The sequence below is a fragment of the Candidatus Chromulinivoraceae bacterium genome (assembly GCA_035478595.1).
Taxonomy (GTDB): domain Bacteria; phylum Patescibacteriota; class Saccharimonadia; order Saccharimonadales; family Saccharimonadaceae; genus CAMLKC01.
Genome location: DATIJL010000010.1, coordinates 1 through 57,443, shown reverse-complemented (window position 1 = coordinate 57,443; position 57,443 = coordinate 1). Strand labels below are relative to the sequence as shown.

The window sequence follows — 57,443 nt, the reverse complement described above, 5'->3', positions numbered from 1 at the left end:
GTTGATACCTACTAGTACGTCGTATATGCCGAGCCGAAGGTCGCGCAGGATATCGCCCCGCTCTAGAGTATCTACTTCACTGTGAATATAGGCTGTTTTAATACCGATCTCCTGGATATACGTTGAAAGATCCTCGGCCATGCGCTTCGTTAGTGTCGTTACTAGTACGCGCTGATTCTTTGCAATACGTTCATTAATTTCGGCGATCAGATCGTCAATCTGACCCTCGGTCGGGCGAACTTCAATCCGTGGGTCCAATAGACCAGTCGGGCGAATGATTTGTTGGGCCGGCTTCGGACTATGCGACAATTCATAGTCGCTTGGAGTTGCAGAAACGTAGATCGCCTTATTAATGTGGTGATCAAACTCAGTAAAGGTCAGTGGTCGATTATCGAGCGCGCTTGGCAAGCGAAAACCGTATTCAACCAACACTTCCTTTCGTGCACGATCACCATTATACATGCCGCGAACCTGCGGCAACGTCTGGTGACTCTCATCGACCAAAAGCAAAAAATCATCTGGAAAATAATCGAGTAGCGTTGCCGGCTGTTCGCCTGGTTCACGATTAGTAAGGTAACGTGAATAGTTCTCGATCCCCTTAACGAAGCCCGTTTCTTCAAGCATTTCAATATCATACTTAGTGCGTTGAGCAAGTCGTTGAGCCTCAAGCAGTTTATCGTGCTTTTCAAACCACTCCATACGCTCATCAAACTCTTTTCTAATACCCTCAATGGCATGTTCAACCTTTTGTTTTGGGGTCACATAGTGGCTGCTCGGGAAGATCGTGCAGAACGATGGTTCGTCCAAGATCTCTCCGGTTAGTGGGTCTATTTTTGTAATACGATCAATCTCATCACCGAAAAATTCAATCCGATAAGCTACGTCCTGTCCAGCCGGGAATACATCTACTACATCACCTTTAACTCTAAAGGTACCACGATGAAAATCAATATCATTTCGCTGATATTGAATGTCCGTTAAAAGCCGTACGAATTTATCTTGCTGTCGCCGCTCACCTTTAATCACCTTAATGGACATTTCGGCGTAATCATCAGGCGAACCAATGCCATAGATACAGCTGACACTCGCCACGATAATAACGTCGCGTCGTGTTAGCAATGCAGACGTTGCTGCATGGCGCAGGCGATCGATTTCGTCATTGATCTTGCTATCTTTTTCAATGTACGTATCGCTGCTCGAAATGTAGGCCTCTGGCTGGTAATAGTCAAAGTAACTTACAAAGTAGTGAACCTCATTCTCAGGGAAGAATGATTTGAATTCGCTATAAAGTTGTGCGGCCAGAGTTTTATTGTGCGCTAGAACAAGTGTTGGAACCTGTCGATTTTGAATGATATTCGCCATCGTAAAGGTTTTACCACTGCCAGTCACGCCAAGCAACGTTTGCTCGCGCTCGCCTTTTTCCAGACCTTCAATAAGCTGAGCGATCGCTGTTGGCTGATCTCCCGTTGGCTGATATTTTGTAACGAGTTGGAATTTTTGGTCCATCTCTCCTAGTATACTACTCTTTTCGTGCTGACTCGAGAGCCCTAACGGCCGCTTTATAATCATTTGAGTTCATAAGGTCTTGAATTGTTTGCATATGATCTGCGGCAGGTTTTGGCGTGACGGGAAGTTTAGGAAAATCAATCGTCGCCTGAATAGTTGGATGAATCATCGTTTGGCCATTCATCAATGTAGTCGATGCGATCCCAACATGGGCCACGTTACAGTGTGTCGCACCTATTGAAGCGTGCACATCACCACCGTCTGGAACGAGGCCAATCTTGTATTGATAACCGCCACCAGTATTGTCATAGAGCGCCTCAACAAGATAGAGCGGTGTAGCTACGAGCGACTTTACTGTCATGTTTTCTACATTGTAACTTGTAATCTGCAAACCATCCGTCGTATTGCAAGTCGTATCGACACTCGCCGCAGAAACAGCAAGGTTAACGCGTATAGTACCGCTAGGGTTCATTACTGCAATAGTACTCGATGACGCGTCTGTTTTAGGAATAACCTCCCATGTTTTTGGGTAATCTAACGCATAAATAGAGCTCCCATAAGCAACCCGCGATGTAACAGTTTCTGGTGTTTGTGCTGTAGTCGTTTGCTGAGTATTGTTCGAGGTCGGCTTAGTGATAAAGTTCTGGTAAAAAACGACGCCAAGCGTTGCCATCAATGCGATGAACAAGACAGCGATAATAATTATCGATACACTGGCTCCCCGTGCGTTTCTACTAGTTATCATATTATCCCTTCCCTACCCTATGGTAATCTTCGTCTCGATCAAGATCTTCAACCTCACCTTGCTGTAAAAAGTCTGCATATTTTACATCCAGGGCGGCAATAACCTTCTGTACGAGTGCCTGTGGATCAGAATCGAAAATCACATCTTTAGCGCCCGGCGCTTCAATGTGTTTCAAAAGTCGCGGAATGTAGTCGGCTAGGCCACCACTTCCAAGAAGAACACCACAAACTTTTCTGCTTTCAAGTGCCGTCGAGAACTCATGCAAGCTGCCCATTCGTCCACCAACAGTAATAATACCGTCACAGCTACGAACCAGATGTACATCACGGCCAACATATTCCATACTCGTAAAGTTGATGTAGTCGAATTCTTTTGTCGGAAGCCTATAGGTTGCAACATGCTCACGGAACGAGCTTGCCGGAGAGAAGCCGACCGAAACGCCCATAGAATCAGGGATACTCACAAAACCCCGGGCTGCATAATGTGGCAATCCAACCGTAGCGCCCGTAAGGAGAGTCTTACCTGATTTAGCAATCTCTTTTCCCAACTCATAGGCAAGCTCGTGCGATTTATGAACCGTATCACCACTTGCTGCGCCCGATACACAAATTTGATACTTCATTATTTCTTCTCCGTTTCTACATTCAGCTGTTCAGGCGCTACCATATCATTATCGAGTTGCTGCAAAATCTGTTTTTCGAGGTTGGGATAACTCATATACCGAATAAATATCTCGTTCCATAGACTCTCGCGCATATGATAAAAATAGCGATCCTCATAGGTCATATTATTAGCGTAACTCAGTGATGCATCGACAAAATTCGCCGAGACGGGTAGGCCATCAAAGGGTAGCGCAACGTAGTCAATCCCTCTCCAAAATTCCATTTTTGGATCTATTTGGTAAAGAAGGTCCTCGGCTTTGCGCCAATGAAGATCCTCGGGATGAACATGTGGTTCAAAATCCTCTTTGTGTGATTCGTCTTTCAATTTACCGTAGTACCGCTGAATCACACGCCAGTGAACGTATTGGCCAGCCATTTGACTCGCATTACCAGGATCAGCAATAAGTGTCGTCACGACTATCTCACCAAAGTCAGGCTGACGAGATTTGAGTTTAAAAAAGTTAGAATATAACTTAACCTCGTTTAAATAGTGCAAGAGAAGGGGCAATGTCTTAAGCGTTAAGCCCTTTGAATGCGTATCCCGAAGCGGGACAACAACAATAACACCCAGCTCCTTAGTGTGAGTAACGTTATGGAGTTTCTTTTGGGTAAAGCGCTCGGCGAGGTCAACGTATTTATTGTGATCCATCGCTAAAATACGAATATCACGTTCCTCATAGTCATCTACTGTGACGGTTTTGAGACACTCGTTATAGTCATTCAACCAATCGCTGCCCTCCGAAAACCTAAGTGCAGTGTATACTTCGTCAAAATCTTCACCTTGAAACAAAGCGTCTACTGTCTCATAGCCTAGTTTTGCCATAAGGTTTTTAGGTGGCATCTGTCGAAGAAACTCTTTAGCCTTCTCTCGTTTCATCACAAAAACACGGCGGTTAAAATCAACCTTATTTGCAGCATCTATAAGCAAAGGCACGAGCTGCTTTACATCGCTACTATCTGTTGCACCCACCAGTTTTGTTACACGCTCGTTGTCACTTGCAATACGCGCAAGGAGTGCCTGATAAAACTCCCGACCAGTCGTATTGGAAGGATCGAGTCCAAGTTTACGCATTCGATCATGCGCCTTCTCGAGGATGTTACCAATTAATTTGGCATCAGCACCAGGATGACCGCTTGCTTTCTCAAGCTGCTTTAATGCCATGGAAAAAACAGGTTCTTCAGCATCAAGCAGGTCACGTAAAAATTTTGCCATGTTTGTCTTCCGTTTATTTCTCTATACGAAGTATATCATGTTTACGCTTAGGTAATCTAGAACGGCTTCTCATGGAGTGGCATAGAATGGAGTTTTGCATTGGCATACAGGATGCCTGGTTTTGCTCCAATTTTTGTTACAACGGATGTAGAGTTAGCGCTTGCAAAAATAATCGAGTCAGCAAGTGATCTACCTACCGCCCACTGGCTCAAAAAACCTGAGCTAAATGCATCGCCCGCGCCAAGTCGGTCGACCACCTTAACATCTTCGTACATACCTGCTCGAACTATAGTTTTGGAGTCTGTCGCGACTACACCGTTAGGCCCGTCGGAGACGATCGCGACCGTGCAGTAGTGCGTTAAGTGACGAGCAAGTTCCTCAAGCGTCTCGCCTGAAACGAGCTCTTGAGCCTCTTCTTTATTAAGTGAAATAACCTCGACATCCTCAAGGAGTGCCTTCAACTTATGCGGTTCAGCAAGTTCAGCTCCTGATGGGTTCATCATTATCTTAACTCCAGCTTTAGTTGCGAGAGACACGATTTTCTCAAGAAGTTTCATGTTATTAACAGACGAAAGATAGAGCCAGTCCACCTTTGTGACCCCTTCAATGTTAAACGAACGAACGAACTTCTCAATATCGGTGCCCATATAGTTTAAAACCGTACGTTCACCAGTAGGCGCAAGAATAATTGTTGAATAGCTTGGCTGGTAATGTTGATCTTGGATTACTTCGGACGTATCAACATCATCTTCGTCAAGCGCACTTAAAATAGCCTGACTCGACGTATCCGTTCCGAGTACCCACATATACTTACTATGTAGTCCCTGCCTTGCAAAAGTCACGGCGGCGTTTGTAGCGTTTCCACCAGTTGAAAAATAGATATGATCAACATGTAACTTTTTACCAAGTGGCAACTGCTCATATTGTACGCCTTTATGAAGATATGGCTGAAAATCTTTAGTGCTCGTAAGAAATACGTCTTGCGACGCCTTACCGATGGCAAGAATGACTGGTTTCTTGTCGCTCATAGTCAGGGTTAGCGAATCGCCCTTTTAGCGCTACCGAATGCATGGATTTTATCTTCTACGACGGCTTGAACGGCATCGTAAACCTGAGGCATGAGTTTAACTATCGCGTATTCATCGGGATTTTCTGAAAGAACTCTTTCAAGCGTTTTGCGGAACGTATAGCGCATATCACTATTGATGTTAATTTTGCTCACACCTATTTTTGCTGCATCTTCAAAGTAATGAAGTGGGGTACCGCTACCACCATGCAGACTTATTTGACAATCAATAACATCGCGAATTTCTTGAAGTAACTCCAAATCAAGTTTTTTAGGAACAGAATATAAACCATGTAAGTTACCAATTTGAACGGCAAGCGTATCAATACCTGTTTGCGTAACAAAACTTGCTGCCTCTTTTGGTGTTGTATTATATTTCTTTACCTCTTCATAGTCGATAGCCTCTTTGTGAAGATTAGAGGAGCCCATAAAGTATCGCTCTTCAGCCTCTACAAGTGCACCTGTAAATTTAGCATACTCTACCACTTCCTTTGTCTTGGCGATAATTTCGTCAAGTGGAGCATCGTGATTCGCTTGTGATATGTCTATGTGAATAAATTCATACCCAGCATCAATCGCACGTTTGCAGGCATCAACCGTTGGGCTATGGTCAAGATTGATATACATCTCAACACCATACTCATCACGATAGTTATCAACGAGGTCGCGAATGTTTTCAATTCCCATCGCTTCTACCTCGCCATGGCTAACTTCAACGAGTACTGGCGACTGTAATTTTTGCGCAGCCTTTGAAACAGCGATCAGTGTCTCTTGGTTATCAATATTAAACGCACCGACGGCAAATTTTTGTCTTCGCGATCGCTGCATTAAATGACGCGCTCGCACCGTGTTGTCGCGAATTTGCTTAATTGTTAGTCCCATAACCCTCCTTAAAATCCCTGATGATACCGTGGCATAGCATCAGTAAAGTCTTTAACATCAAGTGCAACAGAGTGGCTGTCTAGCCCGAAGTAGGCCATCAGTTCTTCAGGATTACCACTCTCACCAAATCTATCCTTCATACCAATACGAAGCAGTGGGGTTGGCAGATTTTCAGTGAGTAGTTCTGCAATAGCCCCACCGAAGCCGCCAGCTGCCTGCGCCTCTTCACCAGATACAACTCGACCGGTCTTTTTAACGCTCGCAAGAATAGTCTCCGTATCGAGCGGCTTAATAGTTGGCACATGGACGACCTCCGCCTGTATACCTAGCTCCTCGAGTTCCGTTGCTGCTACGAGGAGTTGATATGTCATCGTACCAGTACCGAGTAACGTGACATCTCGACCCTCACGAAGTACGTAGGCTTTACCAATTTCAAATGGAGATTCTTCGGTACTAAAAATTGGAGTGCCTTCGCGAGCAAGACGCATGTAGGTTGGTTTGCCATTTTCCGCAATAGCTTTCGTTGCTTTTTCAGCTTCGATACTATCTCCTGGCGCGATAACAACCATATTAGGAAGCACACGCATAAGTGCAATGTCCTCAAGCATTTGATGTGTTGCGCCATCCGGACCAACACTTACGCCAGCGTGCGAGCCGATAATTTTGACTGGTTGCTGATTAAGCGCAATTGTTGTGCGAATCTGTTCCCAGTTACGACCCGGGCTAAATGCTGCATAGCTGCTCGTAAAAGGGATCTTGCCAGCACGCGCCATACCACTTGCAAGGGTCACAAGGTTCTGCTCAGCAATACCTACTTGTACAAAGCGATTGGGAAAAGCGTCACGAAATAGTGACATTTTGGTACTATCTGTAAGATCTGCACATAGCGCAACAATTTTATCGTTTGCCTCACCTGCTGCTTTCAGGCCACGGCCAAAACCTGCACGGATCGGCTCCTTCTTGACATTGTCATTATAGAGGTCAGGGTTAAGTGGGTACATTATTCTATATCTCCTGAGGTGATCTTGCCGTCAAGTGTCCGCAACTTCGTGAGCGCTTCTTTAGCTTGCTCACTGTTGGGTGGCACGCCGTGCCATTTATAGTCGTATTCCATAAAATCGACTCCTCTACCTGGAACGGTATGCATAATAATGACGCTCGGACGGTTAGTAATCGCACGAGCCATACTAGCAGCCTCGATAACACTCTCGATGTTATTGCCATCAATCTCCTGCACGTGCCAACCAAAGCTCTCCCACTTACCACGGAGATCTTCAAGTGGCATGACATTCTCGGTCGAACCATCAATTTGAATATTGTTACGATCAACAAATGTAATCAGCTGACTTAGCTTATATTTGCCCGCAAACATAGCAGCTTCCCAAATATTACCCTCATCGAGCTCACCGTCACCGGTGATAACATATACGAAACGATGACGAGCATCTTCAAAATATTGTAATGAGTACGCGTAACCTGCCGCCTGACTTAAACCACACCCTAGCGGCCCACTTGTATTCTCGAGACCTGGTAGTTTTGTACGTTCAGGGTGACCTTGTAGGCGACTACCGAGCTTTCGAAGTGTTAGTAGTTCCTCTTTAGGGAAATAGCCCCGCTCTGCCATGACTGCATACTGTACTGGCACAGTATGGCCGTTACTAAGGAAAAATACATCACGCTCAGGCCAGTCAGGACGTGCTGGATCAATATTCATGATATTAAAATATAGAGCCGTTACTGCATCGGCGAGATCAAGCGGACCGGCGCTATGGCCGCTACCTGCTGCTTCAAGCATGCTAATAATGTCCTTACGGACTTCATTTGCTTTATGCTCCAGTTGCGTTATCGTCAGTCTAACACTCACCTGCCCCGAGCCCTCCTTAGGCGCTTATGCTTTACCTATACTTTAGCATGTTTTTCATGCGGAGAGAATGCGCTAAATCACACTATGTTTATTGATCTCATTCACCATACCCGTATAGGCAGCCTGAGGATCGGCTGCTTTTGCAAGCGCGCCACCAACGTTAAGAACGTCGACGCCACCTTGAGCTAAGCTATAAGCATTCTCCACATTAACGCCACCATCCCAGCCTATCTCGACATCCTGACGAATCATCCGGATAAGGCGAACTTTCTCGAGTTGCATCAAACTCGCCGTGCCACCATATTTGCCCAGTTCACCGCTAAAAATCATAACGTGGTCGGCTGCTTGAATAGCATTTGCAACTTTAGCTGGCACGGTGGATCGCAGTAACGCCACGCCGGCCTTAATACCAAATTGTTTAATATGCTGCAGTACCGGTACAATATCTTCTGTTACTTCTGCATGAAAAATAATCATATGAGGTTTGAGACTGATGAGAGTCTCGAGATGTTCGCTCGGCCTAGCAACCATGGCGTGAATATCAACTATCCATTCCTGTGGCCACCATACCTGCGCAGCGCCAATAGTAAATGTCGGTGCAAACTCACCATCACTAATATCAATATGAACTCTTTGCGCAAATGGGTGAATACGCTCTACCATCTCTTTATAAGAATCGGCTGTTTCAGCAAGTAGCGCCGGGGCAATAACACTCATAACTACAGCTCATCAATCTGCGCATTACGACGCCTAAACCTGGCGGCATTTGCAAATGGCGTATCAACCCAGGTGTCTATGATATCTTTCCATTCGCCCTCGTGATTTTTAAGAACACGCGACGGAAGACATAGCACGTTACTATCGTTGTCATTACGAGTCATACGTGCCTCATAAGCGTCCCAAATGACACTAGCTCGAATTCCCTTAAAACGATTCGCCGCCATACACATTCCCTGGCCACCACCACAAAGTAAAATTGCACGTGGGTCTTTGTCGTCACTGCCAAGCACCTTTAATGCAGCAAGTTGTGCAAATTCCGGAAAATCGTCATCTGGCGAAAGCTCTTTATCTCCGACATCTTCAACATCAAAACCACGTTTCACGAGATAGGCAAAAACTTGCTCTTTCATAGCAAAGCCTTGATGATCTGCACCCAGGAAAATCTTCATATCTTAAGTATAAGCATTTTTATGTCAAAACAAAAGCACCCCAATATAATTTAGGGGTGCTTTGTCGCTATCTCGCGTTTCTATTACTTCTTGCCGAACGCTCCATGTCCCGCATGAAAAAGACCAATGAGTAACACTCCAACCGCTATCGCCACAAGTGCGACATGAGGGTGTTGATATGTCCGTGAGAAATGAGCTAGAAGAGCTGCAATCACCAGGCTAGTCCACCCAGCAATAAGATTAGGGATCGGTCCATTACCAAACATCATCGGATACGTCTGCTTCGTAATACCCCTAACGAAGTGCGGAACGCCGTTACCAGCAAATATTCCAGCTAGGAGACCAAGTACTAAAGTTTGCCACATATAACTTTCCTATTTGATTATTTATGAAGCAGACTAGCTCTGCTGAAGCGCACGTCCAACATCCGCTGTTAATTCTACAAGGCGGTTGCTATAACCCCATTCGTTGTCATACCATGCGACAACCTTTACAAGGTTGCCACCAACAACGTTTGTTAATGGTAAGTCTACAATCGCACTATGGCTGTTACCTTTAAAATCGCTACTGACGAGAGGCTCTTCAGTAACCGACAGAATCCCTTGGTAGAATGGCTCGTCAGCGGCTTTTTTAAAGGCAGCAATAACCTCATCCATCGTAACATCGCGTTTTGTCACTACGACAAAATCGCTAAGGCTTACAACTGGGGTTGGTACGCGAATGCTCAAGCCACCAAACACACCAGCGATTGCAGGAAGAGCCTGTCCAGCAGCAATACTCGCACCCGTACTCGTTGGTACAATGTTTTCTGCCGCAGCACGTGCGCGACGCAAATCTTTATGTGGCGAATCTTGTAGTCGCTGGTCAGCCGTGTAGCTGTGGATGGTTGTCATCATAGCTTTTTCGATACCGAAGTTACTCTCAAGCACTGCCATAACTGGTGTAATACAGTTGGTCGTACAACTTGCATTATTTAGTACGTCGCTTGTACCTTCTTTTCCAATTAGTTCTTCGTTAACACCAAGAACAATAGTGTCCGAACCTTCACCCTTAGCCGGAGCACTAATAATCACTCGTTTAGCACCAGCCTGATCAATATGTGCGCGCGCCTTAGCAGGTTCAACAAAAAAACCCGTACTTTCAATGACTACGTCGACCTTAAGATCATGCCATGGCAGTTGCGCTGGATCCTTTTGAGCTAACACCTTAATGTGTTTGCCATCCACAACGATACCGTCATCATCATAACTCACTTCGTGCTGATAGTTACCATACGAAGAATCGTGTTTTAATAGGTGTGCCAAGGTTTTTGTATCTGTTAAATCATTAATAGCTACAATTGTCAGATCGCTCCTTTCAAAAGCGATCTTGAAGGCATTGCGACCAATACGACCAAAGCCGTTAATCGCGAGGTTTACTTGACTCATACAACTTACTCCCTTTATCTTTTAAAAGCATTAGCATTTCACTATCAATTATATATTGATTTTCACATCTCTCAATAGAGTTATGAAAATGCCTCTATAAAAAATTTCATATAACGACCACCTCTCCTCTCAACAGAGTATATTTTTTATTTCCACTAGTGTTATACTAGCAATACATGAAAAAACACCATGTGCTCGATCAAGCTAAGCTTCACTACGAGGAAGATCAAATCCTTGAGCTTGATCATGCGATCGACTTTGCAACAAAAGCACACGAAGGTCAAAAACGTAAAAGTGGCGAGCCGTATGTATCTCATCCACTTGCCGTGGCGGCCACACTTATTGATTGGGGCATGGATATTGACACAGTACTTGCCGGCGTCTTGCATGATACCGTAGAGGATACGGATGCCACGCTCGATAACATCGAAAACCTATTTGGACGAGACGTTGCATTTTTAGTCGACGGAGTTACTAAGGTTTCTCAAGCCCGAGCCGGTATGCGCAACCTTGAAAGCTATCTGCCGCAAACCAAGGATAACCTCTCAAAGCTGCTCATTGCCGTCGGTCAGGACGTACGCGTCATTATCATTAAACTTGCCGACCGTCTTCATAACCTCTCTACTCTGCAGTACATGCCGCCTGAAAAGCAAGTAAAAATCGCCCGTGAAAGTCTTGAGGTTTTTGCACCCATGGCCGACCGTCTCGGTATGGGTCGTGTTCGAATGGAAATTGAAGAGCTCGCCTTTAGTTATCTCGACCCCAAGGAATACCACCGACTCGGTAATCTCATGAAGAAGCGACTTGGGAAAAGCACGCGTAAACTTGGTGCCGTTCGTCAAGAGGTGGAAGTTGAACTTAAAAAACATAACATCGAGTTTGAAGTTAATGGCCGTGTTAAAAGCATCTATAGTCTTCATAAAAAACTACAAAAAGTTGGCGATAACATCGACGACATCTACGACCTTATGGCACTACGCGTAGTCGTAAAGAATAAAGAAGATTGCTACAAAGTACTCGGCATTCTTCATTCGATGTATCAACCAATGATTTCGCGTATTAAAGATTATATTGCCGTGCCAAAACCAAACGGCTATCAAAGTCTTCATACAACAGTTATCACGCCGAGTAAGCAAATAGTGGAATTTCAGATTAGGACCTACGAGATGCACGATTACGCAGAACGCGGTCTTGCGGCTAGTTTCCATTATCACGAGCGTAAAAACTCTAAAGACTATGTTAAGAAACGTACAGTCTCAAACCTACCCGCACAACTGCAATGGATAACTCAGCTTCAAGAAATCGCCTCTCGTCTACGTTCAGGCGATGACATATCCGAAGACCAGCTTAATGTCGATCTTTTTGGAGATCGTATTTTTGTTTACTCGCCTAAGGGAGACATTTATAACCTACCCTATGGCGCCCTACCACTCGACTTCGCCTTTATGGTACATAGTGACATTGGTAAGCATGCTTATAGTTTTAAGGTGAACGGTAACATTCATCCGTTTGACAAGCCTCTTCAGAATGGTGATGTGGTCGAAGTCGTAACGCGCAAATTATCACATCCTCGACAGGCATGGCTCGATCTTGTAAAAACCAATCATGCACGCGAAAAGCTACGGGCTCAACTCAAGAAACTTGAGCTTATCGAAACGATCAGCGACGCTGCCAATGTCATTAAACAAAAAGCACTCCGTAAACGTAACAAGTAAAAATAACCCGCTTAAAACCGCGGGTTATTTTTACTCAGAAGAAGTACTATCGATTATTCCAACGCTCAATAGACTCTGCGATAACTCGCTTTGCCTCTTCACTATCATCCCAACTCTTTACAGTAGTCGTACCAGGCTTCTTAAGATCTTTATAGTGATTAAAGTGGAACTCAATCTGCTTAATAAGTTGTTGTGGCAAATCACTTAGTGCATTGACCGCATTACCAGTATTACGATCATCGGCAGGTACTGCAACGATCTTGTCGTCTACTTCGCCGTCGTCTTCAAACTTCATAACACCAATAATTTTTGCTTCCAAAAAGATACCTGTTGGAAGTGGTGCGTCTGTCACCAGTAGAACATCTAGTTCATCACCATCTTCATCAAGTGTTTGTGGAATAAATCCGTAGTTTGTTGGTTTTGCGAAAACTGAAGGCTCCACACGATCAAGTTGCATCACAGCAAGATCGCGGTTCCATTCAATTTTGTGCATACTGCCAGCAGGAATTTCGATAACAACATTGATCGTACCGTCACTTACATTGCCGGGCGTGAGAATTTTATTAAAATCAGCCATAGGTCTCCTTTGCTTAACTGTCCCTATTGTAACAAATTTGTTATACTTGAAAACAATTATGTTAGTGATTGGACACCGGGGGGCCGCCGGCTTAGCGCCCGAGAACAGCCTTAAGGCTATGCGTGCCGGTATTAAAGCCGGTGCAGACATGCTTGAATTCGACATTCGTTTGACAAAAGACAAGATTCCCGTCTTAAGTCATGATTTCCATACACTTCGCACTCACCACGACGCCTCAATTATTGGTCGCCACACCTTAAAAGAACTTGAAGAAAAAATAAAAGATAATCCTATCGTGCCGCTCACTAGAGTATTAGATGATTTTTTTGGTGTCATTGTATTAAACATCGAAATTAAAGGTAGGGGCGCTGGTAAGATTGTTGCCGAACTGATCAAAAACCGTTACATAAAAAAACAGGAACAGTGGGATAATATTATTCTCTCATCGTTCAAAGGTTCCGAGCTCTCCAGCATTAGATCGGTTAGTAAAAATGCAAATCTAGGTCTCTTACATAGTGAAAATCCATTTATTTTCATTGCCTATCATAGAAAACTCCAGCTTACAGCAGTTGGCTTTCATCGCCTCTATATTAATCGGTTTGCGCTCGAAATCGCAAAACGCGCGGGGATCTTTACTTACGCATATACGGTCAACCGACCACATACCGCGTTAAAACTTGCGGAACAAGGCCTAGACGCTGTCGTTACTGATCGTCCAGACATTATCCTCTCTGAAATAAAAAAATACGCCGACTAGTTGCCGGCGTATTTTGCTACTTATTCTTATGTTTAAAATCGTCTAGATACTCTCGAATCGAGAGCGCAGCCGTAGCACCCTCACCAACTGCACTCGCTACCTGCATAGTCGCACCACTCCGTACATCACCGCTGGCATAAATACCGCGAATGTTCGTAGAAAGGTGTTGATCAGTTTTAACGAGCCCCTGTGCATCAAGCTCGATGCCACTACCAGCTAAGAACTGAGTGTTAGGTTTAAGCCCAACAAATACAAAAACACCATCACAGTCAAATGTAACCGATTGACCGTCTTTTGTGGCTTTAACTCCAACAACTCTTTTATCAACTGCGACAATTTCGTCTACAGCGGTTTGCAGATGAACGGTTACCTTACCATTATCAACGTATTCTTGCATTTGCTGCTGCAAAATTTCACTTGCCTTTACTGTACTGCGAACAAGCAAATCAATGTGAGAAGCAAACCGAGTCAAAAAGAGTGCTTCTTGATACCCTGAGTTACCGCCGCCCACTACAACAAGTCGTTTGTCGCGATAAAACGCTCCATCACATGTTGCACAGTAGTGAACGCCACGGCCATAATATTCCTTCTCACCCGGAACGCCAATTTTATTATAGTCACTACCCGTTGCAATAAGCACGGCGCGTGCTTTGACTTCTTGATCATCCACGATAACAACTTTTATGTCGCCCTCATCCCGAATAGAAGATACATCACCATATTCAATATGCGCACCAAAGCGTTCAGCTTGTTTTTCAAGTCGCTCCGCTAACTCTAAACCAGGAACTCCATCGGGAAATCCAGGGTAGTTGTCTACTTGGTCGGTTATTGCTGCAAGGCCACCAATGACGCTTTTTTCGTATAATACGGTATCAATTGCTTCACGAGTCGTGTAGACGGCAGCCGCTAAAGCACTTGGACCGGCGCCAATCATTACAACATCTCGAACTGTATCTTCCATTTTGTTTTCCTATTATATTTACTATATTAAGTATAGCATTAATTACTATTTGAACTTGCGTTTGTTGGAGTTGATGACGCACCAGTACTGTTATAGTAGTCAATCAATTCTTGTGGAACCGCAGGCTGCGCAATTACATCAGGAGTTGGGATGACCATAATAATAAACTTGAGTGGTGAGTTTGGTGGAATTTTATCCCCGCTGCCTTTGGCGCCATAACCTTGATCAGCTGGAATAGTAAGTTCACGTACACCACCAACTTTCATACCGTCGACACTGTTAGTCCATCCAGTGATAACACCACCTGGTGCAGCACTAATAGGAGCCTTCAGCTTACCACTGTCTATCGAACTATCAAAAATATTGCCATCCGGCGTCCAGCCAATGTAATATGCGGTAAAGGTCGAGGTCTTCGTAAGAGCAGCGCCCGTCCCCACCTTCAAGTCGTTTGTCTGAAGTGACTTTACACTGCCAGTATCAAACTTACCCACTTGACTCGAGTAGCTGTTGAAATCGCTATAATATTGAGTCGACAGTTGATCAGCCTGAGAGCTGACTTTGGTCTGATATGCCTGATAATCTTTTTGATATTGAGCCGATAATTGTTGTACGCGAGCTTGATCAACCTTACTGTTCTTGCTTGCTAAAATCATAACAGCAAATGAGCCTATCGTACCGATAATCATAACAATCGCAATAACCCAAATACCAATGCGCTGACTTTTTGGTGTCGCCATCTTGAAATATTCCCTCACTATTTTTGCTCGTTACAGTATAGCAGATTGAGACGATTATTTCGACGGTTCGTCTGGAGCGGAAGGTGTAAAGTAGTCGTCCTCCATAACAGTAGATGCCCGCCATACACCAAGAGCCTGACCAATAGGTAGTACATCTGAGTACCCAACAAAATCAGCTGCTCGTCTAAGAAGTGCGCCTATCCAGCCGTATAACCGCAGTTTATGCCACTCGAAAGCCGACCAGCGATCACCCACAGGTACGATAAGGATAGGTTCGACCGCACGATACTCCCACGGCCGCATACCTCGTTGCTCGCGTTTAATGTTAGCGGCAACAAATTTTGCATCATGAAGCGCCGTTTGTGCAAGCCCTGTATAAAGTGTTGCTGCGTTATCGCCAATCACGTACACGTCATCAGCTGCTCGCATGTACTGATCAACCGCAACTCTTCCCCCGTGCGGTGCAAACTTGAATTGATCCTTATTGGCCGCATAGAATGGATTGTTCATAACGCCCGAGGTCCAAATAACCGTATGACTCTTGATTGGCTTACCACTTACCATAATCTCATCTGCAGTCTCTGACTGAACCGCCTTACCAAGCTGAATTTTGACGCCAAGTTTTTTAAGACGCTTTTCGACGCGCGCACTCACGTGCTCGTTCATTTTTGGCAGTACACGAGGTGCTGCTTCGATCAAGTGAATCCGAATCTTGCTATCACTGACACCGTAATGATCACATAGCTGCCGCAAATACGAGCCAAGAGCTGCTGCAAGTTCAACGCCAGTAGGACCCGCACCCACTACCACATAATGCTTATCAACCTCATGCTTTTCAGCAATCGCACAGTAGAGGTGATGTTTTAGAGCCTTAATCTCAGCCTCGGACTTTATACCATATGCATAGGTCTCGAGTCCCTCAATATTGAAATATGTCGTAACAGATCCGAGTGCGAGGATACAACGCTCATACGGATAGACCATCCCAGCTTTTCCGGTCAATTCTTTCTTAATCGTATCAATCTTTTCGACTGTATCGAGCACCACCCGAATATTGCTCTTACCTGCGAAAATTTCACCTAATGGAACCCACGATTCTAAGTGACTGTGACCCGTCGCAGAACTGTACAATGCGGGGTAGTATTGAAAGTCTGGCTTATCACTGATGAGTGTAATGTGATTTTTGCGGTTCTTTGCAAGCTCGAGCGCTGCTTTGATTCCACCAAATCCGCCGCCAACTATCGTAATTTTCATAGGTTTTCTCTTTCTGTATTATGGTGAAACGTTTTCTTTATCATACCGTCTTGACCTCTTAAGATCAAGATCACGCTTATGGCAAAAGACTATTCAACGAAATCATTGCACAGAAGACCAACAAAATGATCAATGAGAACCGAAACATATGCCTTGCCCAAGTATCACTGTCTTTGGCGTGCAAGCCCTGTGAAGCAATCCAAAGCCAATAAGCGCCCAGGAGCGCCATCACTACAAAATAACTATAACCCGCAAAACCATAGACCGTTAGTAAAAGTGTCACGACAACAAATGCTAGTGTATACGCAAAAATTTGGACACGCGTTGTTTTTACACCCTTAACTACAGATATGACAGGAACGCCGGCTGCCTTGTATTCTTTTTGTCGGTAAATGGCAATGGAATAAAACTCCGGCATCTGCCATAAAAATAAGATAGCAAATACAATAATTGCCCCAATATCAATACGTCCGGCCACCGCCACATAGCCAGCCAGAATTGGAACCGCACCCGATATACTACCCACAAGTGTGCCATGTATGGATAATCTTTTTGAAAGCATTCCATAAAATATGACGTAATCTATATAGCCTATAAGCCCCACAGCTACTACTAACCAATTCGTCCATAGGACAAGCACAAACAGCCCGACTATACCAAGAATGATCGACAAAATGACCGCATCACGTCCTTTAACTTTTCCGGCAACTATTGCCCTCGTTTTCGTACGCTCCATCTTGCTATCAATATCCTGGTCAAGGAAGTTATTAAGTACACACGCCGAAGCGATCATCAGAGTCGAACCCACACAGAGCGCTATAAATAGCCAAATAACGACGTGGCCATGGCTCGCGAGTAAAAACCCGGCTGCCGCCGTTATCGCGTTGCCGTACAGAACCCCCGGTTTCGTAAGCGAATAGTAATCTTTAAACGTAGCCATCGACTAAAATCCCGCTTTACTTTGCGCCTGCATATAACTATTCATTTGATCTGGAGACATCATATTGTAATTGAGGTTATACATAATCCATAACGAACCAGCTACTAGAATAACAAGGATCATCAACATAAATAGAAACGCGGCAAGATTCCACTTGGCCTCTTTTCCACGACCCAGATGAAGGAAAAACACCAATTGAACAATAAGCTGCGTAATGGCAAGCGTTACGATGATTGCAATCAAACCTACTCCACCTACATAGTGGTTAACAACAAACTCATAAGCCGAAAATGTAAGCAATACCGACAGGATAAAGCCAGCAATGTACGGCCACATTGAAAGAGTTTTTGATTTTTCCATATTACGCGACCCCCATTAAGTACACGATAGTAAAAATGAATATCCATATAATATCCAAAAAGTGCCAAAACAGCGCAAATAGAGTCAACCGCCTCAGCACACCGTCGGTAAATCCGCGTTTCATCACCTGAAAAATCATCACGGCAATCCATAATAAACCAACACTAATATGTAAACCGTGTGTGCCCACTAAGGTAAAGAATGCAGACAAAAATGCACTCGCTTGCCAACTATGGCCCGCTGCCACAAGGTTACTAAATTCACTCAACTCCATTGTCAAAAAGCCGGCACCAAACACAAATGTTAGCGTCAAAAAAACCAGCGCCGCCTGCTTGTAATTAATTTTAGCCATGACGACAGCTAATCCGCAGGTAAAGCTGCTAGTGAGCAGCAAGATCGTCTCAACAAATACCGCCGGCATATTAAATACATCGTGACCAGATGGACCACCATACGTACTACCCCGTAGGATGACATAGGTCGCAAATAGACTGGCAAACAACACACAATCAGTCATAAGGTAGATCCAAAAACCAAGAGATTTGGTAAGATTCTGCTCGTTATTCATACTTTTTTCTGCCTGATTGCTCATAACAAGTTCACTCATACAAGTTGTCCTTTCTGGTGGTGTGGCGCATCCAAACTCTTCATTTCAGCTGCGGTAATAACATACTCAGTATCGTCGTCACTAGCACGAAGAACAACGGTCACGGCAACACCAATAACCGCTATGGCAGCAAGCCACCATACATGCCAAATAAGACCAAAACCACCGAGGAATGCTGAACCAGCAATTATTATGCCAAGCCCACTATTCTTAGGTAGCCATACATCTTTATAAACGGGTGCCTTTGGCATATGTCCTAACTTTCGAGCTTCCTTCATTTCCCAAAATGGATCGCGCTCCGCAACGGTAGGTATAACGGCAAAATTATAGGCTGGTGCAGGGGATGGAACCGACCACTCTAGTGTACGACCGTCCCATGGATCGCCTGTCGTATCAATGTTCTTCTTGCGCTGCCAGATGCTTACACCAAGCTGCAGTAGCTGTAGTCCAATACCAAGTGCAATAATGAGCGTTCCGACACCCGCTATAATGAACAGCGCTTGCCAACCCTGCCCATCATAATGATCCAGCCGCCTGGTTGCACCCATAAGGCCAAGAATATATAACGGTGTAAACGCAACAAAAAAACCTACAATCCAACAGTATGCCGCGTATTTTCCGAGTCGTTCATTAAGTCTAAACCCAAAGATTTTAGGAAACCAGTACGTCAAGCCTGCGAAATATCCAAATACTACGCCACCAATAATGACGTTATGGAAGTGTGCAACAAGAAACAAGCTGTTGTGAACCTGAAAGTCGATTGCTGGCACGGCCATAAGAACGCCGCTCACCCCACCTATCGTGAAGGTTACGACAAAGTTCATAAACCAACGCATAGGCGTAGCGAAATTGATTTTTCCTTGGTACATCGTAAAGATCCAGTTGAATACCTTGACCCCTGTCGGAATGGCAATGATCATCGTCATAATGCCGAAGAAAGCGTTTACATCCCCCCCGGCGCCCATGGTAAAGAAGTGATGCAGCCACACTAAGAAAGACAAGAATGTAATACCGAATAGCGCCACGACCATCGTTTTATAGCCAAACAATCGTTTACGAGAAAAAGTTGCTACAATCTCAGAGAAAATACCAAATGCCGGCAAAATAAGTATGTACACTTCTGGATGGCCCCATGCCCAGATGAGGTTAATATACATCATCGGGTTACCACCAAAGCTGGATGTGAAGAAGTGCATACCCATCAGTCTATCGAGCCCGAGCATACCAAGCGTTGCGGTCAAAATTGGAAAGGCAAAAATCACTAATAATGTCATCGTCAAAACGCTCCATGCAAAGATCGGCATTTTCATAAGCGTCATGCCTGGTGCACGTTTTTTAAGTATAGTAACTAAAAAGTTAATACCCGACAGCAAGCTACCTATACCTGCAATCTGGAGTGACCATATCCAGTAGTCAACACCAGGTCCGGGATTATACGCGAGTTCCGTAAGTGGAGGGTAGCCGAGCCAGCCTCCTGGTGAAAAGCCGCCCATCACAAGCGAAGCATTTATCAAAATCATGCCGGCCGCAAATAGCCAGAAACTTACCGAGTTGAGAAATGGAAAGGCAACATCGCGTGCGCCAAGCAACAGCGGCAAAACAAGGTTGATAATACCAAACATCAGTCCCATCGCAACAAAGAAAATCATAATGGTACCGTGTGCTGAAAACACTTGTTGAAACGTGTCCGAGCTAACAATGCCATGGGCGTTTCCGCTCGCCAGTGCCTGCTGTGCACGAATCATTAACGCGTCCGAAAAACCTCGAAGCAACATAAGAATGGCGACGATAATATACATGACACCGATCTTCTTTGCGTCAAGCGTCGTAATCCAATTTTTCCATAGCCATGTCCATTTCTTAAAATAAAACATTGCCGCTACCGCCAAAATACCAAGTACAACAACCCCCACAGCCCCACCCTGGGTAACAGGCTCCGTAGGCAGTGCGCTCCAATTAAGTCGTCCCAATAAAAAACTACCTATCGTACTGATCATTTTACATTCCTTCCATATTCATTTGCGGCCCGCTCTGCGTATTGGTCTTTTTTGTCGGTCGTTGTAGATACTGAGCAACAATTTCGGCATAAAGGTTCGAATCAGCAAGGTCATAGCTTGTTGGCTGCGCCACCACACCAGGCTGTGCTAAGCTTTTATATTCACTCCAAGCGAACGTTGAGCCTTGTTGCGCCCGTGTTGTCCAGGTATCAAAATCACCACGGCTTACCGCACGCGCGATAAATTTCATGTCAGCGAAATGTGTACCGCTTATATTAGATGACGAGCCTGGGTAGTCACCCGTTGTATCTGCCATTAAATGTAACTGCGACGACATACCGCTCATAGCGTAAACCTGTGAGCCTAGGTTTGGAATCCAAAAGGCATTCATTGGAGCATCGGAGGTAATTTGAAAATTAATTGGCGTTTTTTCAGGAATTTCAAGAAGGTTGACGCTCGCTATATGCTGGTCAGGGTAGATAAAGAGCCATTTCCACTGCAAAGCAACCACTTGCACGGTAATAGGCTTAATATCCGAGCTCAATGGCTTATACGGATCAAGTTGGTGGCTCGTCTGCCACGTCACAATACAAAGAATCAGGATAATGACACAAGGAATTCCCCACCAGACTGTCTCGAACAAACGACTGCCATCCCAATTGGGTCTATACGTGGTTTTTTTGGTATTTTTTTCGCGGTATTTCCAAGCTATCATCCCTAAGAGAGTGAAGACTGGAATAACTACAACTAAACTTAAGATGACCGTAAAAATGATCAGTCCCCTCTCCTGATTAGCGATAGTTCCCTGTGGATTTAATACAGCCACATTGACATTTTTAAAATACGACCAAGCAGCCATAATGATTGTCACAACTAAGAGGGTTACGATTGTTATCTTAAAAACAAGTCTTCTACGCACAATATACCTTAAACATAAACGTTATGTCCCCATCATACACGTTCTTTATGGATGTGCGCAATTACATTTGATGTGATCTAGATCACGGTTGCGCTAGTAGCAGCGACGACTTGCCTTGTGACTATGTCCATAACTGAAGCGACCTCTTCGCCCGTAAGTGTCTTCTCGTGAGAGGTTAGACCGAGTCGAATGGTGATATTCTTTTTCGTCGAGCCTTCTGCCTGGTAAATATCGACTGGCATAACATTCGCCTCAAGTTCAATGTCTACCAGGGCAGCCTCGGCAGTATCAATAACATTTTGATACGCCGTCTCAAGTGATACCTGAAAGCATACGTCACGTTCTGTGCTGGGATAACGGCTAATGGGGGTGTAGCCACTCGTCAGTTTCTGAACAGCCTCTAACACGGGAATCGAACCAATTTCAAATCCGGCAGTGTGTTCTGGAAGCTTAAAGGCTCGAACAACAGACTTTTTATACTCACCGACAATACCAAGAAAAGTACCGGTCTTCCTGTCAGTCACCAATGCAGAGCGGCGATGCTCGAATGGTGCTGCAACAGGATAATTAGGGTCGACTTCCATAGGAGCATACCGCAGTTCCAAACCAAGAGAAGCGGCCAGGTAATCTAAGATCCTTTTTGCCTCATAGTAAGCGGCGCCCGCCTGGGGTCTTTTACTTGTGAGCGTCAGGGCAATCATGTCCACCTCAGCTGGCACATTTTCTTCAGTCATTCCGTGTTGTTTTGGATGAGCCTTATTTACTTCAAACAATGCAAACTTATCGTATCCCTGCTTCACATTCCCGTGAACAACATTTAGAATACTCGGCGTAATAGTTTGACGATAATACTGAAGTTCGGGACTAAGCGAATTAACAAGACGGTACGAATCGGTTGGTTTCTGCCCGGCTTTCGTTAAAAGATCTCCATGCACAAAGCTGTAGGTCAGCACCTCATTTACACCAGCCCGTACCAATGCTTTTCGCACCTCGGCGCGAACTTGATCGAAATTATCTGGGCGTACAGCCGTAAAATCACGTCTAGGAAGTGTTGGCGTAATATTATCAAAGCCATAGAGTCGTCCTACTTCTTCAACAATATCCTCAGCAATGTGAATGTCCGCCCTCCAGTATGGAGGCGTAACCAGCAGCTCATTGCCCGTTCCCTCCACAGTAAACTCAACATGACGCATACTCGCTGTCATATTTTCTTCTGACAGCTCAGCACCCAAAATGTCATTGGTCTTTTGAGTCGAAAAACGTACAGATTGAATAGTCGTTCTACCGGGATAGCTTTCGGCTACATCACTTACTCGTTTTGCGCCAGCAAAGTCGCCCATAAGACGCACGGCATCGGCAAGCACCGGTGCGGTTAGCTCGGCAGGCTGTCCCTTCGTAAAACGCGTAATCGCTTCAGAAAAAATACCATGTCGCATTTGTGTACCACGGAGATTATAAAGATTAAATGTGGCACTCTCGACAATGATATTTTTGGTGGTATTGTCGATTTCGGTACTTGCACCGCCCATCGCACCTACAAGGCCAATTGCCGTCTCACCCGCTGCAATAACGATATCCTCTGGCGTCAATACAATCTCACGACCATCGAGTAGCTCGAGTTTTTCACCCTCACGACCTACGCGGACATGAATATCAGCTTTACCGCCACCCACTTCTACTAGTTTGTCGTAGTCAAACGCATGGAGCGGTTGTCCTGTAAGCATCATAAGATAGTTCGTTACATCGACTATCGCATTGATAGGACGAACTCCAACACGCGACAAGTATGTTTGTATTCGCAGTGGTGATTTCGCCGCACCATCTGCACCCGATAGGACAACAGCTTGATAACGACGAGAGATATTTACGTCTTCAATTGTAACGGTTGGCGCTTCGACATCGCCTTCACGCGGCGCAAACTCCGGCTCAATCATCCCGAGCCAATTTGGCGTTTTGAATGTCTTACCTTGAATCGCGGCAACTTCACGAGCAAAACCAATAATCCCAAATGTATCTGGACGATGAGTTAACGACTTGTTTTCAATATCCAGCAAATAATCGTTAAGCTCGTAGCTTTCAGCGAACGACGCTCCTGGCGCAAAATCTTCATCGAGCTCTAAAATACCTTCATGCTCGTCAAAAAGTGCAAGCTCGCGTGGACTTGCGATCATTCCATTACTCATAACGCCACGCAGCTTACGTGCGCCCAATATAAACGGCTCGTTCGTGTCGTACGTTTCCGGCACGACCGTATTTGGCGGCAACCATGCAACCAGCAAATCTTTGCGAATGTTTGGCGCACCACAGACAACTTGTACGTACCCGTTTCCATCACGCTCAACATCGTGTGTCTTGCCGCCATCATCAAGCATCGCTACATTTAAATGATCCGATCCTTCGAGTGGTCTACACTCAACAACTTTTGCAACAACAACATCTTTGTATTTTGCGCCATAGTCAATAATCTCTTCGATCTCAACAAGGCGGGCACCAATGAGTATTGCTAATTCATCAATCGGCAAATCGACGTCGGTAAATTTCTTAAGCCAGTTTACTGAAATAATCATAGTCTGACACCTCCTTGAATTGCGGACTGTATTTTTCTCTGCTGTCGAACAAACGAGTACGGCAGTAGCTCTTCAATTGCTTTTGCTGATACGCCTTCACTATCGGCAACAATAACACGGATTCCAGGAGCATAGTCATGAAAAATTTGTCGACATTTTCCACACATATTTGCAACTTGCGGAGTTCCATCATCATCTAGGCGTACAGCAACCACCGTATCGAAACTATACGTCTTATCATTAATCGCCCTGCTAAGTGCTGAGGTCTCTGCACACACAAACCCGCTAAAATGATCTATGTTAATGCCCGTAACTATCTGGCCATCTTTGGTTTTCAGCGCAGCAGCAACAGTGTGCATATAGGGTGCATAGCGTTCTTTTAATAGCTCTGATGCTGTAGCTATAAGTTCCCGATCACTTTCGGTTATCATGCGAATTTCCTTAAGAATTGCAGTTTGCCAGATTCGAAATGTCGCACATCTTCGATACCGTACTTTAGCATTACTAAACGATCAACACCGCCACCCCAGGCAAAACCGCGGTAGATTTCAGGATCGATATCAGCAGCTTTTAAAACATTCGGATGAATCATACCGCAACCAAGCATCTCGAGCCATTCACCTGGTTTACCACCAAGTGCCGCAGGTTTTTCGATTGCAAATTCTAGTCCAGGCTCCACAAATGGAAAGTACCCAGGCTGTGTTTTGATTTTTAGCTTTTGACCATAATAAGTTTCGAAGAAACTACGCAATGTACCAAGCATCTCACCCAAGCTTGCATCTTTCGAAACAAACACACCTTCACATTGATAAAACGTGTGTTCATGCGTTGGATCTACGTCCTCATTGCGAAAAACACGACCATAGCTAATAGCAGCGATTTGACCACCGGCCTCAAGTTTTTTGCGGCCATCTTTAAGGATACGGTTTTGCATTGTGGAGGTATGTGCAGGCGGGATAAAACCCTCTTCGGTGCGAAACGTATCATAACCGTCGCGAGCTGGGTGATTTTCAGGAAAATTAAGCGCACCAAACATATGGTGATCGTCGTCGATTTGGCGTGACTCGATTGCCTCAAAACCCATGCGCGTAAAAATATCGATAACGTTTTCTAGCTCATGCGTCAATGGATGTTGTGTGCCCTGTTCAGTTGAAAGAAGATGGGGTTCGGCAGCGTTGATGTCTCGCGGTGCCGTCACATCAATTGGCTCGACTGTGCCATCCTCAAGCTCTGCTTCACGTAGTGTGACAGCTGCCTCAAGTATAACTTTTAACTCGTTAACCGCTTTACCATACGCACCGCGCTCACTTGGATCGAGTGTTGGAATAACTGCATACAGTTGTTTTATTTGATTGCTCTTCAATACGTCACGTGGCTGCTCAGACACGGCAATCTGATTAAGAAGCAGGGGGCGTAATTCCTCGATATTAGTCATAACTACGTATAGTATACGCTATCTTAGGGGAAAAAATCGATACTAAACGACTAAATTCTAGACGACCTAGCTTATGTGCTGGTTGATTTTACAGCATAATAAACAATCACTGCGAGCACAAACAAAATGATAAGTACCCATACCCACGCTAGGCTAGTTGTTCGTTTCGTATTGCGAAGAAATTCAGAATCCTCAATACCGTCCGGACGGTCGTCCTCGCGAGCAGCGCGCTGTTTCGCTTTTTCGCGAAGCTCGGCGGCTAGACGCTGCTGTAATTCAGTTCTGTCTTCGCTCTGTTTTACAAATAATGCCATGTCTTAAAGTATAGCACTCATGTTTACTCTCAGAAAGGTATGATATACTAACCCTATATTTCACTATAAAGGAGGGAAATACATGGCTACCAAAAAAGCCGCTTCGTCTGCGAAAAAGTCGACTAACAAATCGACTGCAGCAAAGCAAACAATGACAAAAGTAACGACCGTCAAAGCCGTTGAGTCACGCCCAGTCATGCAGGCAGCCTCATCACCTAAGAAGAGGTCGCTCAAGTTCGGTCTAAGCCGTACACCACTTGTTGGCGCTTTGATTGCCGAGTTTCTCGGTACGTTCATCTTGGCAGGTGCTGTCATCGCAGGACAGGGCCAACCAATCTTAGTGTTCTTTGCGCTTGCCGGTGTTGTACTGACAATCGGTACAATCTCAGGTGGTTACGCAAACCCAGCACTTGTACTTGGTGCATGGGTAACTAAGCGCATGAGCGGTATCCGCGCACTTGCCTACATCGTTGCTGAAGTTCTCGGTGCAATGCTCGCACTCGTCATTCTTGACGCGTACGTTAACAATGCTCCAGCAGGATCATCAGCAAGCACGTACGCATCTAGTGCACAGCTCTTTAAGGCTGCGGCTATTCCACAAGGTAAAGAATGGTTCATTTTCTTGAGCGAGTTCATTGGAGCAATCATCTTCGGATTTGCTGTGGCTGGTGCTACCCGCGAAAAGAAAGAACGAACAGCTGCTGCCCTGACCGTCGGCCTTGGTGCATTCCTTGGTTTGATGATGGCAGGCTCAGCTGCAACAATGCTTGGTGGAAGTGCAATTCTTAACCCAGCACTTGCCGTTGCACTACAGGCAATTGACTTCGCAAGCGTATGGCCGATTCTTGTATATGTTATCGGTGCCTCACTTGGTGCGATTATCGGTTTCGTGCTATACGATCTCATTCGCACAAGCGAAGAACCAGAAGAAAAAGCAGCTTACTAGTAGTTACTTTTATCATAAAAAATACCGCTCCTTATCGAGCGGTATTTTTTATGATACATGAATCTGTAACTATTCATCGTCGCGTGGACGGTCGAGCAGTTGTGGTTCAACCGACGAGTCATTACCCGCAATCTTAACTATATCTTTATCAACTTTGCCTAGTTCTTTATGAGCGGCATTATAGTGATTAACGGTCGTGCTAAGTGCGCTGCCGAGCTTTTGCATATACTGCTCGAACTTACCAATATGCTGGCCAAGCTTACCAACTCGAATTTGAATATCCTTGGCCTGCTCTTCAATCTGGAGGCTTCGTAGACCTTGCAGTACCGTTTGAAGATATGCCATAAAGCTTGTCGGGCTCACGATAATAACGTGTCGGTCACGAAAAGCATACTCAATAAGATCCCGCGAACTACCGGCAGCACCAACATTATTTATTAGCAGGTCATAGTATAACGATTCACTTGGAATAAACATGAAAGCAAAATCCATCGTATTTTCACTCGGGCGAATATACTTGCTCGTTTCATCAATACGGCCCTTTAAGTCCATTTTTATTTTTTGTAGCAATTTATCACGCTCGGGCTTATCTCGTGTTTCAATAAAACGGTTGTAGTTTTCAAGGCTAAACTTACTGTCTATAGAGAGAACTTTACCCTTATCCAAAAATATTGCAGCGTCCACAATCTCACCATCACTAAAACGATACTGCATCTGAAACTGTCCTGGCGGCAATACGTTTTCTAGTACAGATTGCAGGTAGTACTCACCGAACACACCACGCTGTTTTGGATTTTGCAGAACATTCTGTAAGGTTTTGAGTTCATCAGCAACGTCTATCACGCGACGGTTTGTTTCGTCTAATTTTGTAAGTCGTTGCGTAACATCCGCAATAAGCTTAGCGCTTTCACTAAGCTGCTTTTGTACTGACTGCTGTACTGTATTGCCATTACGCTCTAACTTATCCCCCATCGTTTGTTGCAAAGCTGCAATACTACGCGTCAACTCAGTAACGTCTGATTTAACCATCTCTACAGCACTACTGTTCTTAAGTTCTCGCAAACGTTGGTTCAAAAAAAATATAACTGCCACAAATCCGACTACAACAATAGCAAGAATAACCCATAAAAATATTTCACTCATGCTTTAAGTATAACAGTATCTTTATACTAGAGGCTGAAGACGTATCGAATGCCGACTATCGTAACGATGAACAACAGCACGACAAACCAAAAGACACGAAGTCGCGCTATCCAGGCAAATGCGGCATATGCAACTGCGTACAAGAATATCGTCGAAAGAGCTACGCCGTACCAAGGTAGTAAGTCTGCCAATCCAACAATTCCCCATAGGCCCACAACTGCCCCAATAGCAATAAGAAGCGGACGAAAAATTTCAAGCTTCACTAAAAAGAAGAGGCCCACGCCGGCACCCAGAACACTCGCGATCGACTCCGCGTACTGAGACGCCGGGCTACATACAGTCGTCTGATTACCATGACATAAAACCATTCGTAAGACGTAAGTGTCTAAAATAAATGTCAGTCCCCACACAAAAAGACCAACGACAGCGCCCAACACAAAAGCGCTTAAGACTTTTTTACCCGCCATTGGCATTATAGATGTTTGCCTATCCTCATCGTAATTCTCGGCCATGCTCTACTCCCCAAAACAATAATAAAGTTATTGTAATGGCTTTTTGTCTTTTTTGCCAGAGTTTGTCTTAATAAGCTTATTAGTTTTTTGCAGATACCAAAGGGCACCTACTGAGGCGATGACAACCCCACCGACAATATCCAGCGGCGTGTGAACAAGTGCCAATACCCTACCTACACATACTGTTACTGTCAAGATTGCCATTGTAATTGCAAGGCCTTTTCGTCGCGTCTCGAACCAGACGGCAAGAGTAAGAAATGTCGTAAACAACGCATGGTCAGACGGAAAACCCGGATTATTCAGATATAACGCACCAGGCTTGACACCTAGCACTTCAAAGGGTCGTTCACCAACCGGTTGGTAGATAGAGGCGACAAGTTTTGCTAAAAGATATGCAGTAAGACCTGCCATGATAATTCGTGCATACGCCTCAAAACGCTTTCCCTTGGGTATTAAAAATAGCAATGCATAACCTGCAATAATAACAATAGGGACAATCGCACCGTCTGCGAAGAGCTTGATGATAAACTGTGCTGTCATATTTGTAGTATAGACGAAAAAGTCCGCCCCACCTAGCCCAATCGACTGCTACGCGCTACAACATATCGTTCTATCCGCTGCGGAGTCCAGCCACGATGATGGAGCTCGTCTTTTAATTTGCCGAGTAAAGCAAATCGAAAACCTCGTACGCTTGTAAAACCACTCTGACGAGTAATTTCCTCAAAAGCCATCTTTTTTTGCATTTCCTTCAATTTATATGGAGCGATACCCAAAACTTCCGCACGAAGCTCTGCTTTTCTATCATGACGCTGTAAAAGACGGTCAAACTGCGATTCCTGCCTGCGACGTACACCAGGCCTCTTACCAATGCCTGGCGCCGCCACTGCTACGGCTGTAACCAGTAGCAGTGATGCAAGTGTCTTGGTTGATATTCGCATGTTCAACCTCCTATAAGCGGGTCTTTAAGATAACGCTTATACTTTTATTATAAGACGTGAAAAGACGTGAAAAAAATGTGTTTTCAACAACTAGCTAGCGGAGGATACTAATCGCATGCGCCGCTACAAGCACTACGGCAACAACCGAAACGAACGCCTGTATCATCATAAGGAGTTTAGACCGGTGCGTTAGTGGCACCGTATCAGCGGATGCAAAGTTAGTGACGTTCGTGGTTGAAAGATATAAATAATCTACAAAACCCGGAAGCCAATGTTCATCGCCAAAATAATGATGTATCATCTGCGGGAAAAGAAAATCACGTTGTTTCTCGTTACGTACGCGCCGTTCCGGACCACCGCCGTCCATTTCCCAATACAACATAGCAAACATAAATATATTGGTCGTATAAATCGTAAACCCATTTGCGAGCAGCTCAACACCCGGCAAGCGTGTTCCACCAATCAGCAAAGCTCTTACTAAGAAAATAAGAGAAAAGATGTTAATTGCCGCGATGATACCGACTAAAACCACGGCAAGCGTTCGACGAGGTCGCGACACGTCATGATAGCCGTCCGTCGTCACAATCGCCAGCGCTATCATCAGCACAGCCTCAAGGGCGATAACTAGAAACTTATCATATGGCAAAAAAGAACTGTCTGTAAAATATTGCAGCGCAATAACGAATACAACGCCAAGCTGTAATTGCCAAATGGGATCATGCGTGCGTCTGAAATATTTACGAATGTGAAGGGTATCGAGAATGGTATTCATTATGCCAAATTATACCATGCCTATTATGTTTTAAGTGTGCGCGCCAGTGGCCCATCGACGTCCTGCACCACCTGCGTAATTTGGCGATGATGTTTTGGCAAAAAGTACCGTTCGCGAACCGTGTACACTAGCGAGCCAATCCCAATAAGTCCAATACCGACTATAAGAGTTGGGAGTGGTATAAATACAAATTGGACGGCAGCCCCAAGTCCACCCAAGACTGGCAATAGCCCTTTACCTGGCAGACGAAGCCCACTACGATGATGTTTCATAAGTACTCGTACTGCGGCGGCGTTGACAATAAGCAACGCAACAATAGCTGTCGTATTAGCAAGACCAATCACCATATTAGTCTGTCGGGTTATAATTAACAAACAATACAGACCCGCACCGGCGATGACACTCATATACGGATGACCGTGCCACAAATGACCCAGACGTGTTGGTACTTGCTTACGATGCGCGAGACGAACCATAATTTCTGATGAACCTAAGATGTTTGCATTCGCTGCAGATAACGTTGATACGAGTGCGCCCGCCACAATAAGCCCACCTCCAACAGGCCCAATAAGGTGTTGCGCCGCCACACCCACACTTGCTTCAGAATAGTCAGAGATATGCCCTGCAACAAGGGCAATAACAACACCCATATATACTATTGTCACGATAAGCATACTCAACAAAATTGCACGTGGAACTGTTTTCTGCGGCTCGTCAACATCCCCAGCAATACTCGTAATAACGTTAAAGCCTAGGAACGCAATAAACAAAAAGGAGCTTGTTGCAAAAATCTGCATAACACCATGTGACGCAAAATTATTAAAATCACTCGTTTGGAAATGTGCAACGCCAAATATAACAAGCAGCACAAGAACGAGCAGCTTTCCGGTTACAAGGAAAGTTTCTATTTTGCCGATAGCACTGGCAGGTCCTAAATTAACAAGAGTCAGAACGGCCGCCCCAATAAGAGCCCAACTTATTGTTGGTACACTAGGCGTTACAAATTGATGCATATAATCACCAAATGCATTAAGGACAAATGCTGCACAAATAATACCGTTCAAATAAAAACACCACGACGTTAAGAATCCCCAGATAGGTGAACCCATGATATCACCTATCCCCGCATAACCAGACTCTTTCGACGACGTTCTTGCGGCAATGACTGCAAACGACAGCGCCGAAAGTAACACGATAATACCCGCGAACAGGAAAGAGAGGATAGCAGAGGGACCAGTCTGTTGCATAGCAACACCCGTGAGAACAAAAACACCCCCACCAATCATAGCTCCGACGGCAAAAGCCGTTGCGGTAACAAGACCAATCTTCTTTTTTTGACCTAGCACACCCTACCTACTGCCCCGAGAGGACTCCTCATATACATATTTACAGTATACCATTTTACCCCTGGCGACGAGCTAAGACTACTTAACTTCCCACTTCCAGTTACGAATTTCGGGCATATCAATACCGTGCTTGTCGATGTACTGTCGATGCTCTACAAGTTTTCGTTCCATCTCTTGTTTTAGATAGTCACCCTTCGTACCGGTTTGCGGCAGACGGTCGATTGTGTCAATCACCAAATGAAAACGGTCGATATTATTAAGAACGGTCATATCAAAGGCGGTTGTAATTGTACCTTCCTCTTTATAACCACGAACGTGCATATTACGGTTAGTCCGACGATACGTAAGTCGGTGAATAAGCCATGGATACCCATGGTAGGCAAATACGATGTGCTTATCACGTGTAAAAATCGAGTCGTAGTCAACGTCACTTAAACCATGAGGACTCTCCGTCTCAGGTTCAAGTTTCATCAAATCGACAACATTTACTACCCTTATTCGTAGCTCAGGTAAATGTTGACGCAAGATAGATACAGCAGCTAATGTCTCTTGCGTAGGTACGTCACCCGCACACGCCATAACGACATCCGGTTCTTCTTCCTGATCGTTACTTGCCCATCGCCAAATACCAATGCCCTGCGTACAGTGTGCGATTGCTTCGTCCATAGTCAAGAACTGCGGCGCCTCTTCATGCTTACCACATATCATAAGGTTGACATAGTTTTGACTACGCAAACAATGGTCCATAACTGATAGCATCGTATTCGCATCTGGCGGCAAATACACACGAACGGTCTCACCTTTTTTATTTACGAGATGGTCAATAAAACCTGGATCTTGATGTGTAAAACCATTGTGATCTTGACGCCATACGTGCGAGGTCAGTAGGTAGTTCAGAGAAGCAATGTCTGCACGCCACGGCAATTCAGATGACATCTTAAGCCATTTGGCATGCTGATTAAGCATAGAGTCGACAATGCGAATAAATGCCTCGTAGCTATGAAAAACACCATGGCGACCAGTCAGCAAATAGCCCTCAAGCCAACCTTCACATTGATGTTCGCTCAGCATAGAATCCATCACTCGACCAGTCGGAGCAAGAAACTCGTCATTATGCTTTAATGCCCCATCCCACTGTCGGTTTGTTGCTTCAAACACCGCACCAAGTCGATTCGAGAGAGTTTCATCTGGGCTAAAAATACGAAAATTCTGGGATTCCTCATTGCGAATAATTACATCTCGAAGAAAAGGAGCCAACGCGCGCATACTACTTGTCTGCAAAACCGTCGGCGCAGGCACATCAATCGCATAGTTACGAAAATCAGGCATATTAAGAGCTCTCAGCAGTTTGCCGCCATTGGCATGTGGATTAGCGCCCATACGTCGGTCGCCTCGCGGTGCAAGCTCAGCTAATTCGGGTAGTAGCGTACCATTTTCATCAAATAGTTCTTCCGGTCGGTAGCTTCGAAGCCATTGCTCGAGCTGAGTTAAGTGCTCTTTTGGCGCACCCTCGCCGACCAGGAGGGGCACCTGGTGAGAGCGAAAGGTTCCCTCAACCGCCAAGTTGTCTACCTCTTTAGGGCCCGTCCAGCCCTTTGGCGAGGTAAACACAATCATCGGCCAGTGCGGACGTGCCATCGCCGGGTTCTCGACCGCTTTCTGTTTAATGCGCTGGATCTGCTTAGTGACTGTGTTGAGTACTGTCGCCATCCGTTGGTGCATCTGTTCAGGATCACTACCCTCGACAAAATACGGTGTCCATCCGTATCCACGCATCAGGCTTTCGAGCTCATCGTGACCAATACGGGCCAAAATAGTTGGGTTAGAAATCTTATAGCCGTTTAAATGCAAAATCGGCAGTACAACACCGTCAGTCAGTGGATTAAGAAACTTATTTGAGTGCCATGCGGTTGCAAGCGGGCCGGTCTCAGCCTCACCGTCACCCACAATACACGCTGCAATAAGATCTGGGTTGTCGAATACCGCACCAAACGCATGACTGAGCGAATAACCCAGCTCGCCACCTTCGTGAATAGAGCCGGGAGTTTGAGGAGAAACATGGCTGGATACACCGCCAGGAAAAGAGAATTGCTGAAATAACTTTTTCATGCCTGCTTCGTCTTGCGTAATACTCGGATACACCTCGCTGTATGTACCTTCGAGATATACATTACCGACAAGCGCTGGACCGCCATGGCCTGGACCTGAGATGTAAATCATACTAAGATCATGTTCGCTGATAATCCGATTAAGGTGCGCGTAAATGAAGTTTTGACCAGGTGTCGTACCCCAGTGACCAAGAAGGAGTTTCTTAACATGCTCTTCTTGAAGCGGTTCACGCAGAAGTGGGTTATCGCAAAGGTATATTTGTCCTACCGAAAGGTAATTCGCTGCGCGCCAATATGCGTCAATCCTCTGTAAATACGATTTGCTGAGTGGTTTTGCTGACGTTAATTTCATTGCTCCCCCTTTTGAAGACATTTCCATGATTGTCGAACGATCGTAACTGACTCATCTGTGTGTAGTATCCGAATCGCTACTTGGCCTTCGGTTGCTGCAATATTACTTTCGGCTGCTTCATTTTTTGCTTGGTCTACATGTATGCCTAAGAAATCTAAGCCATCACAAACTCTAGCCCTAATTTTTGGCGCATTCTCACCCATACCGCCGCTAAACACAATCGTATCGAGACCGCCCATCGTCGCAGCAAGTGCTCCAATACTTTTTTTAATTTGGTAGCAGAACACATCTGCTGCTTCTTTTGCCCGAGCGTCTTCATCTTCACGCTTCAGAATCTCTTCCATATCCGATGTCGTCTCACTTATGCCAAGAAGGCCTGATTCGTTATTGACCATGTTATCAAAATCGTGGGCCGTTTGGCCTTCACTCTCTGCCAAGTATCGTACAATACCAGGATCAATGTCACCCGAGCGGGTGCTCATTGGTACACCAGCAGCTGGCGTTAGCGCCATTGTCGTATCCACTGACTTTCCATTCTTTACCGCGGTAAGGCTCGCGCCGTTACCAAGGTGTGCAATTATAATGCGCCCATGAGCCACCTCGGATGACTCTTTGCGAAGCTCATTGATAATATATTCACAGGATAGTCCATGAAAACCGTACCGGCGGATCCCTCTTGCTAGATATTTTCGTGGAATCGGCAGAATTTGCGCAGTCCGCGGTATATCATGATGAAATGCTGTATCAAAACAAGCAACTTGTGATACATTCGTAAACTCACGAGACATTGCCTTAATAAGCGCAACTTCGTTAGGAAGGTGCAAGGGATCGAATGGTGTAAGCGCAGTAAGGCTATTTATAACATCATCAGTAACGATTGTCGCCTCATAGAAATATGGACCACCATGAACAATCCGATGCCCGATGGCTCGAAGTTCGTCTTCGGCCACATGTTGGTGCAGCCAAGTTACAATGGTGGATACCGCCGCTTCGAATGTAGCTGCATTTGCCGGATTGTCGGTTTTTTTGCCGGTCGCTTTTTCTTCAAACATAAACCGAGCACCAGGCCAGCCTATCGAAAGAATAGCTCCATCAAATATACAAGTAGGCTCGTCAGCCTCTACAGAAAACAATGCAAACTTAATGCTCGACGAGCCAGCATTAATCGTCAGGATATACGCCCTATTCATATACCCTTTATAATAACAAAGTTTATGCTAATTCTACATGTGAGCTACGTCACACCTGCATATACTTTGCGTAGGTTTAGCTAATTAGCTCGGCAATTTCTTCGATTTCCTCGAAACTTGCAAGTACTCGATCAGCACGTTCTACAACAACGGGACGAGCAACATGCTGTGTAAATGCCCAAAATTCATCCGCCTCACCCTTTGAGCGAACTTCGTAATCGGTCATTCCATCACCAACCATAATAATAGGACTTGGCAATTCAAGCTCTGCAACTTGTAGAACTTTACCTTGTGGCTTACTCAGATTAGAACTGGTGTCGAAGCCAATCACCATGCCTGTATCGTCATAGACGAACCGGTTTGCGTATACATGACCAGCAGGAATACCGAGTTCTTCAACAACTGGGATAATATAATCCTCAAAACCACCGGATACCACATAGATGTTATCGGCGTTCTCGTCAAACCACTCTTCACATTCAAGTGCTGAATCGGTGATTGTGTCCTTTAATAATTCTGTGAGTTTATGAACATCATCACGCGTTACATTGAGTGTTGCGAGTCGACGACGAAGCGATTCGTCAAATGCGAGTGTTCCGTTCATTCCTTGATTTGTAATTTCTACAAATTCCGCAAGACGCGTTTCTTTATCATCCGCACGCTCGAGACTCATGCGGGCAAGCTCATCAAGTGACTCTACACTCACAAGTGTATTATCAAAATCAAATATATATGTTAAATCCATACATATAGCATATGTATGTTGTTCAAGAGACGCAAGCTTAAGCGTAAATAATATGTTGTAATACTGTAAAAAAGTAAGCTACCTAAGTTCCAACAGCACGAAGCGCGATACCAATGATTCCCCACCAGTCGCTCGAACAGCTATAGCCCATAACTACAGATGTTGCACCCGCTGCCGTTGACATTGCTATATTACCAGCGCCAGAGACATTGTCGTGATTTTGCAGTATTCGAAGTGTCTGAGTTGAGGTGCTGATCGACGATCCACAACATGCCGCATCGATAAACAAGTCATGGCTTGCGCCAGCTACAGAGCTTGATTGTATAGTCGTTCCGATTCCATACGCCAGTGCAGTAGTACGAACAGGGTTAACCTGATCTACCCCGGTCGCACTTATAGACCCACCGGTAAAGCCGTTCGTGACGGTGTTACTAGAAGTCACTACAATCGCACACGAACCAACGGGTGGAATAATACCAAACATTTCAACATAGCCATCGTTCTGATTATCAGATTGTTGCCGTCCTAATGAAGTCATCACCGTACCATTACAAGTAGCTGTAGTAGTCCACGTAGTTGATGCGCTCGAGACAGCTACAGCTGCGACAAGATATCTATTGGATCCGCTGCAAGTATGTGACCACGAGAGTGTATTCGTACCGGTTACGGCAACCCCTGAGGAGCTCGGACCAATGGCATCCAACACGACAGTCGTCGCCATACCTGCACCCGAGGTGGTAAGTTGCCAGGCTGATCCATCCCAATATTTGGCGGGCTTTACTACCCAAGCTGAGCCGTTCCAGACCTTAACAGCCTTAGCAACCCAGGTTGAGCCACTATACGTCTTCAGGAGACCAGCTGTACTGCTACCAACAATAAAATCCGCTGCGCCCTCGCCGTTTCCACCAAAGGATTGGTACGGACTAAGCGAGATTCCATTTGATGCCCAGGCCTGCCAGTGATAGCTGCCCAGGCTCAAACCAGTTAGCGCAATCGCAAGAACCTGGTAGATACTTGGATATTTCGAAGTCCAACTCCATGACGTAGGGATAACACTTAAGTCAAGCTCCTGCGTATCGCTAAACCACGCTCCAGATACAGGACGGCCGGCAGTAACAATAAGATAGTTACCAACAATACCGCAGCCAGCGCTTCGCCTGCCGTCAGGGGCGTTATTTGTAGTCTGCGTCACCCACGATGAGAACGTGCTGGTACTTGCATATCGCACGGTATTGTTCACGACAGTACCATCATAGCCACCAAAGCAAACTAGTCTTTGATTGGTGCTGTCATAGCCCATCACCGCACCACGGACCGCTAAACCGCCAGACACATTAGTATTAACCCAAGCACAATTTGTTGTACTTGTATTGAGATAGAATAGCTGCGATGAATATCCAGCACCAGTAAACCCTCCATGTACATAAAGCCGGCTATTTGTAGAGTCATAAGCATAGCATGATTGCCAAACTGCAGTAGGGGCCGTTCCTGTAGGTGCAAGCTGGGTCCAGGTTTCACTGCCTAAAGTTAAATCAAGCGCCCAGACATCTCCAAGAATAGTTGATGTATTTTGCCCACTCCATATGATCATGCGATGGTTTGCAGCATCATAGCATCCAGCCATCAGCCAGCGCTGCGGAGGCAATGTACCTGAAGGCGATAACTTCGTAGCCTTATACATGCCGTGGATATCAGCTTTTAGCTGCCAGACATCATTACTTACCTGTGAAGTACCCCGAAGACCTCCAAAAAATATAACTCTATCATTCGCTGAATCATAAATGGCTAACCCACCCTCACACTGCGGTATACCAAAAGGTCCTTGCAGCGCCCAGCGCCATTTATTATTTGTACGATCATACGCCCATACTTCCGAAACATGCTCGCCACGCGTAATCGTCGTATCATCATCCATCGCACTATAGCCGTTGATCAACAATAGCTCTTGGCTACTGCTGTTAAAGACATACGCGGGCGCGTCACGTGCCCTCATGTAATCTTCGATCGTCAGGCTATAAATAGTAGCCGATGCAGATGTGTCATTCATATTAAACGCGTAGACGTATTTATCCGTGCTATCAAACCCGTTCAATGTCGTAATAACCATAATGTTACGTACGGTATCAACAGCCGCAGAACCATTTGAGAACGCAAACATTCCCTGGTTGTTTATGTCGTTACTCTTTATTTGCGTCCAACTTTCACTACCGACCATCAACGAAAGTTGCAAAATGTCGTTACGATCATTACCGGTGCTCCCCTGCCAGCCAGCCATTAATATAAGTCGGTGATTTACACTATCGTAACCGACGCTCGGAAGTTCGCGTCCAGCAGGCGTTGTTCCCGTTGGAGTCAGCTGAGTAAATGTATTGCCACTTATAGAATATTGCCAGACATCGCTAAGATATGTAGTGCCGTCATAACCACTGGTAATAATAAGTCGATCATTAACTGGGTCGTATATCATTGCTGCACCAGAACGTTTGGATGGGTTTCCTGAAGCACCATCTGCCTTAAGTGTCGTCCATGTGACCGCCGTGGGTGCATTCACATCAAACGTACATCGTGAAAGATCACTCGCACGGTTCGCAGCCCAGCCACCAAACAAATATATGTCATTTGTGTTTGATGCTGTTGTCTTCGCAGCCATATGATGCGTTATATAATCTCGCGCGGATGGTGCACCCGTCTGCGTAATAGTTGTCCATGCCTCACCTCCTGGTGTAGAAACATCCAGCGAAAACATCTCATTACTATCTGCCGGCAGCGCGCCACCCCATACAATCATATATGCCTTATCGACAGAACCAGAAGTAGTTCCGCGGACATAGGTTGAAGCGCATAAATTCCTTGCAGCAGGAGGCGCACCGGTTGGTTTGAGCAACTTCCATCGGTGATACGCACTGGTTGCGGATAATTCCCATACTTCGTTATATCTTAATGTCCCGTCGTAGCCGCCAAAGAGAATGAACCGCTGATTTTTAACGTCGTAGATCAATGCGCCACCGCGTCGCGACGTAGGAAGCACAGCCTCTTTTAGATAGCGAGACTGTGTTGATGTATTGGCAATATTACTAAATGCCGTACCCGTCAAATCATCTTCAATAGCAAGCATCGCGCGGGTACTCGTAGGCAGTCCCGTATAGACATCTGACTCAAGCCATACATTAGTACTTATTCCATCTGACGTAGCCGCACCAATAGAAATTGGCGTAGATTGATCGTCCGCATACTGTCCACGAGGAACTGTAATAAGGCTATTCCCAAATACCCAATCATTTAAAACAACTTGCTCAGTATTATCAAAATCGCTCCACGCCACCTGCTTTGTGAGGGGGATGGTCCGCATTTTTGTTCGTCGACGCGCAAATAGACTCGAGCTAAGAGGCGAACCACCAAGACCGCTTGATCGAGCCATGAGTTTATCTTACCCCTGAGTCCAAATTACTTGGCCCGAAACGTTCGAAGCTGTTGTGGTTGATGGGATAAAGACCAAGAATGGCACTGAGCCATTAAATAATCGTGGAAAACCTGCTGTGATAGAATCAATCGCGTTAGGAGTGTTGGCACTGGTTAGCTCCAGTGCTGCTATTGGTCGATAAGCTACAAGATTTATCGTGCCGCTCGTCCATGTAGCATTTAATGTAAGGGATTGCACAGAGCGCACGCCAGTATCACCAGCAGCGAGTCCTATCGGATAAAAAGCGCCTGCGGTTGCACCCGTGGTCGTAGCAACTACATTCGTTGCCGAACCTGCAGTACCAACCTGATCCGTATAAGCTACAGTAATCGTAGGCGTGCCTGTACTCGTTGCAGCCGAAACTTCAAGTCCCAGAAGCACACCATCACCGTTCGTAGCACCAAAAGCATCTCGTGCTGGCCACGTGGGTGTCGTCGATGCCTGGGCGGTCGTTAAAGTGACGTTATACCCACCGTTATGCCAAAGCCTGTCGCATAAAAGTAACGTACCAGCAACTGTCGCCGAGGCTTGGAGGCGCGCCAGGTACGTATTTCCTGAGACCGGATTTACAAAGTTAATTTGACCGTTTACCTGCGAGGAAGTGCTTGAAAGCGCAATACCGTTAAGCGTCGTGTCGTATGCGCCCGCTCCAGGATTTCCTGCTAGACCCCAAAGTGACTGTGGTCGTCCAGCTACCATCGTTGGTGTTACTGCCTTTGCAAAGTAGCGAGGCCACTGCATGCCAGCGATTGTTCCATCAAGTGTTGTAATTGCCATTTTCTTCTCCTTCTAGTTTGTATCTATCCAAATATCACCAGCTGTAGGACTGGTCGGCGCAACCGCTCCTACAGTCATCTTTGCAAAACCTGCAGCCTGAGCCACGGCCAGATTTGTTCGCGCCGTCGACGCATCGGTGCCACCCGTTCCTCCATTCACTAAGGCAACGCTCCCAGTAATACTAATCGTGGCGTCCACCTTCTCGTTCACAGAGTCATCTGCAGTCGTAACCGAGATGTTAGTACCCGGAATAAGGTTTAGTTTCCTTCGAGATCCAGTTACGACACCACTGACTGCAATAGCAAGGCGTCCAATTGCATCGATATTGCCACTCAGAGCATCAGGCCCGCCCGTGCTGTGCGTCGCCCCATGCGTTGCACCTGCGCCAACCTGTATCCAAGTAGAACCACTCGACTGATATAACGTCCCGCCGTTATTATCAGTTGCCAGATAATACATACCGCTGTTACCGCTTGCCGCAGTTGGACGTGATGCAAACGTTCCACGCAGGAGCATTCCACCTGCAACCGATGAGAGGTTTACTTGAGTAGCGCTAACAACACCGCTATTAAGCGTCCCGTCGGCCGCATGTGAAACCTGAAGATAAGTATTGAGGATTGTACCCCAGTTACCCGCATCTCCTCCAACTATCGGTAATCTAGCCATTAGCCGAACACATCCTCATCAAATCTTTTTGCTTGCAACTTTCCCGCCTGCTTTATCTGCTCGTCACTCGGATGCCCATATTCTCTTTCGCCAAAAACTTCCCGGTGACTTGTCGCAAGACGCTGCTCGGGAGTGTTGAGAGACTGAAGCAAATGGAATACACCAAGCATCCCTAAGAAGCTGCCTCCAGTCAGCTTTAAAAATTGTCGACGCGACAATTCCTTCTTAGAGAGCTCGTCGATAATATCTTTCAAATCACTCATATTTTCCCCTAACGCTTACTTCTCTATACTCACTCTTGTGTCTACCAATAACGATTATGGAACGCTTCATCAGTTGGTCACCGCCGTATAGGTAATCGTCGTCGTGTAGTTACCTGATGGAACCGTTGAATTTGCACATACGCCATACCACGCCGTGGTGGTGGCAGCAGGATTAGCCGGGCTCGATGAAGAGGCTATCTGTGCAGGCGTCTGATTATTCGCTGGAACTCCTGCAAACGTCACACTCGGAATACTTCCGCTATTTTGAGTCGTCGTTGGACCCGCACCAAACGATCCCAAGCTATCAACTCGGTATCCCCACGTATTCATAGATAAGATAGCAGGAACTGCGGGTGTACCGCTCGAAGCTGTGATGTTGCCTACTCCACTCGTCATGGCATTACTTATTGAATTAGTCGTCATCGTCAGCGAGTAACCTGTCGTGCTATCGGTGAGCACAGAAACCCCATCACTCTGGACTGTGCACTTTCCAGCAGGAGTTGGCACCACGGCCATACTCGCAATGCCACTGCTCGTAAGAGTAATTGTACAAGAGCCGTAGTCACAGTTTCCGAAATTTCCACTTCCATACACAGTAGAATCGGTTGTATCAGCAAATACAGCCGTAGTCGCAAATAGCCCAAGCACTCCCATGGTGAGTCCGACGCCTACAATAACGAAACGTGCATACCGTAACATCTTATTTAAACCTCACCCTAATTCTCCGAACGGTCCATGTGAGGCCACCAGCACCCGTTGCCACTGTCGCCGTTGTCACCGCTGCTACAGTCAACACCGACCCGATAGACGGACGAGGATTTACCGAATTAGCTTCCGTAAGCGTAACAGCACTTTTCTCAGACGTGGCAGTTGCACCATCTTTCTCAGCTCTTAACTGAAGTGTATTGCCGCCTACGTGTAGTTCAACCACCGCTGCAAATTCTCCTTTTGTGGATGCTGAGATCTTTGCCACACTCACGTCATTTAGATATATAGTCACAACACTGTCTGACACCGCAGTTCCTACTACCCATACGCGACTACTGGCATAGATTTCTCCAGACGTTGGTTGCTTAATAACCGGTTCCGCGAGACTAGATCCTGGAGGGATTGTCACAAAAGACTGTCCTAGTGCATGTGGTATCACTGTAGCAAGGCTTGACTGTACACTTACTTTTACTTGCTGAGGATTCACCGCCACAACAGGAGCGTCCTGCTGAATCTGTGGCGTCCCGTCGCGGTGTACAATAATACTTTCCGATTCTTTCATAACACCGCAGCCATTTGCATTGCTTGCAACAACCGTGTTATCACCTGCGTGAAGCGAAACCTGAAGAGCATACGTTCCATCCGCAGCTGCAGTTGTGATTCCGTTCACGACACTGTCAGTGGTAACCGCCACAGGCAAGAAGGGCTGCGCACTTCCACTCAAAAGCACCGAGGCGTCTTGAGTCTTCAGACCCTTTATAGGTGAAAGGACAGTTGGTTTTAGAAAATCACCACAGATACTAGTCTGGACTTTTGTTGCCGCGAATACAGATAGCGAAGTGGATAGACCGATCGCGACAGCTAGCAAGAATACTACATAGATACTATTTTTTATGTATCGCCACACGTCTACTCCCCAAAACAATCACGATAATGAATGCAAGAAGTATAGAAATAGTCAGCAGTCTCATTGGAACACTAGCGATGAAAACATATCGAGTGGGAAGTTGCTCTGTTCTATTAAGATACGTCACTTCACCGCCTACCTTAAAGAGCCCGTAGGTTGCCCCATTATCCCAAGAAATAGGAATAGATCGTAACTTTTGCGGCAGTATCTCTGGATCACGCTCATAAGAAAATTTCTGCGCGCCAAAAAGATCGCTCACCGTAACCTTCACTTTTGCTTGATAATGAACTGAACCCGTATTTGCGAGTTTTAAGTCAGCAGTCATAGGTGCTTGCTGCAGCCAAGGAACGCTCCACGTATCTACGCTTCCAGCCTCTATAGCATTACCTGATATGCTCAGATATACAATCATCCCTACACGTTTGTGAGTGATCACTCCTGCGCTTCCCTTATCTGTCGTTTCCGCAAATACCGTTGCATAGTAACCACCAGCACCCGTTCCTTTGGGTACTGTAATCGTATAAGGGATAGTGTCCTGATTACCTACTTTTATCGTATTACCAGTTGTAGGAAAATTAAACCATTTCGTTATATCAGTAGCACCTTGGATAGGAGTGAAATAAGGCTGATAATCTTCTCCTGTAACGTTATATGGAGTTGCGTACACTTTGTACGTTACATCCAGCTCGCCTTGGTTAATAACGAGCATGTTGCCAGAATATGACCCGCCTGGTGCTGTTTCGACATCTACGGACGTAGGAGAAATCGTCAGGCCACCTGATGCAGCGTGCGCGTCGTGTGCAATCCCACCGCCTGCAACAATAAGGAGAGCAAGAAGTAATGAGCTCAGGCTATTACGGATCAAATGTTTCATGGTACATCTCCACTTAATTAGTTTGCTGTGGCGGTGTAGGTAACGCTATCGCTATAGGTACCAGTTGGCTGCGCGGTGTTTGCAGCCACACCATACCAAACAGTAGTAGTATCGTTGCTTGCAGTAGTTGCGGTCGTCTTTAACGTGTTAGGAGAGCCACTCGCTGGTAAGCCAGCAAATTTTAACGCACCAATCACCGCGCTACTTTGACCAGATGTTGGACCAACACCAAATCCTCCAAGACTATCTACACGGTAACCCCAGCTATTTGCAGCCTGGACAACTGGAGTTGTTTGAGTACCGGTTGACGCAGCGATAGTATTTGCACCAGACACCATAGTCGTCGTAGCATCAGAGTCTGCAAGTTGCAGGGTATAGCCAAGACTATCATTTGTGCTAACCGTTAATGTATCACTCGCTATCGTTTGAGCCCCGGCACCCGTTGGTGTAACGTTTGCAGTAATAGTACCGTTACTAGTGAAGACGCTAATAACCGAGCTAATCGCAGAATTGATTGTCGATGAAGTTGTTGCTGCGCCGGCAACTGTTGGTACAATAAATAGGCTCAAAATGAGCGCTAGACCAAAAAGTGAACTTTTATACTTTTTATATATTCGCATAATCTCTACCTACTACTCCTTATTCCCACTACTATATGCCCATTGTCTTGAGTATACTATATTGCTTATACTTCGTATATGATGTGATTTATATCACATGCACACATAATATGTGTTGCTTACGTTTATATGGAGCATAATACAATACTGAAGGAAATACAATCTTTAATTCCTTGCCGTAAGTGTCAAACAGTAAAGTCTTGAGTTTCTCCTTCGGCAATGGTACAATTTCCTCTGATACCGATGGGGTGTCGCCAAGTGGTAAGGCACTGGGTTCTGGTCCCAGCATTCGGGGGTTCGAATCCCTCCATCCCAGCCACGATTGTTAACAGAGGTAGTAACACGCATGTTTGCGTGTTACTTTTCGTTTCCCTCAGTACCACCTCTGTAAGCTGGGGTTCGAATCCCTTATGCCTCAAAAACATCCATCTTCTCAGTTATCCTAGGGCTCTTATTCCATATGCAAAATACCGAACAGCCACGAGATAAGATTCGTATCCGTCCGGTATTTAGTACAGAATGTCTTAAATGCTATGAGTGCGTTGGCAGCACTTCATATACCTCAATGCTGCCTTGCCCTGGAGCAACACTTGGCGCACCTTCGGCGAGTTTCTCGGCTTCGCTAAAATTCTCCGCTTCAACGACAACGAAGCCCGTGAGAAGGTTGTCGGCCGTTTTCTTACCATCCTTAGCGACACTCTTACCGCCAAATTTGAAAGCTTCAGCACCCTGAACAGCTGAACCCATCGAAGCGATCCAAGCGCCCCAAGCACCTGCCATCTTTTGAGCTTCTTCTGGTGGTAAAGTAGTCCAATCGAAAGCCTGGTTAGATTTGAATATTAAAGCGTATTTTGACATATGTTTAATCCTTTATTATTTAGTAGTTCCAAGTCCGATAATAGCAGATATTGTTTGCAAAATGCAAACATGTTATACTGCAATTATGTCAACGATGCAAAATAAGCAGCCCCGATCAGTTTGTCCTATCAATTACGCCGTTGAGCTTATTGGCGACAAGTGGAGCCTGCTGATTATTAGGGATATCGTCTACCTCGGTAAAAAAACACATGGGGAGTTTTTGCGGTCAGACGAAGGAATCGCCACGAACATATTGGCCGATCGACTATTACGTCTTGAGTGCCAAGGAATCATCAAAAAGAAGATCGATCCAAAAGATAAGCGACGTGAGATCTTTTCATTAACCTCACGCGGCTTGGGATTTATACCATTTCTTATCGACCTTCAGTTATGGAGCGGTGAGTTCGCGCCTGATTTTATTGCACCGCCAAGCCCTCCATTTGTAGCTGCGGTTAAGGAGAATCGTGAGAAAGTCATCGGCCAAGTTATTCGTGATGTAAAGCGGGGCAAATATGTCTTTGAGCGTAAGGAATGGCTTCCAGAGGGTGGTATCAATTCAATGGGCCTAGTGATGAAGAGTTGAAACAGGAAGAACTAGCTCTCGTAACAAAACAATAAGATTTCCAATATAGGAGTATGAATATGACAAAAGAACCGTATCAGAAGATAGATAATCACAAGTTTGGCTCATGGGCAGTCGTTACTGGCGCCTCCTCAGGCATTGGGGAGCAATTCGCCCGCCAGCTCGCAGCTAGCAACATCAACCTAGTACTTGTAGCTAGGCGACTGCCAGTTCTGAATAAGCTCGGTGATAGCCTCACAAAGGAATATGGCGTTTCGTATCGGGCGGTCAGGGTCGATCTTACAGACGAAAACTTTCTCAGTGACATCGTTAAAGCTACTAAGGATATTGAAGTTGGCTTAGTAGTTTCAAATGCTGGCGTCGGCGCTACCCGCGAATTTCTGACTGCCGACTTACCGACGTTGCTAGAAAGCGTGCGCGTGAATGTCTCGGCGCATGTTCAGCTAGCACACCACTTCGGTAAGCTAATGAGCAAACGCGGTCGAGGCGGAATCTTACTCGTCTCCTCGCTTATGGGCCTGCAGGGTGTGCCATATATGGCAGATTATGGTGCAGCTAAAGCATATATACTTAGCCTAGCCGAGGCATTACATGCTGAGTTGAAGCCATCTGGTGTTAATGTTGCAGCCCTATTACCTGGGCCGGTAGCCACGCCTATGCTGACAGAGCTAGGGTTGGCATCTCAAGATTCATCAATGAAGCCGATGTCGGCTGAACAATGTGCGGCAGAAGGCTTGAAAGCTATTACTTCAAATACCGCCGTGCGTATTCCAGGTGTTGCTAATCGAGTAATTTCTAAGCTACCTCGCTCGGTAGTGACTGGCATCTTGGGCAAAATGAACGCCAAGGTCTTAGCGAGTAGGAATGCCAAAACGTCAAAAGATTAGGTGACTCGAGCTGGTTACTGCGGCTAAGTTCATTTATGAATCAGCGTTATACTACTCATCGAGGAACCGCCCGAGCTTGGTGAAATGTAGCATTTGTGTCACGAGATAACGAGACTCGATACGTCGCATTATTTCGCAACTGTCATTTTGGGATAGGATATTGAGGGAGCCCTCATATAGAATGCCCTTATCAATGATTGCGAGCTTTCGATGATGGCCACCCGTAATGAGTACGGTTACACAGAGTTTCTGTAATTCAACGATAGTCTCCTCAGCCTGCCATCAAATAGCACGTGGGGTATACTTGGTACATGAACGATCCCAACCAAGAAACCATCCAAGCATATGAAAGCCACGTCCAGGACTATATCAACGGCACAGTACAAGACATGGGCGACGGCACTGTTAAAGACTGGATTGACGAGTTTTTAACTGATTTGCCCAAAACTGCTCGTATTCTTGAGTTTGGCAGCGCCTTCGGCCGCGATGCCGCGTATCTACAAAAACAAGGCTACACGGTTGAATGCACTGATGCGACGCAAGCCTTTGTTGACCTCCTCAACCAGAAAGGCTTTAGCGCTCGTCACCTTAACGCAATAACTGACGATCTGGGTGGCCCATACGATCTTGTTTTCGCTAACGCCGTACTAGTCCACTTCACTCGCGAAGAAACCAAGCAAGTATTGCATAAGGTGCTTGCTGCACTAGGTGAGCATGGTACTTTTGCCTTTACCGTCAAACAAGGTGAAGGCGAAAAGTGGTCAGAAGCATCAGAAGATAAACTCGGTGTTTCTCGCTATTTTTGCTACTGGACAGAAGATCAAATACGCCAAGTAGTACAGGAGGCGGGATTCTCCGAGGTAAAAGCCAGTGGTGACCAGCCAACTTCACGTGCCACATGGGTGCAAGTTATTGCGCGGAAGTAGCTAAACCATGAAACTTCATACCATTCGCCTCAAACCAGGTAAAGACCTTAAACTTGAGCTTGAGAATTTTGTAAAAGCTAAGAACATCCAAGCGGGTTTCATCATCACTTGTGTTGGCGGCCTGAGCCAAGCGTGTATGCGCATGGCCGGAGCACTGCCAGACAAGCAAGACATCCGAACCTATAAAGGTGACTATGAGATAACTTCACTGGTTGGTACTGTCGGCGTCAACGGCGTGCATCTCCACATGGCAATTTCAGACAGCGAGGGTAAAGGCTTCGGTGGCCACCTCAAGGAAGGTACTATCATTCACCCGACAGCAGAGATTGTGATTGGCGAGGACGAGCAAGCTACTTACACCCGCGAGTTGGATGAAGAAACTGGATTTCCTGAGCTAGTTGTATCGAGCAACAACAGCTAGCCTCTAACCGCGTGCTTGTACTCTGCAATCAGCGGTGCTAAATCAGGTACGCCGAACTTTTCGGCCATCTGCGCGAACTTCTCGCTCTTCTCTTGCCCGAATTTAGCAACTGTCTGTTTGTAGTGTTCAAAGGTATTGAAGTTGGGTGGTGTATTTTTGGAATGGAACTTGTCGGCATACATCACTAGCTCTTCTTCAATGGTTTCAGCTTCGTAATCTTGCAAGGGTAGCGGTAACTCTTGCTTTATGATGTCCTGCTTGGTCAGCCCTACGCCCGTATGGTGCGAGCCAAAACGCCAGATAATTTCGGAGAACCCTTCTTTTTTGAGAATTGTCTCACCGCGGATGCCATGCGTAATGTATGGCAAATCTTCTCGCTCTTTGCCGTCCGTGTCGAGCAGCTCATAGACACCAATGTCATGAAGCAGGCAGCCGACTTTGACCAGTTCCACATCAACGTCGAGATGTTTGTTAGCGATACATTGTTCGGCAATTTCGGATACGATCTTGCAATGCGTGAATACGAGATCAAACCCCGCGTCTGACGGCGCATACTTATGATGGAGGGCTTCGATTTGTTCTAGGGTGGGTAGGTTCATGAGGTTTATTTTAACAGATTCGAGTCAGTTTTTTGCGGTATAATTAGACCATGAAAGACCACGTCATTGCAAAAATGGAACTCGTGCTCAAGCGCTACGAAAAGCTAGGCTTAACGGCATCACCTTTCTACCAAGAGCTCAAGCACGACCTCACTAATGACAAGTGGCTTGATGAGATTGTAGATACTGTTACTAAAGTAAGGAATGGCGAAAAGATCTTTGATATTGTTGGGCAAATCACTGCCGCAGACAACGACCATCGCATTGTGACTATGTTCGCCGAATATGATACTGCTCGTCGCCTCACAGACTGGGCAAAGAGCTTCTTCGGTGCGTTTACTGATGCAGAGTACCTGCCGCGCAAAAACAAGAAACAGCCCGACTTCAAGGCATGGAATGGCGATAAAGTTCTCCCCGTCGAAACAAAGACATTAGGAGACTCGGCAGCCGTAATAGAAGCCGAGAAGTTTAACAACAAGTTCCTTAAGAAGATCAGCCAGGACGCACTGCCGCAGCTAGCAAGCTTCTACGAAGAAACGCCATTTGACGAGGGTATTATCTTCGTCTGGACGCAATCGCGCGTACAGTCAAGCAAAGATCGTCGCGTAGATGCGTACTGGGAGCTTCGACAGCGAGTCGAGCACGACATTGATATGAGTGGCCACGCATTCGACGTCAAGATTATTACGATGTTTACGAATCCGCTCGACTTGTGGGATTTTAGGTTAAAGGCCGGGGCGTAAGGAAGCTGCACCATACAATCAATGCAATTTGGGATGAAATGAGCGAATACTGATGCAGAAAGCGGTTTGAGACCATCCCTGATATAATAAACTCCATGAATGTTTATCTGGATATAGACGGGGTGTTACTCGTCAACGAAACTCACGCCGCAAACTATGCCGATGAGTTCTTGCAGGCTATCCTTGCAAAATACCCAGACTCCACTTATTGGCTCACGACTCACAACTGGAATGGTGAAAACCGCGCCAAAGCAGTGCTTGCCCCATATTTAAAACCTGAGACCGTAGAGCTTCTCGATAAAATAAAACCGACGAAGTGGAACGAACTCAAGACAGATGTCATTAACTTTGATGAAGATTTCCTTTGGTTTGATGACGATCTTTGGCCAAATGAACTGAATGTACTTGAGAAACATGAAGCAGTCCATAACTTCATCATGGTTGATCTCCATAAAGATCCCAACTTACTTGATAAGCTGGCGCGAGTAGTAAGCAATGGTTAGTTAATAACGTATTTAGTAGCTCCTGTGAATCGCAGCATTTCATCGGCAAGCGCTGATGACACTATGCGTCGCATTACCTCGCAGCTATCATTTTGCGAAAGTATGTTTAAGCTGCCTTCCCATAGAACATCATCAATAACTGCTAACTTTCGGTGATGCCTTACGGTGTAGAGCACTCTTACACCTAATTCTTGCATTGCTTGGATGCCGTCAATGGCTTGGCCGATATACTCACCATCATGCTCATCAGGACATCGCGTATTGACCGTGACTTCTATATCTCTATAGCGTAGCCCCTCAAAAATTGGCAACAATTCGTCGATGCGTCTCTTAGTTATGAACGGACTTTCAATATAGACACGCCGTCTTGCATATCGCATGTCGCTAGTAAACGTTTTGTAGAAAGTTTCGTTATTAAAAAGTTGAGAGGCACATAATCCTTGCGTGTCAGTCGTGCGGGAGAATAGTCTAAACATCGCTATTCTCCTCGTCTTCATCATCCTCTTTTTCGATAATATTTAGGCTATCTACCCCTATTAAAGTTCTATAATCGTTCTTTATGCCCAGCCATGAGATTATTACATAGGTAAAGGCGTTTGAAATATAACGTCTTTATTTTTGGTTTATTTTTCTAATCTGTGCATGGGTTCGAATCCTTTATGGCGACCAACGGTATTTTTTGAACACCGGATTAATGTATACTACATGGTATGACTGCAGAACGATACACTTTGCGTGCCGTGCTTACATATTACTAGTTAAGTTTATAATTTACAGAGACTGAACAACATCAGTTGATTTTGGCGTGTAGTGAGTAGCGAGTCGAGGCAGTTCATATAGCCAGCCTTAAGCTTAGCGTTTCGGTACAAATACCTTGCTTATCCCGTTATCTTCAAACAGCCGGGTGTCTCTAGCCTGTGTGTTAGTGGAAACCCTATAAGTTTCTGCGTAAGTCCTAACAAATACAAATTCATACTAGGAGTGTTAGATGTCTAAAAGAATTGAAATCATGAAACCCGGCCTAGGTCTGGGCGGGGCAACTTTCGATGTTGCAGCTGTCGGCGAAGCTTTACACTCCGGCCTAGGACACGACGTTCATCTGACTGCCGGTACTATTGATGAGGCTAGCCGAAGATTTCTTGCTAGTCGCGCCCTGTTGGACGTTACTATTATCCCAGAGCTAGACAGATTCCATCCCGATCATTCCGTAGAAAGGTTGGACTCGATTGTACGTGCTCATGACCAAGAAACAGTCATGTTCAACCAGGCCTTTCAAAGTGGACCATTCGCTTTGGCTGCATTACGACGGGCTCTACGCGTCGAGCCGCGGCGCTCTGTCTTGATGGTTCCTAACGATTTTCCAACCAGCCAATTCGAGATGCTCGAAGCTATGCCTCAAGGGGTAAAATGCTGGGTCGTTAACCCCGGATACATCCCGTTTTTGTCACAATATAACGATGGGCTAGACTATGGCACTTTACCATCGCCTCTGGATGTTAAGCGCTTTCGCCCCGAGTCTACAGAGCAAACAGCTGCCATTAGAGCTCAGGTTCGATCCCGTCATGGCGTCACAGATGAAGACATCATGCTTTTCCAACCCACTCGCGTTCACCCGCAAAAAGATCTGAAGCTTAGTGTAGACTTTGCGTGTGAACTACAGGTCAAGAGTGGGCGGACTGTTCGCCTAGTGGTTGCGGGCGGCAATGAAGTTTTAGAAGATTCTCGACGGTTCCAAACTGAAGTTGAGGCATATGCTCAAGCCAAAGGCTATACCAGTCTAGTACTAGTGGGTGGAATTGCCGATGCTAACGGTCGGGGTAATAGGATGAGTGACTACTTTTGGGCGGCAGACGCTGCCATTATGCCGTCAGCGATTGATGCTGCACCAAATACTCTCGGCGAAGCTGCATACTGCGGCTTGCCAATTGTCACCACAAAATTTGGCGATGCTTTTCTTGAGGACACTTTCACTCCGCTGTACGGTCAATTTGATACGACGCTGATAAGTCGTGACGAGCCATTGGCTCCGAAAGCCGAAGCGTTGTTAACGTTGTTTGATACTCCAAACTTGCTGGCCACAAGTATTGAACATAACCACCAGTTGTCCAAGGCCTTCAGCGTGGAAACTTTACCAGATCTACTTCGGATCTTAATGGCCTAGACTAGTGATTAGATGGAAGTTAAGGTAGGGAATTCAGAGTTGAACCCTTAGACATGAAAATGATTTTATATTTCAGGTTCTACATTTTAGGCTGTATAAAATACAGAGGGATTTAACAAGTGAGTGGAGTCAGGGGAAAGAGTATAAACATAAATTCCTCGAAATACTATTTTATTTAAGAATGAAAACGGCCCCCGAAGCGGCTCAACGAAGGAGCAAAGTCGCTTCGGTGCCGTTTCGGGGGCTTAGAGCCCTATCGAGGCTGCCCTAGTCCTTCTCTGTTGGCCAGCCCCAGGGCATCCTGCTGGCCCGTCCCGCGCCGACGACGGCTCCGACGGCGACCGAGATCGCTCAGGTGGTCAACGGCCCGGCGAAGTTCGAACGCCCTTCGGCCATGGAGTACGTCGCCAAGACGGACTCCTGCATCGTCGGCGGCATCGTGACGTCCGCCGAGTGGCACGCCGGCGGCAAGATCGTCGCCGTCGGTAGCGTCGACGGCAAGACCGTGGACTACACGACCTTCGGGTTCAAGTCCGACACCGGTCAGGTGTTCACCGTCTCCAAGAACGGGGCGCTCTACACCGCGCCGGGCGAGAACCTGGGGCTGCTGCGGAGAGCACAGTAGTGGGTGCCATGGAAGCTGCACCGGTTAGGGCAAGAACAAGCCATGTAGCGGGATACAAATGGGTGACTTATGGCGACAAAAGCGATTGTCATATCAATCGATACGCTATGAGTCACCCATGAATCATCCAACGCCATTCTATCATTTCTTGCTGCTACATATCACCTCAGACCTCAAAAACATTCAGAACTGGGGCGATACCACAGCACGTTTCATCTGCGGTGATGAAGTGATATTACTTACGAACCTTAGAAGGTGGCTATCCTTATACACAACGAATGTGCAAATGCAATTCAGTACACCGGGGACCAGACGCAGTTTTCGCGTCCAGCCCCCGGCAGGGATGGGTTAGACGCCAGCGACGCACTCGTATGCGCCGCAGACGATGACGGTGGCGTCGGCGATCGTCACCGGGGTCAGGACGTTCAGATTGAAGTCCATGTCCGCAGCCACGTCCGACAAGACACGCCGGATGAAGACGTCGTGCGCCTCCTTATTCAGCCAGCTCTCGACCAGGACCAGCTGCCCGTCGTTCTCGAACGCGACGAGCACTGTCGGACGAGCGATCCGCTGGGCCGAGTCGTAGCCAGCAGCCAGTGGGGTCGCCACGCCGGCGAACAAAACGGCCAGCTGGCTGTTCGCCTCGTCGGTCGCGGTCATACCACTGACGCCTTCGGACGTTCGGATAGCCATGCCGTACTTGTTACCCATGATCTTCCCTTCATTGGGACCGCACGGATTGCGGTTTGTAAATAATAACATTAAAACCAATAAATGCAACCTTAGTGATGGTGTACTTTATGTAATCAAAGGACAAAATGTTCACATCGCAAAAATGCAGCAATACCGCACGTCTTATCCTTTATGTTGATCAGCCACACCCACGCTGATACAATGTCAAAGTTCTGCAACGCCAAAGAAGGAGTGGGTGAAATGCCTATCTGGCCAGGCCGAGGCAACCCTCGGGACAACTACAGTTCCAAAAAGGACGGAGAGTATACGGCGGTCAGTACATGTCCCGTCTGCAAGACCAAGTATACCGGACGCAGCAGGCGCAGCCAGGCTAACGCGCAAAGCGGCGCCACCAGGCAAGCTAATGCGTGCGCACGACGGGATGATAAGAAAGCGGAGTAGCAACCGTTGTAGCCAAGTGCTGACAAGTAGGTAGCTGTCGCTCAGAACGACCACGTGCACATGGTCAGGTGCACGTGGTCAATTTTCACAGCAACAGTCCCATATACAGGATACCGAATGTGGATCTATCATTTATTGCAGATTCTAAATTTGATGATTAACATCACAATGTCTCATGTAAATTATGCGACCTTCAGATATAACTTAGTCGCTAGGCGCCCCTTGCCTTAGCCGAGAAGGTGATCATTATAACCAAGGCGGCTCATGCGCTTTGTGAGATACTAAGGAACATATGCATTATACTGAAGGTATGCCTAAACGATTGCAGGTAATAAGGATTGGTAAGTTTACCATAAAGATACGGTCATTCGTGGTGTTGGCCGCCTGCTTCTTGATGCTGATCGGCGCTGGTACTGGTTTTATAGTGATGCGTCATTTGTCACGACAAACAACAAAACAGTCGACTGCGCATAATGGCTCTCGTACGACAGATGTATCTGCCCCTTCGTCTGCAACCATGCAAAAAGACAACACAAAGCAGCCCTCGGTAGGTGGTGGGTCAAAAACAGGGACGAGTGGAAGCGCGTCAGGCTCAAAGACAACTACCAGTAAGGGCTCTGGCGGTAGTTCGTCGGCGACATCATCAGGGTCATCTGGCAGTGGCTCGTCGAGTTCAGGCGGCGGATCTCAGATCCCTGCACCTTCACCTCCAGGGCCTTTAAGCGCGCTTTCGGTTAGCAGCCTTACGGCAACTGCAAGTCCAATCAGCTCCACGCAGTGCCATATTAATCAATCTATATCGTTTAGTACTACTGGTAGCGGGAATGTCTCGGTGACCTGGTTGGTATATAGCAACCATACTGCGTCGGCAGCCTATAATCCGGTTGTACATACTTTCACAGCAGCGGGTACGCAGTCTGACAGTACCAGCTCATCATGGCAGGGATTAGAATCAGGGGATAGCTACAGGGTAAGCGCCTTGTTGACAAGTGGTTCGATAACGCAAATGGCGAGCCCGATTACGATCAGTAGTTGCGCGAGCGCTCAATCACTTCAGGCGCCAAACCAGGCATCATATATGAGTAGCCCTGTCGCGGGTAGTAGCCTTGTTATTAATCAGAATGCTGACTCTCTTTTTACAAATAGTTGTTCTATGAACTTGCAGGCTAGCTTTAGCGTAAATGGGCCGGGGAGCGTGCAGCCGGTGTATGTCATTACGAGTAGCAGCTCGATAGGAGCCACACTGTACTCACAGAATCAGTGGAGCTTTACAGGGCCTGGCAGTGCAACGGATAGCTCATACATTCGAATGCCCCATTTACCAAGTGGATTGTATAGCGTTACTGTGAAGCTGAACGTGCTTGGTGACCCATCGCATTCATCAACATATGGACCGGTAGCTAGCGCCTGCTCTTAGTAAGATAGATGTCAGAGTCGTCTTAGGTTGCGCCACAATCTTAGCAATCATCAGCCACATATTAGATTAGATTTACTTTTAAGCGTTATTATGATATAATAAGAATATACTCTGGGAAGTAAAATGCCGTCGAGCAACTGACTTATTGACCTTAACGCTCATTTTTCAGATAAATCCCTACGAGGAGGCCAACGGACAAAACCCATCAGGAGTATCGTATGTCTAACATCTTCGCCCGTATCGCCGGTGCACCGCCCTCGCCATTCCTGCAAGAGGTGCGAGAGGCCCGAGCGGCGGTTGAGGCTCGTCTCCGAAAGCGCGACGACCGCACGGATGTACAAATCATCATCGCCGATAAGAAGCCCATCACCATCTGGATGCAGCGTGGCTTCGAAGGAAGCGCGTTCACCTACATGGTGACCGATGGCACGCCTATCCAAGGAGAGCTCACCGGACATCAGCGCATCATCCGTGACGGAACGTTCGCCATCGAGATCATCGAAACTCGGCTACGGATCACGGCCGTCAAGGCTCACGTGAGGCCAGGCTGTAATATGCAGCAAGTCCAAGCGCTGATGCTCGAGGCCGACAAGACGCGTAGTCGACTCCGCGCGATAAGCAAGCCCGCTTCAGACGCGGATCGCACCATCGAAATGGTGATCGAGAGAGTCTAAAGTGTAGTAGCGGCCATGATGTTAGACTGGCCCGTCTCTTAATGAGGCGGGCCAGTTTTCATTTTCTTAAGACGACAACATACTCATAAATCGAGCAATCACTCCTCGTTGCGGTTGTAGCCAACGTGCAATGTCCGCTACTACAGCTGGATCAACATGCTGCGGCGCACCATACTCTGCGGGCGTTGAACGACCCTTGCCGGGAAAGAAAAGGTGATTGTCGGCTTTATATATTCGAATCTTAACGTTAGGGTTCTGGCTGAGGCCCGCCTTCCACCGTGAGAGATCATCCTCAACCGTCACTTGGTAATCTCGACCGCCCTGCAAGATGAACATCGGTTTTTCCAGTGCCACTGCCGTAGCAACCGGATCGTAATCGCGCACACTCAGCCAATACGCGCCCGAAAAACCAAAAGGTAGCTCGCTTGCTGGGGTTGAAATTGATAGCTGAGAGCTATCCACTAGCGCGGCTTGTTTTTCTATCGTAGCAACGGCAGATTTGGTAGAAGCAGTAGAGTTGAGAGTATCAACATATCGCGCCACACGAACAGCGGCTTGCTGCATTGGCTGAGCATCTCCCGCCATAATCACAAGCCCAGCTACCGACGGCTCGGCCGCGGCAATCTGTGGAGCCACTTTGCCGCCCATGCTATGACCCAAGATAAAAATTTTGTGTATGTCCACGTCCCGTTGTTGTTGAAGCATATGAACTCCGGCCACTGCGTGGGGTACATACTCATCCATCATAGTAAACTTCGGTGACGCAGCCACTTGACTATGCACGTAGTTCACTTTGTCAAAGCGCAGCACGGCAATACCGCGACTAGCCAGACCCCAAGCAATGTCCTTGAGGGGCTTATTAGCTCCGTCCGTTTCGTCTCTATCAAATGGGCCACCGCCACCAAGTAACACAACCCCCGGGTAAGGACCTGACCCGACAGGAATACTTATGGTTGCTCCTACATCAAGAGAATCGGCCGTTACCGTCACCTCATGTTCGGTGAATCTCCTCAATTTAGCATATGAAGGTTCCGACCATTCCGCCGCAGCAGGAGCAAGTCGAAGGCCATTGAGTAAGCCCTGATCATCAATAGACATGAATATCACGAGCTCGCCATGCTCAAACACGACAGGCGTACGTATCCGGACGCCTTGGTCAGTTTGCTCAGCTGTTGACTCGCCAATGTGTGTAACTGCTCCGCTCTTGCTTACTTCACTCGACCAAGCAGTGTGGACTGTTTCAGCAGAGGCGACGGCTCTGAGTTGAGGCGAAAAGAGACTCTCGACCTCCTTAAAGCGTTCATCCTTCATTATGCCCGCGACCTTTATCGCAATTGCCTTAGCCTCTGTTTCCGTCATACACGCCCTCCATGGTTACACAAATAGTTCTCTCCTTATTGTATAGAAATAATATTTATATACAATGTAGTTTCACGCATATGTGAAACTATTGAATAAGAATGCTACACAAGGTAAACTAACGACATGAACAAAGAGTCGCTGGCATTCATCGAAAAAGTAGGTATATTCGGAGCCCAGAATGGTACTCCCCGCAGCGTCTCGCGTATCATCGGCTATCTTCTTATTTGTGAACCTGCAGCGCAATCCGCCAAGCAAATTCAAGAAGGCCTACATCTTTCAGCCGGAGCCGTGAGCAACGCACTCTCGCTCTTAAAAAGAGCAGGTATGATTCGGCCTGTAAGCATTGGAGGCACGAGGAGCCTACTTTACGAAATTGACCCTAAAAGCTGGAAGCACGGTCGACGCGTTGGTCGGGCTCCTAAACATATAGGACACTAATATCCAGTGTAGCATTCTCGTAGCCTGGAATGCCTTGGAGGTATTCCACGGGCGTCAGCATGCGGAGCATGCTGTGCGGCCGGTAGAAATTGTAATCCAGACAATCTTCAA

General features: G+C 46.3%; 61 protein-coding genes and 1 tRNA gene (1 of these 62 running past the window's edge). 15 read left to right on the top strand and 47 right to left on the bottom strand.

Going from position 1 to position 57,443, the window contains the following annotated elements; translation table 11 throughout:
* From uvrB to gap, 12 genes are all read right to left on the bottom strand, one after another.
* Positions 1–1,506 carry the 5' portion of an excinuclease ABC subunit UvrB gene (gene uvrB / locus VLG36_02455; GenBank protein HSW77635.1) on the bottom strand. It extends 468 nt beyond the left edge of the window, so 1,506 of the gene's 1,974 nt are visible here — the first part of the coding sequence; its start codon is at positions 1,504–1,506; the stop codon falls past the left edge of the window.
* A 13-nt stretch (positions 1,507–1,519) separates the two neighbouring features.
* Positions 1,520–2,251, bottom strand: a complete 732-nt coding sequence (locus VLG36_02450; GenBank protein ID HSW77634.1) for a hypothetical protein — start codon at positions 2,249–2,251, stop codon at positions 1,520–1,522.
* 1 nt (position 2,252) lies between these two features.
* Positions 2,253–2,873, bottom strand: a complete 621-nt coding sequence (locus tag VLG36_02445) for a hypothetical protein (protein HSW77633.1) — start codon at positions 2,871–2,873, stop codon at positions 2,253–2,255.
* Complete coding sequence (locus VLG36_02440; GenBank protein HSW77632.1) at positions 2,873–4,126, bottom strand: hypothetical protein; 1,254 nt, start codon at positions 4,124–4,126, stop codon at positions 2,873–2,875. The genes VLG36_02445 and VLG36_02440 overlap by 1 nt, the downstream gene beginning before the upstream one ends.
* Before the next feature lie 56 nt (positions 4,127–4,182).
* Complete coding sequence (locus tag VLG36_02435) at positions 4,183–5,154, bottom strand: carbohydrate kinase family protein (protein ID HSW77631.1); 972 nt, start codon at positions 5,152–5,154, stop codon at positions 4,183–4,185.
* Positions 5,155–5,162: 8 nt separating this feature from the next.
* Positions 5,163–6,074 carry a class II fructose-bisphosphate aldolase gene (locus VLG36_02430; GenBank protein ID HSW77630.1) on the bottom strand — a complete coding sequence of 304 codons (912 nt, stop codon included), beginning with the start codon at positions 6,072–6,074 and terminating at the stop codon, positions 5,163–5,165.
* 8 nt (positions 6,075–6,082) lie between these two features.
* On the bottom strand, positions 6,083–7,075 hold the full coding sequence (locus tag VLG36_02425; GenBank protein ID HSW77629.1) for a transketolase C-terminal domain-containing protein: 993 nt from the start codon (positions 7,073–7,075) through the stop codon (positions 6,083–6,085).
* Complete coding sequence (locus VLG36_02420; protein HSW77628.1) at positions 7,075–7,938, bottom strand: transketolase; 864 nt, start codon at positions 7,936–7,938, stop codon at positions 7,075–7,077. Before VLG36_02420 ends, VLG36_02425 begins: the two co-directional genes overlap by 1 nt.
* 72 nt (positions 7,939–8,010) lie before the next feature.
* Positions 8,011–8,655, bottom strand: coding sequence for a hypothetical protein (locus VLG36_02415; protein HSW77627.1), 645 nt, complete (start codon positions 8,653–8,655; stop codon positions 8,011–8,013).
* Positions 8,656–8,657: 2 nt separating this feature from the next.
* Positions 8,658–9,107 carry an RpiB/LacA/LacB family sugar-phosphate isomerase gene (locus VLG36_02410; GenBank protein ID HSW77626.1) on the bottom strand — a complete coding sequence of 150 codons (450 nt, stop codon included), beginning with the start codon at positions 9,105–9,107 and terminating at the stop codon, positions 8,658–8,660.
* 83 nt (positions 9,108–9,190) lie between these two features.
* Positions 9,191–9,472, bottom strand: a complete 282-nt coding sequence (locus VLG36_02405; protein HSW77625.1) for a hypothetical protein — start codon at positions 9,470–9,472, stop codon at positions 9,191–9,193.
* Between the two features lie 33 nt (positions 9,473–9,505).
* Positions 9,506–10,534: a type I glyceraldehyde-3-phosphate dehydrogenase gene (gap, locus tag VLG36_02400; protein HSW77624.1), complete on the bottom strand. Its 1,029-nt coding sequence runs from the start codon at positions 10,532–10,534 to the stop codon at positions 9,506–9,508.
* Positions 10,535–10,710: 176 nt separating this feature from the next.
* Here gap and VLG36_02395 point away from each other — a divergent pair, with 176 nt between their 5' ends.
* Positions 10,711–12,249: a RelA/SpoT family protein gene (locus tag VLG36_02395; protein HSW77623.1), complete on the top strand. Its 1,539-nt coding sequence runs from the start codon at positions 10,711–10,713 to the stop codon at positions 12,247–12,249.
* 46 nt (positions 12,250–12,295) lie between these two features.
* On the opposite strand, the gene VLG36_02390 is transcribed toward VLG36_02395, so the two are convergent.
* A complete protein-coding gene (locus VLG36_02390) occupies positions 12,296–12,826 on the bottom strand; it encodes an inorganic diphosphatase (protein ID HSW77622.1) in 531 nt (176 codons plus the stop codon).
* A 58-nt stretch (positions 12,827–12,884) separates the two neighbouring features.
* On the opposite strand from VLG36_02390, the gene VLG36_02385 reads away from it, so the two are divergent.
* Positions 12,885–13,583, top strand: coding sequence for a glycerophosphodiester phosphodiesterase (locus tag VLG36_02385; GenBank protein ID HSW77621.1), 699 nt, complete (start codon positions 12,885–12,887; stop codon positions 13,581–13,583).
* A gap of 16 nt (positions 13,584–13,599) precedes the next feature.
* On the opposite strand, the gene VLG36_02380 is transcribed toward VLG36_02385, so the two are convergent.
* The 12 genes from VLG36_02380 to VLG36_02325 all read right to left on the bottom strand — a co-directional run bounded on the left by VLG36_02380 (position 13,600) and on the right by VLG36_02325 (position 25,674).
* The gene (locus tag VLG36_02380) at positions 13,600–14,544 is read right to left on the bottom strand and encodes an FAD-dependent oxidoreductase (protein ID HSW77620.1); all 945 of its coding nucleotides are present in this window, start codon (positions 14,542–14,544) and stop codon (positions 13,600–13,602) included.
* 38 nt (positions 14,545–14,582) lie between these two features.
* A complete protein-coding gene (locus tag VLG36_02375; GenBank protein ID HSW77619.1) occupies positions 14,583–15,281 on the bottom strand; it encodes an FKBP-type peptidyl-prolyl cis-trans isomerase in 699 nt (232 codons plus the stop codon).
* 54 nt (positions 15,282–15,335) lie between these two features.
* Positions 15,336–16,535 (bottom strand): FAD-dependent oxidoreductase, encoded by a 1,200-nt coding sequence (locus VLG36_02370; protein ID HSW77618.1) that lies wholly within the window; start codon positions 16,533–16,535, stop codon positions 15,336–15,338.
* Positions 16,536–16,611: 76 nt separating this feature from the next.
* On the bottom strand, positions 16,612–17,475 hold the full coding sequence (gene cyoE / locus VLG36_02365; GenBank protein ID HSW77617.1) for a heme o synthase: 864 nt from the start codon (positions 17,473–17,475) through the stop codon (positions 16,612–16,614).
* Positions 17,476–17,478: 3 nt separating this feature from the next.
* Complete coding sequence (gene cyoD / locus VLG36_02360) at positions 17,479–17,835, bottom strand: cytochrome o ubiquinol oxidase subunit IV (GenBank protein ID HSW77616.1); 357 nt, start codon at positions 17,833–17,835, stop codon at positions 17,479–17,481.
* A gap of 1 nt (position 17,836) precedes the next feature.
* The gene (cyoC, locus tag VLG36_02355) at positions 17,837–18,442 is read right to left on the bottom strand and encodes a cytochrome o ubiquinol oxidase subunit III (GenBank protein HSW77615.1); all 606 of its coding nucleotides are present in this window, start codon (positions 18,440–18,442) and stop codon (positions 17,837–17,839) included.
* Positions 18,439–20,439, bottom strand: coding sequence for a cbb3-type cytochrome c oxidase subunit I (locus VLG36_02350; protein HSW77614.1), 2,001 nt, complete (start codon positions 20,437–20,439; stop codon positions 18,439–18,441). The genes cyoC and VLG36_02350 overlap by 4 nt, the downstream gene beginning before the upstream one ends.
* Position 20,440: 1 nt before the next feature.
* Entirely contained in the window at positions 20,441–21,358 is a 918-nt protein-coding gene (cyoA, locus tag VLG36_02345) for a ubiquinol oxidase subunit II (protein ID HSW77613.1), read from the bottom strand.
* 77 nt (positions 21,359–21,435) lie between these two features.
* Entirely contained in the window at positions 21,436–23,925 is a 2,490-nt protein-coding gene (gene pheT / locus VLG36_02340; protein HSW77612.1) for a phenylalanine--tRNA ligase subunit beta, read from the bottom strand.
* Positions 23,922–24,356: a hypothetical protein gene (locus tag VLG36_02335; GenBank protein HSW77611.1), complete on the bottom strand. Its 435-nt coding sequence runs from the start codon at positions 24,354–24,356 to the stop codon at positions 23,922–23,924. The genes pheT and VLG36_02335 overlap by 4 nt, the downstream gene beginning before the upstream one ends.
* Positions 24,353–25,360 carry a phenylalanine--tRNA ligase subunit alpha gene (locus tag VLG36_02330; GenBank protein HSW77610.1) on the bottom strand — a complete coding sequence of 336 codons (1,008 nt, stop codon included), beginning with the start codon at positions 25,358–25,360 and terminating at the stop codon, positions 24,353–24,355. The genes VLG36_02335 and VLG36_02330 overlap by 4 nt, the downstream gene beginning before the upstream one ends.
* A gap of 71 nt (positions 25,361–25,431) precedes the next feature.
* The gene (locus tag VLG36_02325; protein HSW77609.1) at positions 25,432–25,674 is read right to left on the bottom strand and encodes a hypothetical protein; all 243 of its coding nucleotides are present in this window, start codon (positions 25,672–25,674) and stop codon (positions 25,432–25,434) included.
* Positions 25,675–25,756: 82 nt separating this feature from the next.
* On the opposite strand from VLG36_02325, the gene VLG36_02320 reads away from it, so the two are divergent.
* A complete protein-coding gene (locus VLG36_02320; GenBank protein ID HSW77608.1) occupies positions 25,757–26,620 on the top strand; it encodes an aquaporin in 864 nt (287 codons plus the stop codon).
* 69 nt (positions 26,621–26,689) lie between these two features.
* Here VLG36_02320 and VLG36_02315 read toward each other — a convergent pair whose 3' ends face one another.
* The 17 genes from VLG36_02315 to VLG36_02235 all read right to left on the bottom strand — a co-directional run bounded on the left by VLG36_02315 (position 26,690) and on the right by VLG36_02235 (position 44,001).
* Positions 26,690–27,763, bottom strand: a complete 1,074-nt coding sequence (locus VLG36_02315) for a DNA recombination protein RmuC (GenBank protein ID HSW77607.1) — start codon at positions 27,761–27,763, stop codon at positions 26,690–26,692.
* A 26-nt stretch (positions 27,764–27,789) separates the two neighbouring features.
* Complete coding sequence (locus VLG36_02310; GenBank protein ID HSW77606.1) at positions 27,790–28,275, bottom strand: hypothetical protein; 486 nt, start codon at positions 28,273–28,275, stop codon at positions 27,790–27,792.
* Between the two features lie 27 nt (positions 28,276–28,302).
* Positions 28,303–28,815, bottom strand: coding sequence for a phosphatase PAP2 family protein (locus tag VLG36_02305; GenBank protein HSW77605.1), 513 nt, complete (start codon positions 28,813–28,815; stop codon positions 28,303–28,305).
* Positions 28,816–28,847: 32 nt separating this feature from the next.
* On the bottom strand, positions 28,848–29,213 hold the full coding sequence (locus tag VLG36_02300; GenBank protein ID HSW77604.1) for a hypothetical protein: 366 nt from the start codon (positions 29,211–29,213) through the stop codon (positions 28,848–28,850).
* A gap of 94 nt (positions 29,214–29,307) precedes the next feature.
* Entirely contained in the window at positions 29,308–29,985 is a 678-nt protein-coding gene (locus VLG36_02295; GenBank protein HSW77603.1) for a hypothetical protein, read from the bottom strand.
* A 23-nt stretch (positions 29,986–30,008) separates the two neighbouring features.
* Positions 30,009–31,331 (bottom strand): APC family permease, encoded by a 1,323-nt coding sequence (locus tag VLG36_02290; protein HSW77602.1) that lies wholly within the window; start codon positions 31,329–31,331, stop codon positions 30,009–30,011.
* 78 nt (positions 31,332–31,409) lie between these two features.
* Entirely contained in the window at positions 31,410–33,791 is a 2,382-nt protein-coding gene (locus tag VLG36_02285; protein ID HSW77601.1) for a phosphoketolase family protein, read from the bottom strand.
* A complete protein-coding gene (locus VLG36_02280) occupies positions 33,788–34,981 on the bottom strand; it encodes an acetate/propionate family kinase (protein ID HSW77600.1) in 1,194 nt (397 codons plus the stop codon). The genes VLG36_02285 and VLG36_02280 overlap by 4 nt, the downstream gene beginning before the upstream one ends.
* Positions 34,982–35,057: 76 nt before the next feature.
* Entirely contained in the window at positions 35,058–35,726 is a 669-nt protein-coding gene (locus tag VLG36_02275) for an HAD-IB family phosphatase (protein ID HSW77599.1), read from the bottom strand.
* Positions 35,727–35,808: 82 nt separating this feature from the next.
* The gene (locus VLG36_02270; GenBank protein HSW77598.1) at positions 35,809–39,144 is read right to left on the bottom strand and encodes a kelch repeat-containing protein; all 3,336 of its coding nucleotides are present in this window, start codon (positions 39,142–39,144) and stop codon (positions 35,809–35,811) included.
* A gap of 9 nt (positions 39,145–39,153) precedes the next feature.
* Positions 39,154–39,963 carry a hypothetical protein gene (locus tag VLG36_02265; protein ID HSW77597.1) on the bottom strand — a complete coding sequence of 270 codons (810 nt, stop codon included), beginning with the start codon at positions 39,961–39,963 and terminating at the stop codon, positions 39,154–39,156.
* Positions 39,964–39,975: 12 nt separating this feature from the next.
* A complete protein-coding gene (locus tag VLG36_02260; GenBank protein ID HSW77596.1) occupies positions 39,976–40,629 on the bottom strand; it encodes a hypothetical protein in 654 nt (217 codons plus the stop codon).
* The gene (locus VLG36_02255) at positions 40,629–40,892 is read right to left on the bottom strand and encodes a hypothetical protein (GenBank protein ID HSW77595.1); all 264 of its coding nucleotides are present in this window, start codon (positions 40,890–40,892) and stop codon (positions 40,629–40,631) included. Before VLG36_02255 ends, VLG36_02260 begins: the two co-directional genes overlap by 1 nt.
* Positions 40,893–40,961: 69 nt before the next feature.
* Complete coding sequence (locus tag VLG36_02250; GenBank protein HSW77594.1) at positions 40,962–41,591, bottom strand: hypothetical protein; 630 nt, start codon at positions 41,589–41,591, stop codon at positions 40,962–40,964.
* Position 41,592: 1 nt separating this feature from the next.
* Positions 41,593–42,507 carry a hypothetical protein gene (locus VLG36_02245; protein ID HSW77593.1) on the bottom strand — a complete coding sequence of 305 codons (915 nt, stop codon included), beginning with the start codon at positions 42,505–42,507 and terminating at the stop codon, positions 41,593–41,595.
* A complete protein-coding gene (locus VLG36_02240) occupies positions 42,485–43,381 on the bottom strand; it encodes a hypothetical protein (protein ID HSW77592.1) in 897 nt (298 codons plus the stop codon). Before VLG36_02240 ends, VLG36_02245 begins: the two co-directional genes overlap by 23 nt.
* A 17-nt stretch (positions 43,382–43,398) precedes the next feature.
* Positions 43,399–44,001 carry a hypothetical protein gene (locus tag VLG36_02235; protein ID HSW77591.1) on the bottom strand — a complete coding sequence of 201 codons (603 nt, stop codon included), beginning with the start codon at positions 43,999–44,001 and terminating at the stop codon, positions 43,399–43,401.
* Between the two features lie 244 nt (positions 44,002–44,245).
* On the opposite strand from VLG36_02235, the gene VLG36_02230 reads away from it, so the two are divergent.
* A tRNA-Gln gene (locus VLG36_02230) sits at positions 44,246–44,320 on the top strand.
* A 212-nt stretch (positions 44,321–44,532) separates the two neighbouring features.
* Here VLG36_02230 and VLG36_02225 read toward each other — a convergent pair.
* Complete coding sequence (locus VLG36_02225) at positions 44,533–44,859, bottom strand: YciI family protein (GenBank protein ID HSW77590.1); 327 nt, start codon at positions 44,857–44,859, stop codon at positions 44,533–44,535.
* Between the two features lie 85 nt (positions 44,860–44,944).
* Here VLG36_02225 and VLG36_02220 point away from each other — a divergent pair, with 85 nt between their 5' ends.
* The 4 genes from VLG36_02220 to VLG36_02205 all read left to right on the top strand — a co-directional run bounded on the left by VLG36_02220 (position 44,945) and on the right by VLG36_02205 (position 47,676).
* The gene (locus VLG36_02220) at positions 44,945–45,442 is read left to right on the top strand and encodes a helix-turn-helix domain-containing protein (protein ID HSW77589.1); all 498 of its coding nucleotides are present in this window, start codon (positions 44,945–44,947) and stop codon (positions 45,440–45,442) included.
* A gap of 59 nt (positions 45,443–45,501) precedes the next feature.
* A complete protein-coding gene (locus tag VLG36_02215) occupies positions 45,502–46,329 on the top strand; it encodes an SDR family NAD(P)-dependent oxidoreductase (protein HSW77588.1) in 828 nt (275 codons plus the stop codon).
* 311 nt (positions 46,330–46,640) lie between these two features.
* The gene (locus VLG36_02210; protein ID HSW77587.1) at positions 46,641–47,255 is read left to right on the top strand and encodes a methyltransferase domain-containing protein; all 615 of its coding nucleotides are present in this window, start codon (positions 46,641–46,643) and stop codon (positions 47,253–47,255) included.
* 7 nt (positions 47,256–47,262) lie between these two features.
* Positions 47,263–47,676, top strand: coding sequence for a PPC domain-containing DNA-binding protein (locus tag VLG36_02205; protein HSW77586.1), 414 nt, complete (start codon positions 47,263–47,265; stop codon positions 47,674–47,676).
* Here the strand turns inward: VLG36_02205 and VLG36_02200 are convergent.
* A complete protein-coding gene (locus tag VLG36_02200) occupies positions 47,673–48,275 on the bottom strand; it encodes an HD domain-containing protein (protein HSW77585.1) in 603 nt (200 codons plus the stop codon). The two genes, VLG36_02205 and VLG36_02200, sit on opposite strands and share 4 nt — an antisense overlap.
* Positions 48,276–48,325: 50 nt before the next feature.
* Between VLG36_02200 and VLG36_02195 the strand changes: the two genes are divergently transcribed.
* On the top strand, positions 48,326–49,018 hold the full coding sequence (locus VLG36_02195) for a hypothetical protein (GenBank protein HSW77584.1): 693 nt from the start codon (positions 48,326–48,328) through the stop codon (positions 49,016–49,018).
* A gap of 95 nt (positions 49,019–49,113) precedes the next feature.
* Positions 49,114–49,521, top strand: a complete 408-nt coding sequence (locus tag VLG36_02190) for a hypothetical protein (protein ID HSW77583.1) — start codon at positions 49,114–49,116, stop codon at positions 49,519–49,521.
* Here the strand turns inward: VLG36_02190 and VLG36_02185 are convergent.
* Positions 49,518–49,901 (bottom strand): hypothetical protein, encoded by a 384-nt coding sequence (locus VLG36_02185; protein ID HSW77582.1) that lies wholly within the window; start codon positions 49,899–49,901, stop codon positions 49,518–49,520. The genes VLG36_02190 and VLG36_02185 overlap by 4 nt on opposite strands.
* Before the next feature lie 608 nt (positions 49,902–50,509).
* Between VLG36_02185 and VLG36_02180 the strand changes: the two genes are divergently transcribed.
* A complete protein-coding gene (locus VLG36_02180) occupies positions 50,510–51,682 on the top strand; it encodes a glycosyltransferase (GenBank protein HSW77581.1) in 1,173 nt (390 codons plus the stop codon).
* Between the two features lie 394 nt (positions 51,683–52,076).
* The gene (locus VLG36_02175) at positions 52,077–52,307 is read left to right on the top strand and encodes a hypothetical protein (protein ID HSW77580.1); all 231 of its coding nucleotides are present in this window, start codon (positions 52,077–52,079) and stop codon (positions 52,305–52,307) included.
* A gap of 348 nt (positions 52,308–52,655) precedes the next feature.
* On the opposite strand, the gene VLG36_02170 is transcribed toward VLG36_02175, so the two are convergent.
* Positions 52,656–53,018, bottom strand: a complete 363-nt coding sequence (locus VLG36_02170; GenBank protein HSW77579.1) for a hypothetical protein — start codon at positions 53,016–53,018, stop codon at positions 52,656–52,658.
* Positions 53,019–53,751: 733 nt separating this feature from the next.
* Here VLG36_02170 and VLG36_02165 point away from each other — a divergent pair.
* Complete coding sequence (locus tag VLG36_02165; GenBank protein ID HSW77578.1) at positions 53,752–54,858, top strand: hypothetical protein; 1,107 nt, start codon at positions 53,752–53,754, stop codon at positions 54,856–54,858.
* A 218-nt stretch (positions 54,859–55,076) separates the two neighbouring features.
* The gene (locus VLG36_02160) at positions 55,077–55,532 is read left to right on the top strand and encodes a hypothetical protein (GenBank protein ID HSW77577.1); all 456 of its coding nucleotides are present in this window, start codon (positions 55,077–55,079) and stop codon (positions 55,530–55,532) included.
* A gap of 66 nt (positions 55,533–55,598) precedes the next feature.
* Here VLG36_02160 and VLG36_02155 read toward each other — a convergent pair whose 3' ends face one another.
* Positions 55,599–56,891, bottom strand: a complete 1,293-nt coding sequence (locus VLG36_02155; GenBank protein HSW77576.1) for an alpha/beta fold hydrolase — start codon at positions 56,889–56,891, stop codon at positions 55,599–55,601.
* Between the two features lie 126 nt (positions 56,892–57,017).
* On the opposite strand from VLG36_02155, the gene VLG36_02150 reads away from it, so the two are divergent.
* On the top strand, positions 57,018–57,332 hold the full coding sequence (locus VLG36_02150) for a hypothetical protein (protein HSW77575.1): 315 nt from the start codon (positions 57,018–57,020) through the stop codon (positions 57,330–57,332).
* Positions 57,333–57,443 lie beyond the last annotated feature (111 nt).

Excerpts from the sequence above, each read along its gene's own strand:
- VLG36_02275 (HSW77599.1), bottom strand. The coding sequence starts at position 35,726 with ATGGATTTAACATATATATTTGATTTTGATAATACACTTGTGAGTGTA.
- VLG36_02270 (HSW77598.1), bottom strand. The coding sequence starts at position 39,144 with ATGGCTCGATCAAGCGGTCTTGGTGGTTCGCCTCTTAGCTCGAGTCTA.
- VLG36_02350 (HSW77614.1), bottom strand. The coding sequence starts at position 20,439 with ATGATCAGTACGATAGGTAGTTTTTTATTGGGACGACTTAATTGGAGC.
- VLG36_02225 (HSW77590.1), bottom strand. The coding sequence starts at position 44,859 with ATGTCAAAATACGCTTTAATATTCAAATCTAACCAGGCTTTCGATTGG.
- VLG36_02155 (HSW77576.1), bottom strand. The coding sequence starts at position 56,891 with ATGACGGAAACAGAGGCTAAGGCAATTGCGATAAAGGTCGCGGGCATA.
- VLG36_02430 (HSW77630.1), bottom strand. The coding sequence starts at position 6,074 with ATGGGACTAACAATTAAGCAAATTCGCGACAACACGGTGCGAGCGCGT.
- VLG36_02195 (HSW77584.1), top strand. The coding sequence starts at position 48,326 with ATGAAAGACCACGTCATTGCAAAAATGGAACTCGTGCTCAAGCGCTAC.
- VLG36_02280 (HSW77600.1), bottom strand. The coding sequence starts at position 34,981 with ATGAATAGGGCGTATATCCTGACGATTAATGCTGGCTCGTCGAGCATT.
- VLG36_02300 (HSW77604.1), bottom strand. The coding sequence starts at position 29,213 with ATGCGAATATCAACCAAGACACTTGCATCACTGCTACTGGTTACAGCC.
- cyoE (HSW77617.1), bottom strand. The coding sequence starts at position 17,475 with ATGGCTACGTTTAAAGATTACTATTCGCTTACGAAACCGGGGGTTCTG.
- VLG36_02285 (HSW77601.1), bottom strand. The coding sequence starts at position 33,791 with ATGAAATTAACGTCAGCAAAACCACTCAGCAAATCGTATTTACAGAGG.
- VLG36_02260 (HSW77596.1), bottom strand. The coding sequence starts at position 40,629 with ATGGCTAGATTACCGATAGTTGGAGGAGATGCGGGTAACTGGGGTACA.
- VLG36_02385 (HSW77621.1), top strand. The coding sequence starts at position 12,885 with ATGTTAGTGATTGGACACCGGGGGGCCGCCGGCTTAGCGCCCGAGAAC.
- VLG36_02250 (HSW77594.1), bottom strand. The coding sequence starts at position 41,591 with ATGTTACGGTATGCACGTTTCGTTATTGTAGGCGTCGGACTCACCATG.
- VLG36_02220 (HSW77589.1), top strand. The coding sequence starts at position 44,945 with ATGTCAACGATGCAAAATAAGCAGCCCCGATCAGTTTGTCCTATCAAT.
- VLG36_02160 (HSW77577.1), top strand. The coding sequence starts at position 55,077 with ATGTCTAACATCTTCGCCCGTATCGCCGGTGCACCGCCCTCGCCATTC.
- VLG36_02405 (HSW77625.1), bottom strand. The coding sequence starts at position 9,472 with ATGTGGCAAACTTTAGTACTTGGTCTCCTAGCTGGAATATTTGCTGGT.
- VLG36_02255 (HSW77595.1), bottom strand. The coding sequence starts at position 40,892 with ATGAGTGATTTGAAAGATATTATCGACGAGCTCTCTAAGAAGGAATTG.
- VLG36_02215 (HSW77588.1), top strand. The coding sequence starts at position 45,502 with ATGACAAAAGAACCGTATCAGAAGATAGATAATCACAAGTTTGGCTCA.
- VLG36_02310 (HSW77606.1), bottom strand. The coding sequence starts at position 28,275 with ATGGCCGAGAATTACGATGAGGATAGGCAAACATCTATAATGCCAATG.
- cyoD (HSW77616.1), bottom strand. The coding sequence starts at position 17,835 with ATGGAAAAATCAAAAACTCTTTCAATGTGGCCGTACATTGCTGGCTTT.
- VLG36_02200 (HSW77585.1), bottom strand. The coding sequence starts at position 48,275 with ATGAACCTACCCACCCTAGAACAAATCGAAGCCCTCCATCATAAGTAT.
- VLG36_02370 (HSW77618.1), bottom strand. The coding sequence starts at position 16,535 with ATGAAAATTACGATAGTTGGCGGCGGATTTGGTGGAATCAAAGCAGCG.
- VLG36_02440 (HSW77632.1), bottom strand. The coding sequence starts at position 4,126 with ATGGCAAAATTTTTACGTGACCTGCTTGATGCTGAAGAACCTGTTTTT.
- VLG36_02415 (HSW77627.1), bottom strand. The coding sequence starts at position 8,655 with ATGAGTGTTATTGCCCCGGCGCTACTTGCTGAAACAGCCGATTCTTAT.
- VLG36_02185 (HSW77582.1), bottom strand. The coding sequence starts at position 49,901 with ATGCGATATGCAAGACGGCGTGTCTATATTGAAAGTCCGTTCATAACT.
- gap (HSW77624.1), bottom strand. The coding sequence starts at position 10,534 with ATGAGTCAAGTAAACCTCGCGATTAACGGCTTTGGTCGTATTGGTCGC.
- VLG36_02205 (HSW77586.1), top strand. The coding sequence starts at position 47,263 with ATGAAACTTCATACCATTCGCCTCAAACCAGGTAAAGACCTTAAACTT.
- pheT (HSW77612.1), bottom strand. The coding sequence starts at position 23,925 with ATGATTATTTCAGTAAACTGGCTTAAGAAATTTACCGACGTCGATTTG.
- VLG36_02450 (HSW77634.1), bottom strand. The coding sequence starts at position 2,251 with ATGATAACTAGTAGAAACGCACGGGGAGCCAGTGTATCGATAATTATT.
- VLG36_02390 (HSW77622.1), bottom strand. The coding sequence starts at position 12,826 with ATGGCTGATTTTAATAAAATTCTCACGCCCGGCAATGTAAGTGACGGT.
- VLG36_02320 (HSW77608.1), top strand. The coding sequence starts at position 25,757 with ATGGCTACCAAAAAAGCCGCTTCGTCTGCGAAAAAGTCGACTAACAAA.
- VLG36_02190 (HSW77583.1), top strand. The coding sequence starts at position 49,114 with ATGAATGTTTATCTGGATATAGACGGGGTGTTACTCGTCAACGAAACT.
- VLG36_02150 (HSW77575.1), top strand. The coding sequence starts at position 57,018 with ATGAACAAAGAGTCGCTGGCATTCATCGAAAAAGTAGGTATATTCGGA.
- VLG36_02265 (HSW77597.1), bottom strand. The coding sequence starts at position 39,963 with ATGGCAATTACAACACTTGATGGAACAATCGCTGGCATGCAGTGGCCT.
- VLG36_02235 (HSW77591.1), bottom strand. The coding sequence starts at position 44,001 with ATGCGAATATATAAAAAGTATAAAAGTTCACTTTTTGGTCTAGCGCTC.
- VLG36_02335 (HSW77611.1), bottom strand. The coding sequence starts at position 24,356 with ATGATAACCGAAAGTGATCGGGAACTTATAGCTACAGCATCAGAGCTA.
- VLG36_02165 (HSW77578.1), top strand. The coding sequence starts at position 53,752 with ATGCCTAAACGATTGCAGGTAATAAGGATTGGTAAGTTTACCATAAAG.
- VLG36_02305 (HSW77605.1), bottom strand. The coding sequence starts at position 28,815 with ATGACAGCACAGTTTATCATCAAGCTCTTCGCAGACGGTGCGATTGTC.
- VLG36_02295 (HSW77603.1), bottom strand. The coding sequence starts at position 29,985 with ATGAATACCATTCTCGATACCCTTCACATTCGTAAATATTTCAGACGC.
- VLG36_02170 (HSW77579.1), bottom strand. The coding sequence starts at position 53,018 with ATGGGTAACAAGTACGGCATGGCTATCCGAACGTCCGAAGGCGTCAGT.
- VLG36_02325 (HSW77609.1), bottom strand. The coding sequence starts at position 25,674 with ATGGCATTATTTGTAAAACAGAGCGAAGACAGAACTGAATTACAGCAG.
- VLG36_02380 (HSW77620.1), bottom strand. The coding sequence starts at position 14,544 with ATGGAAGATACAGTTCGAGATGTTGTAATGATTGGCGCCGGTCCAAGT.
- VLG36_02410 (HSW77626.1), bottom strand. The coding sequence starts at position 9,107 with ATGAAGATTTTCCTGGGTGCAGATCATCAAGGCTTTGCTATGAAAGAG.
- cyoC (HSW77615.1), bottom strand. The coding sequence starts at position 18,442 with ATGAGTGAACTTGTTATGAGCAATCAGGCAGAAAAAAGTATGAATAAC.
- VLG36_02330 (HSW77610.1), bottom strand. The coding sequence starts at position 25,360 with ATGACTAATATCGAGGAATTACGCCCCCTGCTTCTTAATCAGATTGCC.
- VLG36_02210 (HSW77587.1), top strand. The coding sequence starts at position 46,641 with ATGAACGATCCCAACCAAGAAACCATCCAAGCATATGAAAGCCACGTC.
- VLG36_02240 (HSW77592.1), bottom strand. The coding sequence starts at position 43,381 with ATGAAACATTTGATCCGTAATAGCCTGAGCTCATTACTTCTTGCTCTC.
- VLG36_02315 (HSW77607.1), bottom strand. The coding sequence starts at position 27,763 with ATGAGTGAAATATTTTTATGGGTTATTCTTGCTATTGTTGTAGTCGGA.
- VLG36_02375 (HSW77619.1), bottom strand. The coding sequence starts at position 15,281 with ATGGCGACACCAAAAAGTCAGCGCATTGGTATTTGGGTTATTGCGATT.
- VLG36_02395 (HSW77623.1), top strand. The coding sequence starts at position 10,711 with ATGAAAAAACACCATGTGCTCGATCAAGCTAAGCTTCACTACGAGGAA.
- VLG36_02175 (HSW77580.1), top strand. The coding sequence starts at position 52,077 with ATGGAGTACGTCGCCAAGACGGACTCCTGCATCGTCGGCGGCATCGTG.
- VLG36_02425 (HSW77629.1), bottom strand. The coding sequence starts at position 7,075 with ATGTACCCACTTAACCCTGACCTCTATAATGACAATGTCAAGAAGGAG.
- VLG36_02435 (HSW77631.1), bottom strand. The coding sequence starts at position 5,154 with ATGAGCGACAAGAAACCAGTCATTCTTGCCATCGGTAAGGCGTCGCAA.
- VLG36_02180 (HSW77581.1), top strand. The coding sequence starts at position 50,510 with ATGTCTAAAAGAATTGAAATCATGAAACCCGGCCTAGGTCTGGGCGGG.
- VLG36_02445 (HSW77633.1), bottom strand. The coding sequence starts at position 2,873 with ATGAAGTATCAAATTTGTGTATCGGGCGCAGCAAGTGGTGATACGGTT.